Source organism: Myxococcales bacterium (assembly GCA_016699535.1).
Lineage (GTDB): Bacteria > Myxococcota_A > Polyangia > Polyangiales.
On record CP064980.1, the window covers coordinates 974,839 to 1,032,509 of the forward strand.

At 52.2% G+C, this 57,671-nt stretch carries 49 protein-coding genes and 3 pseudogenes (1 of these 52 running past the window's edge); 32 read left to right on the forward strand and 20 right to left on the reverse strand.

The genetic code is table 11. From position 1 onward, the window contains the following. Nucleotides 1-126: 126 nt before the first annotated feature. Complete coding sequence (locus IPJ88_04645; GenBank protein QQR92096.1) at nucleotides 127-447, reverse strand: hypothetical protein; 321 nt, start codon at nucleotides 445-447, stop codon at nucleotides 127-129. Nucleotides 448-857: 410 nt separating this feature from the next. Between IPJ88_04645 and IPJ88_04650 the strand changes: the two genes are divergently transcribed. The 7 genes and pseudogenes from IPJ88_04650 (at nucleotide 858) to IPJ88_04680 (ending at nucleotide 17,146) form a co-directional block, all read left to right on the forward strand. Continuing rightward, entirely contained in the window at nucleotides 858-2,054 is a 1,197-nt protein-coding gene (locus tag IPJ88_04650) for a hypothetical protein (GenBank protein QQR91026.1), read from the forward strand. A 213-nt stretch (nucleotides 2,055-2,267) separates the two neighbouring features. Next, nucleotides 2,268-5,617, forward strand: a pseudogene (locus tag IPJ88_04655) (hypothetical protein). Between the two features lie 8 nt (nucleotides 5,618-5,625). After that, nucleotides 5,626-7,506: a DUF1998 domain-containing protein gene (locus tag IPJ88_04660; GenBank protein QQR91027.1), complete on the forward strand. Its 1,881-nt coding sequence runs from the start codon at nucleotides 5,626-5,628 to the stop codon at nucleotides 7,504-7,506. After that, nucleotides 7,499-8,245: a hypothetical protein gene (locus IPJ88_04665; GenBank protein QQR91028.1), complete on the forward strand. Its 747-nt coding sequence runs from the start codon at nucleotides 7,499-7,501 to the stop codon at nucleotides 8,243-8,245. Before IPJ88_04660 ends, IPJ88_04665 begins: the two co-directional genes overlap by 8 nt. A gap of 164 nt (nucleotides 8,246-8,409) precedes the next feature. Then, complete coding sequence (locus tag IPJ88_04670; protein QQR91029.1) at nucleotides 8,410-11,988, forward strand: DEAD/DEAH box helicase; 3,579 nt, start codon at nucleotides 8,410-8,412, stop codon at nucleotides 11,986-11,988. Next, nucleotides 11,985-15,974 (forward strand): N-6 DNA methylase, encoded by a 3,990-nt coding sequence (locus tag IPJ88_04675; protein ID QQR91030.1) that lies wholly within the window; start codon nucleotides 11,985-11,987, stop codon nucleotides 15,972-15,974. Before IPJ88_04670 ends, IPJ88_04675 begins: the two co-directional genes overlap by 4 nt. Further along, entirely contained in the window at nucleotides 15,971-17,146 is a 1,176-nt protein-coding gene (locus IPJ88_04680; protein ID QQR91031.1) for a hypothetical protein, read from the forward strand. The genes IPJ88_04675 and IPJ88_04680 overlap by 4 nt, the downstream gene beginning before the upstream one ends. A gap of 370 nt (nucleotides 17,147-17,516) precedes the next feature. Here IPJ88_04680 and IPJ88_04685 read toward each other — a convergent pair whose 3' ends face one another. Next, nucleotides 17,517-18,125 (reverse strand): hypothetical protein, encoded by a 609-nt coding sequence (locus tag IPJ88_04685; GenBank protein ID QQR91032.1) that lies wholly within the window; start codon nucleotides 18,123-18,125, stop codon nucleotides 17,517-17,519. Nucleotides 18,126-18,448: 323 nt separating this feature from the next. Between IPJ88_04685 and IPJ88_04690 the strand changes: the two genes are divergently transcribed. Together IPJ88_04690 and IPJ88_04695 are read left to right on the forward strand one after the other, a co-directional pair. After that, the gene (locus IPJ88_04690) at nucleotides 18,449-18,751 is read left to right on the forward strand and encodes a DUF4258 domain-containing protein (protein QQR91033.1); all 303 of its coding nucleotides are present in this window, start codon (nucleotides 18,449-18,451) and stop codon (nucleotides 18,749-18,751) included. Continuing rightward, the gene (locus tag IPJ88_04695) at nucleotides 18,748-19,230 is read left to right on the forward strand and encodes a helix-turn-helix domain-containing protein (GenBank protein QQR91034.1); all 483 of its coding nucleotides are present in this window, start codon (nucleotides 18,748-18,750) and stop codon (nucleotides 19,228-19,230) included. Before IPJ88_04690 ends, IPJ88_04695 begins: the two co-directional genes overlap by 4 nt. Nucleotides 19,231-19,454: 224 nt before the next feature. Here the strand turns inward: IPJ88_04695 and IPJ88_04700 are convergent, their stop codons facing one another. Further along, nucleotides 19,455-20,030 (reverse strand): hypothetical protein, encoded by a 576-nt coding sequence (locus IPJ88_04700; GenBank protein QQR91035.1) that lies wholly within the window; start codon nucleotides 20,028-20,030, stop codon nucleotides 19,455-19,457. Next, a complete protein-coding gene (locus IPJ88_04705; GenBank protein ID QQR91036.1) occupies nucleotides 20,027-20,530 on the reverse strand; it encodes a hypothetical protein in 504 nt (167 codons plus the stop codon). Before IPJ88_04705 ends, IPJ88_04700 begins: the two co-directional genes overlap by 4 nt. 246 nt (nucleotides 20,531-20,776) lie before the next feature. Between IPJ88_04705 and IPJ88_04710 the strand changes: the two genes are divergently transcribed. The 4 genes and pseudogenes from IPJ88_04710 (at nucleotide 20,777) to IPJ88_04725 (ending at nucleotide 23,347) form a co-directional block, all read left to right on the forward strand. Beyond that, a complete protein-coding gene (locus tag IPJ88_04710) occupies nucleotides 20,777-21,448 on the forward strand; it encodes an AbiEi antitoxin N-terminal domain-containing protein (GenBank protein QQR91037.1) in 672 nt (223 codons plus the stop codon). After that, nucleotides 21,399-21,554, forward strand: coding sequence for a type IV toxin-antitoxin system AbiEi family antitoxin domain-containing protein (locus IPJ88_04715; protein QQR91038.1), 156 nt, complete (start codon nucleotides 21,399-21,401; stop codon nucleotides 21,552-21,554). Before IPJ88_04710 ends, IPJ88_04715 begins: the two co-directional genes overlap by 50 nt. Before the next feature lie 41 nt (nucleotides 21,555-21,595). Then, nucleotides 21,596-22,306 carry a nucleotidyl transferase AbiEii/AbiGii toxin family protein gene (locus IPJ88_04720; GenBank protein QQR91039.1) on the forward strand — a complete coding sequence of 237 codons (711 nt, stop codon included), beginning with the start codon at nucleotides 21,596-21,598 and terminating at the stop codon, nucleotides 22,304-22,306. Nucleotides 22,307-22,460: 154 nt separating this feature from the next. Then, nucleotides 22,461-23,347: pseudogene (locus IPJ88_04725) on the forward strand (restriction endonuclease). Nucleotides 23,348-23,650: 303 nt separating this feature from the next. On the opposite strand, the gene IPJ88_04730 reads toward IPJ88_04725, so the two are convergent. After that, nucleotides 23,651-23,956: a putative addiction module antidote protein gene (locus tag IPJ88_04730; protein QQR91040.1), complete on the reverse strand. Its 306-nt coding sequence runs from the start codon at nucleotides 23,954-23,956 to the stop codon at nucleotides 23,651-23,653. Then, nucleotides 23,943-24,260, reverse strand: coding sequence for a type II toxin-antitoxin system RelE/ParE family toxin (locus IPJ88_04735; GenBank protein QQR91041.1), 318 nt, complete (start codon nucleotides 24,258-24,260; stop codon nucleotides 23,943-23,945). The genes IPJ88_04730 and IPJ88_04735 overlap by 14 nt, the downstream gene beginning before the upstream one ends. Before the next feature lie 354 nt (nucleotides 24,261-24,614). On the opposite strand from IPJ88_04735, the gene IPJ88_04740 reads away from it, so the two are divergent. The 3 genes from IPJ88_04740 to IPJ88_04750 all read left to right on the forward strand — a co-directional run bounded on the left by IPJ88_04740 (nucleotide 24,615) and on the right by IPJ88_04750 (nucleotide 26,052). Continuing rightward, complete coding sequence (locus tag IPJ88_04740) at nucleotides 24,615-24,806, forward strand: type II toxin-antitoxin system HicA family toxin (protein ID QQR91042.1); 192 nt, start codon at nucleotides 24,615-24,617, stop codon at nucleotides 24,804-24,806. Then, nucleotides 24,803-25,213: a type II toxin-antitoxin system HicB family antitoxin gene (locus IPJ88_04745; GenBank protein QQR91043.1), complete on the forward strand. Its 411-nt coding sequence runs from the start codon at nucleotides 24,803-24,805 to the stop codon at nucleotides 25,211-25,213. The genes IPJ88_04740 and IPJ88_04745 overlap by 4 nt, the downstream gene beginning before the upstream one ends. Nucleotides 25,214-25,521: 308 nt before the next feature. Then, complete coding sequence (locus tag IPJ88_04750) at nucleotides 25,522-26,052, forward strand: hypothetical protein (protein ID QQR91044.1); 531 nt, start codon at nucleotides 25,522-25,524, stop codon at nucleotides 26,050-26,052. An 837-nt stretch (nucleotides 26,053-26,889) separates the two neighbouring features. On the opposite strand, the gene IPJ88_04755 is transcribed toward IPJ88_04750, so the two are convergent. Further along, nucleotides 26,890-27,255 carry a hypothetical protein gene (locus tag IPJ88_04755; GenBank protein ID QQR91045.1) on the reverse strand — a complete coding sequence of 122 codons (366 nt, stop codon included), beginning with the start codon at nucleotides 27,253-27,255 and terminating at the stop codon, nucleotides 26,890-26,892. Between the two features lie 65 nt (nucleotides 27,256-27,320). On the opposite strand from IPJ88_04755, the gene IPJ88_04760 reads away from it, so the two are divergent. Then, nucleotides 27,321-27,659 (forward strand): hypothetical protein, encoded by a 339-nt coding sequence (locus IPJ88_04760; GenBank protein QQR91046.1) that lies wholly within the window; start codon nucleotides 27,321-27,323, stop codon nucleotides 27,657-27,659. Between the two features lie 54 nt (nucleotides 27,660-27,713). On the opposite strand, the gene IPJ88_04765 is transcribed toward IPJ88_04760, so the two are convergent. The 4 genes from IPJ88_04765 to IPJ88_04780 form a co-directional block, all read right to left on the reverse strand. Then, a complete protein-coding gene (locus tag IPJ88_04765) occupies nucleotides 27,714-27,983 on the reverse strand; it encodes a hypothetical protein (GenBank protein QQR91047.1) in 270 nt (89 codons plus the stop codon). Continuing rightward, nucleotides 27,917-28,633 carry a PEGA domain-containing protein gene (locus IPJ88_04770; protein QQR91048.1) on the reverse strand — a complete coding sequence of 239 codons (717 nt, stop codon included), beginning with the start codon at nucleotides 28,631-28,633 and terminating at the stop codon, nucleotides 27,917-27,919. The genes IPJ88_04765 and IPJ88_04770 overlap by 67 nt, the downstream gene beginning before the upstream one ends. Before the next feature lie 70 nt (nucleotides 28,634-28,703). Next, a complete protein-coding gene (locus IPJ88_04775) occupies nucleotides 28,704-29,000 on the reverse strand; it encodes a hypothetical protein (protein ID QQR91049.1) in 297 nt (98 codons plus the stop codon). A 359-nt stretch (nucleotides 29,001-29,359) separates the two neighbouring features. Then, the gene (locus tag IPJ88_04780) at nucleotides 29,360-29,629 is read right to left on the reverse strand and encodes a hypothetical protein (GenBank protein QQR91050.1); all 270 of its coding nucleotides are present in this window, start codon (nucleotides 29,627-29,629) and stop codon (nucleotides 29,360-29,362) included. A 642-nt stretch (nucleotides 29,630-30,271) separates the two neighbouring features. Here IPJ88_04780 and IPJ88_04785 point away from each other — a divergent pair. The 7 genes from IPJ88_04785 (at nucleotide 30,272) to IPJ88_04815 (ending at nucleotide 34,699) form a co-directional block, all read left to right on the forward strand. Beyond that, a complete protein-coding gene (locus IPJ88_04785) occupies nucleotides 30,272-30,556 on the forward strand; it encodes a hypothetical protein (GenBank protein QQR91051.1) in 285 nt (94 codons plus the stop codon). Then, nucleotides 30,553-30,705, forward strand: coding sequence for a hypothetical protein (locus IPJ88_04790; protein ID QQR91052.1), 153 nt, complete (start codon nucleotides 30,553-30,555; stop codon nucleotides 30,703-30,705). The genes IPJ88_04785 and IPJ88_04790 overlap by 4 nt, the downstream gene beginning before the upstream one ends. 435 nt (nucleotides 30,706-31,140) lie before the next feature. Continuing rightward, on the forward strand, nucleotides 31,141-31,842 hold the full coding sequence (locus IPJ88_04795; protein ID QQR91053.1) for a hypothetical protein: 702 nt from the start codon (nucleotides 31,141-31,143) through the stop codon (nucleotides 31,840-31,842). Between the two features lie 82 nt (nucleotides 31,843-31,924). Further along, a complete protein-coding gene (locus IPJ88_04800) occupies nucleotides 31,925-32,794 on the forward strand; it encodes a hypothetical protein (GenBank protein ID QQR91054.1) in 870 nt (289 codons plus the stop codon). A gap of 491 nt (nucleotides 32,795-33,285) precedes the next feature. Continuing rightward, nucleotides 33,286-33,708: a hypothetical protein gene (locus tag IPJ88_04805; protein ID QQR91055.1), complete on the forward strand. Its 423-nt coding sequence runs from the start codon at nucleotides 33,286-33,288 to the stop codon at nucleotides 33,706-33,708. Then, on the forward strand, nucleotides 33,708-34,382 hold the full coding sequence (locus tag IPJ88_04810) for a hypothetical protein (GenBank protein QQR91056.1): 675 nt from the start codon (nucleotides 33,708-33,710) through the stop codon (nucleotides 34,380-34,382). Before IPJ88_04805 ends, IPJ88_04810 begins: the two co-directional genes overlap by 1 nt. A gap of 44 nt (nucleotides 34,383-34,426) precedes the next feature. Continuing rightward, the gene (locus IPJ88_04815) at nucleotides 34,427-34,699 is read left to right on the forward strand and encodes a hypothetical protein (protein ID QQR91057.1); all 273 of its coding nucleotides are present in this window, start codon (nucleotides 34,427-34,429) and stop codon (nucleotides 34,697-34,699) included. A 166-nt stretch (nucleotides 34,700-34,865) separates the two neighbouring features. Here the strand turns inward: IPJ88_04815 and IPJ88_04820 are convergent, their stop codons facing one another. The 4 genes from IPJ88_04820 to IPJ88_04835 all read right to left on the reverse strand — a co-directional run bounded on the left by IPJ88_04820 (nucleotide 34,866) and on the right by IPJ88_04835 (nucleotide 37,577). Beyond that, nucleotides 34,866-35,666, reverse strand: coding sequence for a hypothetical protein (locus IPJ88_04820; protein QQR91058.1), 801 nt, complete (start codon nucleotides 35,664-35,666; stop codon nucleotides 34,866-34,868). Nucleotides 35,667-35,707: 41 nt separating this feature from the next. Further along, nucleotides 35,708-36,580 (reverse strand): PEGA domain-containing protein, encoded by an 873-nt coding sequence (locus IPJ88_04825; GenBank protein QQR91059.1) that lies wholly within the window; start codon nucleotides 36,578-36,580, stop codon nucleotides 35,708-35,710. Nucleotides 36,581-36,651: 71 nt separating this feature from the next. After that, the gene (locus IPJ88_04830) at nucleotides 36,652-37,014 is read right to left on the reverse strand and encodes a hypothetical protein (GenBank protein QQR91060.1); all 363 of its coding nucleotides are present in this window, start codon (nucleotides 37,012-37,014) and stop codon (nucleotides 36,652-36,654) included. Next, complete coding sequence (locus IPJ88_04835) at nucleotides 36,996-37,577, reverse strand: hypothetical protein (GenBank protein ID QQR91061.1); 582 nt, start codon at nucleotides 37,575-37,577, stop codon at nucleotides 36,996-36,998. The genes IPJ88_04830 and IPJ88_04835 overlap by 19 nt, the downstream gene beginning before the upstream one ends. A 584-nt stretch (nucleotides 37,578-38,161) precedes the next feature. Here IPJ88_04835 and IPJ88_04840 point away from each other — a divergent pair. The 5 genes and pseudogenes from IPJ88_04840 (at nucleotide 38,162) to IPJ88_04860 (ending at nucleotide 48,020) form a co-directional block, all read left to right on the forward strand. Then, nucleotides 38,162-41,293: pseudogene (locus IPJ88_04840) on the forward strand (DEAD/DEAH box helicase family protein). Continuing rightward, complete coding sequence (locus tag IPJ88_04845; protein QQR91062.1) at nucleotides 41,290-42,060, forward strand: DUF4391 domain-containing protein; 771 nt, start codon at nucleotides 41,290-41,292, stop codon at nucleotides 42,058-42,060. Before IPJ88_04840 ends, IPJ88_04845 begins: the two are co-directional and overlap by 4 nt. After that, on the forward strand, nucleotides 42,057-43,952 hold the full coding sequence (locus tag IPJ88_04850; GenBank protein ID QQR91063.1) for a site-specific DNA-methyltransferase: 1,896 nt from the start codon (nucleotides 42,057-42,059) through the stop codon (nucleotides 43,950-43,952). Before IPJ88_04845 ends, IPJ88_04850 begins: the two co-directional genes overlap by 4 nt. Nucleotides 43,953-43,965: 13 nt before the next feature. Beyond that, nucleotides 43,966-47,487 (forward strand): DEAD/DEAH box helicase family protein, encoded by a 3,522-nt coding sequence (locus IPJ88_04855; GenBank protein QQR91064.1) that lies wholly within the window; start codon nucleotides 43,966-43,968, stop codon nucleotides 47,485-47,487. A 197-nt stretch (nucleotides 47,488-47,684) separates the two neighbouring features. After that, nucleotides 47,685-48,020 (forward strand): helix-turn-helix transcriptional regulator, encoded by a 336-nt coding sequence (locus IPJ88_04860; GenBank protein ID QQR91065.1) that lies wholly within the window; start codon nucleotides 47,685-47,687, stop codon nucleotides 48,018-48,020. Nucleotides 48,021-48,268: 248 nt separating this feature from the next. Here IPJ88_04860 and IPJ88_04865 read toward each other — a convergent pair whose 3' ends face one another. The 4 genes from IPJ88_04865 to IPJ88_04880 form a co-directional block, all read right to left on the reverse strand. Next, on the reverse strand, nucleotides 48,269-49,699 hold the full coding sequence (locus tag IPJ88_04865; GenBank protein QQR91066.1) for a TM0106 family RecB-like putative nuclease: 1,431 nt from the start codon (nucleotides 49,697-49,699) through the stop codon (nucleotides 48,269-48,271). A gap of 202 nt (nucleotides 49,700-49,901) precedes the next feature. Continuing rightward, nucleotides 49,902-50,825 (reverse strand): hypothetical protein, encoded by a 924-nt coding sequence (locus IPJ88_04870; protein QQR91067.1) that lies wholly within the window; start codon nucleotides 50,823-50,825, stop codon nucleotides 49,902-49,904. Next, a complete protein-coding gene (locus IPJ88_04875; GenBank protein QQR91068.1) occupies nucleotides 50,825-51,814 on the reverse strand; it encodes a PEGA domain-containing protein in 990 nt (329 codons plus the stop codon). Before IPJ88_04875 ends, IPJ88_04870 begins: the two co-directional genes overlap by 1 nt. A gap of 2 nt (nucleotides 51,815-51,816) precedes the next feature. Then, nucleotides 51,817-53,526, reverse strand: coding sequence for a PEGA domain-containing protein (locus IPJ88_04880; GenBank protein ID QQR91069.1), 1,710 nt, complete (start codon nucleotides 53,524-53,526; stop codon nucleotides 51,817-51,819). Nucleotides 53,527-53,611: 85 nt separating this feature from the next. Here IPJ88_04880 and IPJ88_04885 point away from each other — a divergent pair, with 85 nt between their 5' ends. The 3 genes from IPJ88_04885 (at nucleotide 53,612) to IPJ88_04895 (ending at nucleotide 55,687) form a co-directional block, all read left to right on the forward strand. Further along, the gene (locus IPJ88_04885; protein ID QQR91070.1) at nucleotides 53,612-54,310 is read left to right on the forward strand and encodes a DNA-protecting protein DprA; all 699 of its coding nucleotides are present in this window, start codon (nucleotides 53,612-53,614) and stop codon (nucleotides 54,308-54,310) included. Further along, on the forward strand, nucleotides 54,288-54,944 hold the full coding sequence (locus IPJ88_04890) for a hypothetical protein (GenBank protein QQR91071.1): 657 nt from the start codon (nucleotides 54,288-54,290) through the stop codon (nucleotides 54,942-54,944). Before IPJ88_04885 ends, IPJ88_04890 begins: the two co-directional genes overlap by 23 nt. A gap of 323 nt (nucleotides 54,945-55,267) precedes the next feature. Continuing rightward, the gene (locus tag IPJ88_04895; GenBank protein ID QQR91072.1) at nucleotides 55,268-55,687 is read left to right on the forward strand and encodes a hypothetical protein; all 420 of its coding nucleotides are present in this window, start codon (nucleotides 55,268-55,270) and stop codon (nucleotides 55,685-55,687) included. A 690-nt stretch (nucleotides 55,688-56,377) separates the two neighbouring features. Here IPJ88_04895 and IPJ88_04900 read toward each other — a convergent pair. Next, nucleotides 56,378-57,671: the 3' end of an NACHT domain-containing protein gene (locus tag IPJ88_04900; protein ID QQR91073.1), read on the reverse strand. The gene runs 2,375 nt beyond the window's last position; 1,294 of the gene's 3,669 nt are visible here — the last part of the coding sequence; the start codon falls outside the window, past its right edge — the gene reads right to left on this strand; the stop codon is at nucleotides 56,378-56,380.

Consider the following 57,671-nt stretch of genomic DNA (forward strand, 5'->3'; position numbering starts at 1 on the left):
CAAACCAGCCACGGAACAAAGATATTGGGCATATTTTCATAGCGTTAGGATGTGGAAGCATCCTGTTGAAATCGGGGGTAAAAATCGGGGCAAATTGGGGGACGGATACTCAGGATAGATCATAAGTCATAAAGGCAGTTGAAATTGGGAAGAAGAAGTGAGTTCAAGGAGACGCTGATAGCCTGCGCCGAGGGTCTGCCATCCCGGTGGTCCATTTCGCGGTAAATGTCCGCCAAGCGAGGCAATGAGCAGCGAAGCGTGCTCGATGGATAGGTGCGGCGGAAGGTTGTTCTTTTTGAAGCGCCTGCGCAAACATTGAACGAGCTCTGGATTGATGAACAAAGAAGCTTTGCGTTTCGCATGTCGCCTGACACCCTTGCCCGTGGCGTTGATCAGTTCAGGTTGGGCGATAAGCGCTGCAAGGACTTGGTAACTCGGGACGCGCAAAGCGGTGTCGAGTGCACGTTTAATTTTCGGTATTCACGTCTTTGTAAGTCAGATGAAGGTCGCCTCGCGTGCGCGTCGTCATATTCTCAGCTGCCAATATCAGCCGATGCACACGGCCCACCTTGCCCTCTTCACACTCGACCTGAAGGCGGCATCCTCTACTATAAGGAAGCAGAGGCTAGAGCCGGGATGACAGACTTGGCATGAAAATGCTCAAAACAAGACATGTTTGGCAATGACGCGGGTTTGAGGGCACTAAGCATGCACGCATGCGGCGAGCCGATTCCTCTTTCATCTGTTCCGGCCGGCTTCTTTTTAGCTGTTTAGGCAACTGCTCACAGAGGCGGTCGATAAGAAAAAAGATCCAGGCTCTCGACGTCTTCCATGACGGAAACAAAGGAAAAATCGCCATGAAAAATCTTGTAATATTTATCACTCTCGGTGCGCTATTGCTTTCAAGCTGCACATTTCTCGAAGACGCTGGCGGGAGAAGCGACCCTCTCGATCCCTATGCCAAGCAAACGGTCAGTTTTAGCGCAGGTTCAAGCTTTGATTTTTTGATTTCGAACCTTCCTCTTTCAACGACGGTCGAGATCGAACCCGTTGATATTGTGGTTCATGGACGTTGCACTGCAGGTACCAACAGCGGCAAAATATGTCTTGATGAAGTTCCCTATTTGTTGGTCGAGCAGGATGATCCGGATCGCACCAAAGTAGGTGTTTTCTTTTTGAACAGCCTGACGATTGAGGCTTCCGGTGAGCTTGACGTAGTTGGCGATTATCCGGCTATGTTTGTTGTTCTGGGCGATGTTCAAATCTCCGGACTCATTACTGCAATTCCAGACAGGTTTTCTCAGGTAAATGGTCGAGCCGGTGGAGCTAGTGCTTTGCGTGAGAACTATGCAGATGGTCGCGGGCTAGGAAAAGGCCTAAGCGCTGAACGCTCTAGTGCAATGGGCGCTGGCGGAGCCGCGTTCTGTGGAAAGGGTGGTCATGGCGGCAACGAAACGTCGGATGCGCTCAACGGTGGACTTCCTTACGGAAACCCATCCATTTCTCCTTTGCTTGCTGGCTCGACCGGCGGCAATGGGCAGTATGACTATGCCGGTGCTGGCGGAGGGGCAATTCAAATCGTTTCGGGTACCCGCATCGATGTATTGCGCCAAGGCGTAATCAATGTTTCCGGTGCGGGAGGGCAGTGGGGAGCAAGTGGCGGTGGAAGCGGCGGAGCCCTTTTGCTTGAAGCGCCACACATCTCCATGCAAGGAACACTTGCCGCAAATGGCGGTGGCGGTGCGGCAGGCAGTATGGATGGGGATGGCGAAGCTGGTTATCCATCGGATAGGATTGCTCTTGGTGGTGCGAAAAAAAGTCCCGGTGGATCAGGCGGCGCTGCTGCTTCGGCTGATGGCGAGGACGGCGGCTACGATTCAGGATCCGGAGGCGGCGGACTCGACCATCTCGGCGGAGGCGGTGGAGGTGGCGCAGGCTGGATTCGCTTGAATACCGTTGATGGTCTTGCTGAAGTTACCGGTTTGGTCTCTCCGTATATCACCACCGGATGCACAACGCTTGGTGTGCTTTTGCCCTTACCAAAAACCGATTGATAGTTAAGCAACGCTTGAGCGATATAAAAGTCGCTCAAGCTTTGCTTTGATCTTTGAGTATTCCAGCAATGTGATCTTCAGAATCCGTCCCTCGATTCCACAGTTTTTCACAGGTGCTGGGCGTTTTGGGTCTGTTGTGCGTCGGTTGGGTGGTGAAAGGGCGTTATTTCCCGATAATTCGACGCTGATTTTTCTCTTCGCTATGCTTTGGCGGTGTCAGTGGACTCCAATTCAGTGCGCAACCATCTGCTCGAAGCACTCTATGCCGACCTCGTTGGTCCGGCAGCAGGCGCCTCAGCGCATCGCGACTCGCGCGAGCTGCTCTCAATCAAACCTTCAAGTTGGTATCTGACCGGCTTTATCGTCCCGGAAGCGGGCCGTGAGATGGTTGATGCTGATCCGGAAAGTGATGAAAGCAGCATGGGCATGGGTGACGATATTGTTGCCGAGGAAGCTGGTGCCGAGGAGCAAGAGCCCAAGCAAAAGAAATTCTTTCCAGCATCCGTCGGCATTTCCGTGTTGCTGCCTTCTGAAACGCAGTGTGCGCATGTCGATGTTGAGATTTCGTTTGCACAATACACACCAGAGCAACGCAAGGAAGCGGGCCAAAAAGGCAAAGGTAAAACTTTTTGGCGCCGTGTGCCGCAACCCCCAGTGACGGTTCAAGTAAAACTCGATGCGGACAAGATTGCCGCAGGCATTCCCGTGCCAAACACCTCTTCGGTACGGCTCGAAGGGCGCTTGGTTAGCATCACTGATGCACCAGCGCTTGGTCTGCCTCAAGGAAGCCGTGCACTCTCGCTCTTTTTGGTCAATCGCAAAGCCATTCGCGGCGAAACTCAAGCCGATCGTGATGAAGCGACGCTCTTTCAGATTCAGATGGCCTTGAAATGTGAAGCTGGTTTTATCCCGCGCCCAGATTTGCGTGGCCAGACTTCTTCTGAAGATCTCGATGCGCGCATGCTTGAGCTTCAGTACCGGGATCAATCCGAGTTCGCTGTGGGTCATAACATTGCAATCAAACCCGCAATCAATCAAACGGGGCAGTGCCAGCTTCTTCATACGCGCTGGATACCAAGTTGCGAGGTTCCGCTGGTCGATCCCCGCGGGCTAAACGATGTGACAATTTCAATGGAAAAGTTGGCCAATCTCAGCGAAGCCACAGACATCGACGCTGCGCTCGGTCAGCTCCCAAGTCGTACGGCGCCTGGATCAAGAAGGAGCTCAAGGACATCACACTGAGCACAAAAGACCGACAACAAACCCGTGATCAGATTGTTGTCCATGCCGAGGATGCAGCGGGTCGTATTGAAGCGGGCATTCGACTTCTTAAGGAAGATAAACAAATCCTACAGGCGTTTTGTCTTTGCAATGAAGCGATGGCGCTGACATCGCGCAAACGCACACCTGCGCGCGGCGAGCCGAAATGGCGCCTTTTTCAGTTGGCCTTTTTGCTTTACAACCTGTCCGGCCTAAGTGACGCGCAGCATCCTGATCGACGCACGGTGGATCTGATCTTTTTCCCTACTGGGGGCGGTAAAACGGAAGCCTATCTCGGGGTTATCGCGTTTACATTGCTGCTGCGCCGCCTGCGTTCTCAAGCGCGCGCTGACAAAGGCCTGGGAGTGGCTGTACTCTTGCGCTACACCTTAAGACTGTTGACGCTCGATCAGCTTGAGCGGGCCACCGCTCTAATCAGTGCACTTGAAATTTTGCGCCGCAAGACACCAAAAGAGCTGGGAGAACAACGTTTCGCCATGGGGCTTTGGGTCGGACGGAGTGCTGCGCCGAACCGCATTAGTGATTTTGCAGAACAACTTGACGATTACCGCAACCAAAGGCGAAAAACACTTCCGAGTCCATTGCAAAGTTGTCCTTGGTGCAGCACAGAACTGACTGCTGATTCTTTTGAGCTGCGTCCTTCGAAGAAAAAAGCAGAACAAGTGGTTATGCGTTGCATGAACCACGGGCAGTGCGAATTTGCCAATCCAAATCCAGAAGGCATCCCTTTGGTGTTTATTGATGAGCAGCTTTATCGAGAGCTGCCTTGTTTTGTTATCGCTACGGTAGATAAGTTTGCCATGATGCCGTGGCGTGGGGATACGGCCATGCTCTTTGGCCGCGTCCATGCGTTTAAGGACAACCGCTTTTATGGCGCGATGGACAATCCGCCCAAGGGGCATGTTGCGCTTGCAGAAGGGCTCAGGCCGCCAGAGCTCATCGTCCAAGATGAGCTTCATCTAATCAGTGGTCCTTTAGGTACCATGGTCGGTTTGTATGAAGTAGCTATTGAGAATCTCTGTGCGCACAAAGAAGCGCACGGCAGCGTTTCGCACCCGAAAATCATTGCCTCGACCGCTACCGCAAATCATGCTGCCAAACAAATCGCTGATCTATTTGGCCGGCGCGATACACGCGTCTTTCCTCCACACGGTATCGACGCTTTGGAAACCTATTTCTCGGTCATCAATCGTAAAGACCCCGGGCGTTTATACGTGGGCGTAGCTGCGCCCGGCCATCCGCTCAAGCGTGTCTTGCTTCGAGCGTACACCTCGCTTTTAACTGCAGCAAAAAAGGCATACAAAGATTCTAAAAATGATCCCGAACTCGCCGATGCTTACATGACGCTCGTTGGCTACTTTAACTCTTTACGCGAGCTTGGTGGCATGCGGCGGCTGGTCGAAGATGATGTGCGCGGTTTGTCCGAACGCAAAGAACAAAGGGTGCCCGAAGAGGGTCTCGCCACCTCAGCTTGGTTTTCAAATCGCACAATTTCAGAACCTCTCGAGCTTACAAGTCGCGAGAGCACCGCAAAAATTAGCGCCACCAAAAACCGAGTCGCGAGAACCCACAGCGAAGATCAGGGCACCGATGTCTTATTGGCTTCGAATATGATTTCTGTGGGCGTTGATATCGAACGCCTTGGTTTGATGGTTGTTGCGGGGCAACCAAAAACAACGAGTGAATATATTCAAGCCAGCAGCCGTGTGGGCCGAAATCGAAACAGGCCTGGTCTGGTAATCACCTGCTACAACGTAGCACGTCCGCGCGATCGTTCTCACTACGAGCATTTTGTGGCGTATCATCAGAGCTTCTACCGCTTTGTTGAAGCGCAAAGCATCACTCCCTTTGCCGATCGTGCGTTGAATCGCGGCCTTACCGGTGCACTTGTTTCGCTTTTACGACTTGGTATTGATGAACTTACTGCGCCTGGCGCTGCTATGGATCTTGCAGAACATCGTTCCAAGGTCGATGCGCTTCTCGAGCGTTTTGCGCAGCGCGCAGGGGATGAAAACAAAGCACGTCTTTTGCGTTGGGCGCGCAACCGTCTGGACGGCTGGGAGACCTTGGTTCGCGATGCTCGGGAAAACGGCGGCATATCGTATAGCTACTCCCGCTATGATGCAAAATCCAAAGAGCCGACATTGCTGCGATTGGCTCTCGATGAAACCGTGACTGAAGAAAAAAGTACGTTACGTAAGTTTGTTGCTCCGACATCGATGCGTGATGTCGAACCAAGTGTTCATCTTTGGTTACGTCAGCCAACCAGCAAATCGGGGTAGGGGTTCTCATGGCACGTTTTGGAAGAAACAAAAAAAGCGGCAAAGCCGAACTGAAACCCGACGGACAAGTGCGGCAAAGTCAAATGGTGGGAAGCTACGGAGCAGGATCCATGGTCGACTTGTTGCAGCACGCTGTGATTGTCTCGGGGCTCGAGAACTGGCGCTTCGAGGGACTTGATGATCAGCGCCTCTTCATTGAAGAGCCACGTTTGCGCGATCGCCTGAGCGAAAGACATGCTGATCTTGATCTTGGAAGTGACAGATATTTTGTGCGTCCTCCGTATGGCGATGACAGCGAGGCCAGCCCCAGCGTCGGGATCAAAGCGCTTGAGTTCCCGGCTTGGTTTGTCTGCCAAGGCTGTCAACGTTTGCTTCGAAGAAACGACTTGCCAAGCGCAACACGAAAAGATGCTCGGCGCTACCACGAATGCGATCGCAAAAAGCCAAGCCCAGTGGTGCCCGTGCGTTTCGTTGGGGCATGCGCATCGGGGCATCTGCAAGATCTTCCCTGGGTTCGTGTGGCGCATATGGGCGAAGAGACGCGCTGCCCAGCACCTGAACTTTATTTGAAGGAAGATCCAAGCGGCGACTTCAGCAAAATCCGAGTGCGCTGCGACGGTTGCGGCACGACCAAGGCATTGGCATCCTTGATGGGCAAGCACAGCGAGCTTATTTGCGAAGGGCGCCGGCCTTGGCTTCCCAAAGACAGTGAAATCGAGCCCTGCGAAGAGCGGCTTAGGTTGCTCGTGCGTACAGCAAGCAACAGTTATTTCCCTTTGGTGATGTCCGCGCTTTCGGTACCCGACCCCGACAATCAACTTTTCGATGAAGTTTCCAAATATCAAAGCAATTTTCGTGGTCAGTCCGAAAAGCTAATGCGCATGACGCTTGAAGAAACCGAGAAGTACCAGCCATTGCTCGAGCGTTACGGTATAGAGCGCGTGTTTGAAGCTATGAACGCAGTGCTGGAAGGAAGAACGAACAAACGCAAAGCCATTCGCACTGCTGAATACGAACAATTTCTAAGCGCACCCTTTGAGCAAACCGGAGAGAGCTACTCCGAGGCTGAAAGTTTTGTGGCGCGAGCCACGGAAGTCCCCACAAGCCTGCAACCTTTTTTAGAAAAAATTGTGCTCGTGCATCGTCTGCGTGAAGTGCGCGTGCAATTTGGTTTCACCAGGCTTGAGCCACCCACTGCGGATAACCAGGGTGAGTTTGATGAACTCAGCATCAAACGTGCACCTCTGAGCGCCGGGGAAAAGTGGCTTCCTGCGACCACCGTGCAAGGCGAGGGCGTGTTTATTCAGCTCAGCAACAAAGCTCTGGATGAATGGCAACAACGCTCCAAGGTGCAAGCGCGAGCTAAAACACTCCAAGAAGGCTTTGAAAAGTCTTTACAAGGTCAGAAACAAAACGATCGACCCTTCCTCGGCGCAAAGTTCTATTTGCTCCACTCTTTGGCTCACGTACTCATCAATGCGATTTCGCTTGAATGCGGTTATTCAGCAAGCGCCATTCGCGAACGTATCTACTGTGGGCCCTACGGCGATGATCCAACCGAGATGGCTGGCATTTTACTTTACACCGGTACGGTAGGGTCCGAAGGCACGCTGGGCGGCCTTGTCGATCAAGGAAAGCACATCGAAACACATCTACGACGCGCCCGAGAAATGGCCGCGCTTTGCTCCAATGACCCGGTCTGCGCATCCCATGTTCCTTCACGCGATCATGCTGAACGGTTTTTAGAAGGTGCGGCCTGCCACGGCTGTTTGTTTGTTGCTGAGCCTTCGTGTGAACGCTTCAATCGTTATCTTGACCGCGCTCTGCTTGTTCCCGTTGTCGGTGGCGAGCAAGACACGGCCTTTTTCCCAGCCCTGAATTATGTTTGAGCAGATTCCAAGCGACGCTCTGCAAACCCTTCGCGCCAATTTAGCGCGCGGCACACTAAGCGCCCCTCTCACAGTGCCAGCGCTCCTGGCCAACGGACTTGGGGTGCTGGCAAAGCATCAGCCAGCGCTCGAGAACCTCGATGCAAAAGCCTTGATGCTTTTGTGTGATGCGGTACTCAAAGAACGGGAAAAACAAACGACAGACATTGAGCTCGTGTGGACTGGTCCCGAGGGCAGAACGGCTGCAGCACGCAGCACCTTTGTCGTGTTTCGTGATTTGCTTGCCTCGGCGCAAAAAAGCGTATGGATGGCAGGCTACGCCATTGACCATGGCGCCGAGCTTTTTGCGCCGCTTCACAAAGCCATGACGCAGCGAAACGTGCGCGCCACCTTTCTTCTCAACCTCGAAGCCAAAGTGCACCGTAGCGAAGCGGTGCATGAAAAAGCCGTCGAGCTCATCAACCGCTTCCGCTCTGAAAACTGGCCTTTCGCTGGACCCTTTCCGCGGTTTTTCTACGACCCGCGCTCACTTCAAGCGCGCACCTTTGCCAGCATGCACGCCAAAACCCTGGTCGTTGATGAAAAGCACACCCTAATTGGCTCAGCCAATTTCACAAGCCGCGGCCAAAGTCGCAACATCGAAGCCGGCGCACTCATTCACGACGAAGGCTTTGCCAAAAACCTCGTCACTCAGTTTCAGTCCCTCATCGATGGCGGTGTCATCTGCCCTTATCAATGAAGCGAAAGAACTTCTGATTCGTTGCCCCAAAGTGCGCCGTTACGAGTGCTTTGCGCTAGTAAAGATTTCTTTACTAATAGAAATCACTAGTAAAGAGTCCTTTAATAGCGTTCAGAGACCCAGTTTCTTCAAAATTACCATAGCTTTGACTACTCTAGCACCCAGTGCAAACGGCCAGCCACCGCAGCGTTCTTCAAACCCTCCCTTTGGAGCGCATTGTCGATATTGCGAGGCAGCTTGGGGTGGGTCTGCGTGCGGAGCAAAGTCCGAGCCAAGCTTTGGATCTGGCCACGCTGCTTGAGGGCTCACAGCGCATTTCCTTTTCCGATCTGCTCGGGCTGCTTCAACGTGACGAGCTTCGCCAGCTTTGCGTGGCGCACGGACTCGATGCCGAGAGCCGCTCTCGCCCTGTGCTGATTCAAACTTTGCTCCGCGCCCACGGCGATGAAAAATCTATTCCGCCCAAACCGCTCTTCTCCCGCTCCAACGAAAGTCGTTTTGATCCCAAACCAGGTGATACTGTTCGATTGCGTCATCGGCAATGGCTGGTCGGGCAAGTGCACAAGCCGGACGATCCCGCGCAAGCCACGCGCCTTAAGCTCACCTGCCTTGATGACGATCACCGCGGCGCCGAGCTCGAGGTGCTCTGGGAACTTGAACTTGGCGCCGAAGTGATCCACCCCGAATCCCAGCTGCCCGAAACGATCAGCGCGCTGGATTCGCCGCAGCATTTTGCCGCCTATTACAACACGCTGCGCTGGCAAGGCGTCAGCGCCACCGAAGTCGATCGTTTCCAAGCGCCTTTTCGCGCCGGCATCAAGATTCAGCCCTATCAGCTCACCCCACTGTCAAAAGCGCTATCCTTACCGCGCGCCAATCTTTTCATCGCCGATGATGTGGGCCTCGGCAAAACCATCGAAGCGGGCCTTGTGGCCCAAGAGTTGCTTCTCAGACAACGCGTCGATTTTATTTTAGTCTCAGCCCCCGCATCGTTGCTGCTGCAGTGGCAAGACGAAATGAACAAGCGCTTTGGCCTTCGTTTTGAAGTCTTCTGCCGCGACTACATTCTCAAAAAGCGCCGCGAGCGCGGCTTTGCCATCAACCCCTGGGCCACGCATCATCGCTTCATTATCTCCTATCCCTTGCTGCGTCGGCCGGAATACCGCGACCCCTTGTTGCAGCACATCGGCGAGCGCGCGCACAAAAGTTTGCTCATCCTGGATGAAGCGCACACGGTGGCGCCTGCCAGCGCCAGCAAGTACGCCGTTGATTCTGCCGTCACCAAAGTGGTGCGCGACATCGCCCCGCGCTTTGAAAACCGTCTCTTCCTCAGCGCCACACCGCACAACGGCCACTCCAACTCGTTTTCAGCCTTGCTTGAGATTCTCGATCCGCAGCGTTTTTCGCGCGCCGTGCCCGTGCAGGGCCCACAAGAGCTTGCGCCCGTGATGGTGCGGCGTCTGAAAAGTGATTTACGGGAGATTATGCCCGGCCAAAAGTTCTCCGAGCGCAAAATCATTCGCGTAGCGCTCGAAGATAAACAAGGCAGTCCGCAGATTCAGTTTGCCGACAGCGAGCCCATGCTCTTTTCGGCCGACGAAAGTCTCGCGGATCCCGCAGCGGAACTCAAACTTGCCGAGTTGCTGCGCACTTACACCGAGATTCACAAGAGGGCAGGCGTGGGCCAAGCCAAACGTCTAAGCTTAATCAACTTGCAAAAGCGCTTGCTGAGCAGTCCGGAAGCCTTTGCGCGCACTCTCGAGCTTCACGACACGCACCAAAAGCGCGCGCTCAAAAAGCACGAGCTAACGGTGGATGCTGCCGACTTGCTGCGCAGCGGCGATGCCGAAACCGCCCAGGGCATCGATGAGCAAAGCAGCGAAGAGCTTTACGATCGCGGCCTTGAAGGCAAAGCTGCTTTGGAACAAAGCCCGAATCAAAACCTGCTTGAGCAAAGCGCCGCCCTGCGAGCAGAAATGCTTGGCCTTGCCAGAGTCCTGCGCCGTAAACCCGACATGAAAGCTTTGGCAATAATTGCCTGGTTAAAACGCCACTGTTGTCATGAAATTGGTAAAAATTATGCCAATTTTGGCAAGCTCACTTCAGAGAACCAAGACAAAAAATGGAGCGATCGGCGTGTGATCATCTTCACCGAATATGCCGATTCCAAACGCTACTTGCGCACGCTGCTTCAAAGTGCCTTTGAGGGCACCGAGCGCGGTGATGAGCGCCTGCTTGAGATTCACGGCGGCATGAGCGATGAAGCGCGCGAACAAACCCAATACGCGTTTAATACCAAGCCCGCCGATCATCCGGTGCGCGTGCTGCTCTGCACCGATGCCGCGCGCGAAGGGCTGAACTTGCAAGCCTTCTGCGCCGATCTTTTTCACTATGACATTCCTTGGAATCCTTCGCGCATGGAGCAGCGCAATGGCCGCATCGATCGGCAACAGCAACCCTCGCCCGAAGTGCGCTGCCACTACTTCATCTATCCCGAGCGCAAAGAAGACCGCGTGCTGCAGACCCTGGTCAGCAAAACCGAAACCATTCGCTCCGAGCTCGGCTCTTTGGGCACTGTGGTGCTCGAGCGCATGGAGCAAAGCTTGCAACAAGGCATTGACGAGCAAAGCGAGCAGCAGCTTGCGCTGAGCGGCGATCTAGGCGAAGCGCAAAACACCACCCGCCGCGAGCTTGAAGCCGCGCGCGAACTTAAAGCCTTGCGCAAAGAAGTCGACGAAGCCAACGGCATCTTCGAGCGCTCGCGCAAAGCTCTTGATTTTCGCGGCGCTGAACTGCGCGCAGCGCTAAACGTTGGCCTCTCCTTCAGCGACATCCCCCCGCTCGAAGAAAAAGCATCCGGCGTCTTTGAGCTGCCGGAGTTTCCGCGCGGCTGGCAAGAGACCTTGGACACCTTGCGTCCGCCCAGAGCCCGCGATCAAAGTTTCTATGAGCATCGCGCTATCTCACCAAGGCCCGTGGTCTTTGAGGCGCCCGATACCATGAGCCAAGATCAGGTGCACTTGCATCTAGAGCACCCTTTCGTCAAACGTGTACTCTCGCGCTTTTCGGCCCAGGGGCATGCCGTCCACGATCTAAGCCGCGTCTCGCTCATCGCCATGCCGGACACAGCGCAAGCGCACGTGCTGGTGCTTGGCCGTTTGTCCTTGTTTGGCTCTGGCGCGGGCCGCTTGCACGACACCTTGCTTGCCGTGGCGGCGAGCTTCACCCAAAGCGAAGGGCTACACTTACCCGCCCTCGATCCTGCCGGCACTGAGACGCTTATCTCAGCAATGCGCCGCGCGCTGGGGCGCCAAACCCAGGCGCCCAAACTTCAGCCGCTCTTTTCGCAAAAGCTGTGCAACGAAGCCCCCGCGCTCTTTCGCAAGCTCTGGCCCTTGCTCAAAGACGAAGCCGATGCCGAAGCGCTCGCAGCCGAACAAAAACTTAGCGCGCGCGCCGCCCGCGAAGCCGAGATGCTGCGCGGCATTTTGCTGCGCCAAAAAAGCGCCATCGAAGAAGCCCTTGGCGGCAAACAAACACATTTTGATTTTGGCGACAGCCAAAGCGAAAAGCAGCAAGCCGAGCAGCGCGCCCAAGACCTTGCGCACCTGCGGCGCAGACTCGGTGCACTCGAAATCGAACTTGAGCACGAACCCAAAGAGCTTGCCGCCATCTACGACGTCAAGCTTCATCGCCTCGAGCCCGTTGGCTTGGTCTATCTCTGGCCGGAGCTTGAATTATGAACGATGCTGCGCGTTTCTTTCATCGGGAATGGCTCGGCATGGCCCAGCCCATCGAAGGCCTGGTCTTTAGTGTGCCCGCGCTCATCGAGTCCGAATGCTTTCAGCGCCTTGCGGCGGAAGATCATCGCGACTTTATCGCCCAGCTCGAACAAACAGATGCAAATGACAGCGAAACAAACGCAGCAGAGCTTGCAGCCGACGGCGCCCGCCCGCTGCGCCTGCGCGATCCGCGTGACTTTTTCTGTGAGGGCCTCGGCTGGAACAATGCCGGCTACACCGAAGAGCTGCCCGATGCTCTCTCGCTCTACATTCCCGAAGGCGGCCAGACCCTGCGCCCCACCGCCGCGCTGAAAATCCCCGACTATGCCCAGCGGCCCCAAGATCTGCGCATCTCAAGCCCGCCGTCCTATCCGCCGGCCGCCGAGCTTCGCCAGCAGTACCGCTTGCTTTACTGGGAGCTGCCTGATGGTTTAGACCTGGATGCGCCCGAAGATCAGAGTGGCCCCTGGCTCTATCCGCCCACCCACAAGTTCGACCGCCTCTTGCGCCACTGCCGCATTCCCATCGGCGTGCTCTGCAACGGCAGCATCATTCGTTTGATCTACGCCCCGCACGGCGGCGCAAGCGGGCATTTGGATTTTCGCATCGCGCACATGGCCCAGGTGCACGGCCGCCCGCTCTTTGATGCGCTGGTCATGCTGCTTTCCGATGTGCGCATCGCAAGCGTTGCTGAAGACAAACAACTGCACAGCATCCTCGCCCGCTCGCGGCAGATGCAAGCCGAAGTCACCACCGACCTGTCCCGGCAAATGCTGCAAGCGCTTGAGACTTTGCTCCATGCCTTTGAAGCCGCCGACGAGCGTGCGCACCACTGCTGGCTGCGTCCTATTATCGAAAGCCGCACCGAGCACGACGACCCGCTCTACGAGGCCCTGCTCACCTTTTTGCTGCGCTTGGTGGTGATTCTCTACGCCGAAGACAAAAACCTGCTCCCCTCTGCGCATCCGCTTTTTGCCGAGCACTATTCGCTCTTTGCTCTTTTCGAGCGCTTGCAAACAGAACGCGGCCGCTACCCCGACGCCATGCACCGCCGCTACAGCGCCTATCCCGGCCTGCTCGCCCTCTTTCGCGCCATCTACTTTGGCATCGAGCATGAAGATCTGCGCATTGCCGAGCACAAAGGCCAGCTCTTTGACCCCAACCGCTTTGCCTTCCTTGAAGGCTTCTCGCAAGATGCCTCGGTGCCCGTGGGCGATCCCGAAGCGCGCGCCCGGGCCACGCTGCCCACCATCGACGATGAAAGCATCTACCAAATCCTGCGCGCGCTGATTTTCCTCGACGGCGAGCGCCTTTCTTACAAGAGCTTAGAGGTCGAGCAGATTGGCTCTTGCTACGAAGCGCTGATGGGCTTTAGCGCAGAGCGGCTGATCGAAGATGCCGTGCGCATCAAACCCTCGAGCAGCGGCTTTACGCCAAGCTGGCTTAGCGTGAGCGAGCTGCTCGAAGTCAAAGCATCCCAGCGCAAAAACTTTCTCAAAGAGCACGTGGGTCTTTCTGGCGCTCGCGCCGCTGCGTTGCATAAAGACATCGCCGCCCTTGAAAAAGAGCACGCTACTGACCGCAAGACCTTGCTCGAAAAAGCCACCCTGCGCCTTAGCGAAGAGAGCACCAAACACACGCCCATTGCCAAAAAAGGCAGCCTCATCATCCAGCCCGGAGAAGAGCGCAAACGCACAAGCTCGCATTACACCCCGCCCGAGCTCTCCCGGCCCTTGGTCGCCCGCGCGCTTGAGCCTCTTTTGAAAGCCTTCGCCGAGCCCTCCTCCGAGCAAATCCTCTCGCTCTCGCTTTGCGATCCGGCCATGGGCTCCGGCGCCTTTTTGGTCGAGGCCACCCGCTACCTTTCAGAGCAACTGCTCTTTGCCTGGCAGCGCGAGAATCATCCCATCACCCAAAGCAAAGGCAAAGAAGACTTGATCCTCGAGGCGCGGCGCCTGGTTGCCGAGCGCTGCATCTACGGCGTTGATAAAAACCCCTTTGCTGTCGAGCTTGCCAAAATAAGCCTCTGGCTTTTGACCATGCAGCGGCAAAAACCCTTTAGCTTTGTCGATCATAATCTTAGATGCGGTGATTCGCTCGTCGGTCTGAGCTTTGAGCAAATCATTAGCTTTAACTGGCAGCCCGAAACCCAACAAAATCTGATTTCAAGCGAACTAAAAAACATGCTCGATGAAGCCATCGAAGCGCGCCTGCGCATCACCCAAAGCGCTGAGCAGTTTAACCTTAGCTACAAAGACAAAAGCGATGCCATGCGCGATGCCGACGATGCCCTCTATCGCCTGCGTCTCATCGCCAACCTGCTCATCGGCGCCTTTTTCGATCACAAAAAGAGCAAAGAGCGCGAGAGTGAGCGCACCCGGCGTTTGGACCTCATCATCACCTGGCTTGCTGAAGGAGAGGGCTGCCGCGAGGCCTATCAAGAAATCAAAGCGCTTAGCGCTGACATAGAGCAGCGCATCAATCCCTTTCACTGGCACCTGGAATACCCCGAAATATTCTACGCCGGCCGTGTTGATCCGCTAAGCCAAACCCAGAGCAACGAGCCCGCTTACCTTGATTGCGTGGTGGGCAATCCGCCGTTTATGGGTCAGTCGCAGATCTCGGCACGGTTTGGAGATAGCTACCGTGATTGGCTCTTTTTGATTCATCCAGGTGCCCTTGGCAAGTCAGATATAGTCGCACATTTTTTCAGAAGAGCAGATACGCTACTTGGTGAGCATGGAACTATTGGTCTTGTCTCAACAAACACAATTTCTCAGGGCGACACGCGCCGTTCTTCACTGAAAGTTCTGATCGGTGAAGGATCTGTTGTTTTCAACGCGCTTGTGTCGACTCCATGGCCTGGCGATGCAGCGGTGACCATCTCTACTGTACATTTGGCCAAAGGCGAGCCCAAAGCCTTCATGGGTGCGCCCATCTTAGATGCCGCTCAAGTCTCCGTCATCAACTCGCGCTTGCTTGCTGCTCCCGAGCGCCCCGATCCCGTCAAGCTCGCTGATAACGCAGAGAGTTCATTCTTAGGCGTAAAAGTTTATGGTCAAGGTTTTGTGCTCACGCCCGAAGAACGCGATGCGCTGATTCAAAAAGATGCGCGCAATGCCGAGCGCATCTTCCCCTATCTTGGCGGCCAAGAAGTCAACACCTCTCCGACCCAAGCCTTCGATCGCTACGTCATCAACTTCGGCCAAATGAGCCTCGAACAAGCCGAAGCCTGGCCCGACCTCCTCCAAATCATCCGCGACAAAGTCAAACCCGAGCGGGATAAGCTTCGAGATAACTCGGATGGAAAACAGTTAAAAACATACTGGTGGCAGTTTGGACGTGTTGGTCCCGGCCTCTACGCCGCCATCGCCCCCCTCCAGCGCTGCCTCGTCAATTCCCAAGTGTCGAAGCACCTGATTCTAGCGTTCCAACCTATCGAACGGGTTTTTTCTCATGCACTAAACGTCTTCGCCCTCGAAAACTACACCGCCTTCGCCATCCTCCAATCCCGCATCCACGAACCCTGGGCCCGCCTCATGGGCTCCACGCTTGAAGACAGGTTGCGCTACACCGCCTCGGACTGCTTCGAAACCTTCCCCTTTCCCAAAGCAGACCCGCACGAAACCTTCCCCGAACTCGAAGCCCTCGGCAAAGAACTCTACGAAGCCCGCACCGACTGGATGAACAAACAGGGCCAAGGCCTAACCAAACTCTACAACGCCCTAAAAGACGAGGCCCTCACAAACGACCCCACCATCACCCGCCTCAGACACCTCCACGAACACCTAGACCACGAAGTCCTCCAAACCTACGCCACCCAAACAGGCGATCCCACCTGGACCACCACAACCATTCCCCCCTACAACCAACCCAACGAAAAGATTTTTGAAACCCACACCCTCGACCATTTGTTCGCCCTCAACGAACAAAGAGCCCGGCGATGAGAGAAAGAAGGGAACCTGTTGATAAGTTGTTCGTCCTTGGTGCTGGGGCTTCTCACAGCACAACGCTAAAGAAAAAGGCGGAAAACAGATCGCCTCTCGATAAAGATTTCTGTGAGCGGATCGAGGCTCTAAAGAAGCTGCAACGGCCAGGATGGGTAAAACCAACTTCTGAACGAGTCGAGAAAGGATGGTTAGATGCCGCTGAGTTTAAAAAATGCGGACTCGAGGAAGCCATTGTCAAACAAGTGAGCCATCTTGAGTTTATTCAAAATTTTCATTCGAGACGTCTAAAGGGAAAACGTTCTGCTGACGAATTTCTCAATGACATTGCACATCTCATTCTATGCGGTCTCAAGAGTATCAGCGAGGACCATCGCGAAACCTACAAAAAGTTCGCGAAGCACGTTTTTCCAAAGGACAAATCGAGTACGTGGAAAAACCGCGTCATTTCCTTCAACTATGACTGCATGTTCGAAAGGCATTTACTTAAACAAAACATCGGTTGCGCTCGCATATATGGAGAAGATGTCCGTACCAATCAAACCAAAAAAAAGAATCCGCGGAACAAGAACACACCGCTGGTGGTCAAATTGCATGGATCCACTAACTGGCGCTCAAACACTGAGGAATTCAAAAAGGTAATTCAAACCGCGACCGAGACTGAACCCAATGAGTCACAAAAGGAAAACCAAACAAAAATAGACGAACCCAAAAAGGCAATTCAAACCGGGTCCAAGCCTGAACTCAATGATTCGCAAAGGGAAAACGAGGCAAAAACAAAGGCCCAAATCCAAATGACAGTCTGGGTTGAAAACGGAATGGCGATCCCGGCCCCAGACGACAAAATTTCTCCGTGCATAGTTCCGCCTCTACCGCGCAAACCGGTGGCAAAAATAGAGGTATTTAGAAAACTGTGGGATTGGGCCTATGAGTATCTGCACGAGGCTAAGGAATTGGTTATCTGTGGTTATTCGCTTCCTGATTCAGACGATATGGCAAAAGCAATGTTTGGCAATTTCAAAAACAGCAAACTAAAGAAAGTAACAATTGTTGATCCTGATGCGGCGATCATAAAGAAATGGCGCGACCTTCTCCGTCGCAAAGGTGTGGCCGATGCCTCATGGGAATACCACGATGATTTCGCGCAATATGTTGAAAGCTTATCACGTTAGAATAGGGTAAAAACGGTTGTTTGAGTTTGCTTTGATAGCAGTTTAATCTTTATAAAGTATCTGCGAACCATTCCAAACTCCGGGCCAAACATTATCATGTTCTTTCGTCCACATCATTCTGTGATCTTGGTCCAATCGTGCAATCGTGCCAAACTTCGGGAGCTCAACTGGAGGTCCAGTGTAGTTGGGGTTTTCGTAGGCAATGAAAGCGTAATGTGTCTTGTCTATGTACCTACATAGGTTCAAAACCATCACGAACGCCAGATTCTCATCGACTTCGGTGAAGAACACTCCGTGACGTTCGTGTGGGATATAAATGTGTTTATCTCTCTGAACTGTTTCCCCAAAAAGCCGAAAACCGACGATGTCATCATGGTACGCTAGGTTTAAATTGCGTTGTGGACAAAGCACGATACCGTGCGGGTGAGCGATTGGTCTCGTTTGCGCGCGCCTTGTCTAGAGCTGTGATGATTCGATCGTCATATTCGCCCTCAACAATTTTATGATTCACAACCTTTCCAGGTTGATCTGGTGCTTTTACCTGGAGAAAAAAGGATTCGCCGTAAGCGTTTTTCAGACGTAAATCCGCATCTGTGTTTTGAGCACACGTCGTGGGTTCATATTCGCCAAACTGCCAACCCGTTTTGCAAAGGACGTAGGCAGTTTGAGCTTCAGCCAATCGCGATTGAAGGTTTAGATGTGCCAAGTCGTTCGGATTCGGTGGTTGTTGGGAAGACCCATTTAGCCGTCTGAAATTTATACCGATCGGTTTTAGAACCTCATCCAGGAAACCATTTTGACTGGCGAAATGTAGCCAGCGACCCACCTCCGCCAACCAGTCGCGTTGAAACTCGCTTTCAAGTCGGTAAGTCACTAGGCTGGAATGCCAATCTTGGCCCAAGGTTTCCTGGGCAAATTTGACGGCTTCTCGTTCTCTGATATCGGCAATGTCGTTAACGTGTACGTAAATATTCTTCATACTAATGATAAAATGGTTGCAAAACCCTAAATTCAAGCCCGATCATTCGATGGTGACCCGCAGGGGTTGATTCCGCACCGTAGATCAAGGGTGATTTCAACGCAGTTTGAACAGAATCGCACGCCATGAACTTTGGAGAGCATTTCGTTTTGTTCAAGTTTCTTCCGAATAGCCCTAAAAGCCACGGGCGAAGTGATTCCCTGCGTGTCACCCAAAGAGTCGGCTCAGTAGAATCCCGAATTGCTGAAAACACTAGCTTTTTTTCGTCCGTAGTCCTAAAACTTGATATTTTATCAAGTTTTGTCTATACTTGAATATGACCCATGCACGCATCGATAAACAAGGAGGAGGCTCGAGCGGCAATCAGAAGGATTATCCAAACCGGAACGGTGACCTTTACTGGGCATGCGAGAAAGGAAATGAGCAATGACCATTTGGGAGAAATCGATGTGCTCAATGTATTGCGTGGTGGATGGGTCGAGGGGCCAGAATGGGAAAATGGCGGATGGCGCTACAAAGTATGCACTCAGAAAATTACCGTAGTTGTTGAGTTTGAGTGCGAAGACGACATGAGTATTGAACAAGAGTTAGACGAGGTAGTGATCATTACGGCGTGGAGGTTATGATGAAGAGGTGTAGAAATTGCGGTTCTCGAACGCTTGTACAAAGTGTGCAAGACCGTCAGCTTGACTCGCTTCCGTCGGTGCGCGTCTGTGGGTTGAAAGTTAGCCGTTGCCAAGAGTGCGGCGAAGAAGCGGTTTCTATTCCTCGGCTCGAACAGCTTCACCGCGTTGTTGCGCATACGCTGGTCAAAAAGCCGGGCCTCTTGAGTGGCCCCCAAGTGAGATACCTGCGGAAGTGGTTGGGTTGGGCCGCTCAGGATCTCGCTCGCCGTTTTGATCTCACGCCGGAACACGTTTCAAGAATCGAAAACGGTCACCTTCGGATATCGGTAACTGCCGATCGTCTACTTCGAATGCTCGTGCTAACAAAAGATCCTGTCGAAAAGTACTCCCCAGAGGAGTTGCTAGACACCCCAGTCTCCGAGCATCCGTTTGATCTCACAATCCGGTCTTCTGACCACGAATGGGATGCGGTTGCGTGAGATCGCAAACCCGGGGAGATGAGACTTATTTCTGAGACAAGGACAGCGACCGCCGGGGATGAGTCACGTGTCTCTCGATTTAATTTTTTTCGCTTGATTTGGGACCCTAGGTGCTCACCATTTTTCGGATTCTTTCAAGCACGATGCGGTCGCGTCCTTCTTCGACGTGTCCGGGAAGCGCGTTGATGAACTCATCGTTGCGTAGGTATGCTTTAAGGTCGTCTTTATGAAACGCTGCGCTTCATGGTCGAGGCAACGCTCCAGTTCTTCAACCAGCTCTCTCCCTGCCGTCGATGACGGCAATGATGTCCTCTATATCGTGGCTCGCGTAGAAATCGTTGTTGCCTCTTGAAGCGAAGGCTTCGAGTTTTGTGGCAATGAAAAGTGGCGCCGTGACCATGCGGATTGAATGCGTACCGAGAGTTTGCGTTGCGGCGTGGCTCAGCACGCTTGGGTACCATCGGTTGGTAAACCCAAGGACATTTTTCTGACATGGGCATGATGTCAAAACGCATGCCGTTTTTTGTCCAAGCGCAAAGCGGCGCTTTGTTTTCTGGATCTTGATACTCGTGAAAGCCGTGTTCTTTGAGTTTTGGATACAACACGTTGTAGTAGTCAGCCCGTGTTGTGATCTCTACGACGACGTCAATGTCGTCGGTTTGCCGTACGGGCGGCGCTGCTTTGTCGGTCAAAAAAAGGTCGACGAGGGTGCCTCCAACAAATACCACTTCATGGACAAGATCACCCAGTGCTTCGGCAGCGCGGATCAAAAGCATGCGGTTGGGAAGGTCTTTTTTCATGCGCTAAGGAGTTCTTCCCATTTCTTTGTCGCAAGGCTTCGTTCCCGAGCCCTTCCGACCCGCAGTGCATCGAGCAATGCCAGTCGCTGGTAGAGTTCGGGATCGTCTTTGACGATTTTAGGTATGGATCTATAAAGCGGTTCGATGCTCTCGCCTCGTTCTGAACCCTGTTCATCAGCCCAAACGAGGGGAACACCCGAGTTTCGTATTTGTTCAGAGAGTGGTTTAGCCGAAGCGGCTGTTGGGACGCCCCGCTTAAGCGCTCCTCGCTCTGCGGGAAATGCATACTTGGCCCCATGAATAATAAACTCTTTGAGCGCACGCTTATCGACATCTAGCGAGTTTGCGCGAAGAAGCTTTGCTCGCTGCAATCGTTTCACAGAATTGTACGCCTGAGATGGACTTAGCAACAGTGCCTTCCCAAGTTGCGCATAGGTCGGCTCTTCACTCATCGCACTGAGCTTAAGTCCAACCAACAAATCTAAGGGTAGCAGCCTCATACCTATATTCTATATTCTAAAAAATAGAATGCAAATTAAAATAGGCCTTTTGTGGAGACGCGCATAATATCAATGACTTAGAGACCTGCTTTTAGCGAAGGGTAGGTATCTTCGCCTGTAATTTCTTGTCGCGGGTTGCCGACCGACAGTTTATAGTAATGTAAGTATTACTACTATTAGTAGTAAACCATGCACTAACACCAACCATCTGTCGCAAAAGTTTGAAATTATGTTATTATTACTACTATGAGTAGTGGACACAACACTAAAATAAACCAAGTTCTCAAGGAGTGGCGACCTGGAATGGTAGCCACTCAAAGGTGGCTAGACAGTCGTGGTGTGTACTACCAACTCGCTGATCGCTATGTTCGAGGTGGTTGGTTTCAAAAGCTGGCGGTCGGTGTGTATTGCCGCGCGGGTGATCGACCTTCCTGGGCGGGCGCTGTTCACGCTCTGCAGGTGCACGATGAGCATTGTGTTTATCCCGGCGGTAAAGCCGCACTCGTGATGTTGGGTCACGGTCATTTTGTGCAGCGTGGCGAATCGAAGCTCACTCTTTTCGGTCCTCCAGCAAGTCGGTTGCCAAAGTGGTTTGCCGAGCATGATTGGGGTCTGAAAGTCGAATATAGGACGAACGTTCTTTTCGATGATGCAGCGCTTGGCTTGAGCAAACGAGATATCGACGGATTTCAGATGCAACTGTCGGGCGCAGAGCGAGCCATGCTGGAGATGTTGCTGGATGTCCCAGGTGAGATAAGCGTTGGGGATGCATCGGCCATCGCAAGGGGGGCTTACCACCCTGCGCCCCTATGTACTGCAACGGCTTTTGGAGTCTTGTTCGGTCCGTTAAGTAAAGCGCCTCGCGCTCTTGCTCGGCGATCATTCAGAACACCGTTGGATGGGCAAGCTTTCCCTTGAGCGCGTGGATTTGGGTTCTGGCAAGCGAGTGCTAGGCGGCGGCGGTCACTATTACTCCGCCTATCAGCTCTCGCTTCCCGAGAGCTTGGAGTCAGCGGGAGATTAATCGAAGCCCGTAACGAAAGCCTAAATGGTATTTGTACTGCGTTGAAACGCATCAAAAAAGGTATTCAGCAATCGATTCCTGAAGCAAAAGTCAAAGGAATCGCAGCTAGTGGCGTGGATGTGGCTCGACTGATGGTACGCCGCGATGGCGCTACCGTTAAGATCGAGCCTAATTTTATCCTTCGAGGCACGGTCTTTTCGCCGATAGAAATGGAACTGTGCCAAACTGCGCAAAGGGAATTTGAGCTGTTCACTACGGCCCTTGTGGTGAGCCACGCAGATCTCTATGGAGGGAAGCTTTGTGCGGCGCTCGATCGTCAACATCCTCGTGACCTTTTTGATGTAAAGTTGTTGCTAGAGACGGAAGGTCTCAGCGATTCAGTACGTAAAGCCTTTGTTGTGTACCTTGCAAGTCACAACCGGCCAATGCACGAATTGCTTAGTCCAAACTTTTTAGATCTTCGCAGCGCGTACGAGGGCGAGTTTATGGGTATGGTCGATAACGTTTCGCCGTTACAGGAGCTTGAAGCAGTTCGAAAAGATCTAGTGAGGCGAATTCAACAAAGCCTAACCGACAAAGAGCGTGCATTTCTATTGTCCGTAAAACGTGGCAACCCTGATTGGAATGCGCTCGATGTTTCCGGTATCGAAAGACTGCCCGGCATACAATGGAAGCTTGCTAACATCCAACGAATGAGCAAATCCAAACAGAAAGAACATCAAGCAAAGCTTGAAAAGGTATTGAATATATAAACCCTACAGGAATCCGCCAATAACATCGAAAACCATGAAAACAACGCTTAATTTACGGAAATGAATGCAGAGGGTAAATTGACGACACACATCCGGCAATGGAGGCAACGTGGCGATACCGAAGTTCGACGAAATCACAAAACCACTGTTGGAAATGTCGCTGATGGAAAAGTGCGCACACTTGCTGAAGCCACTGAAGAAGTAGCGAACCACTTTGGTTTGAGCGAAGAGGAGCGAAACCGCAAACTCCCTTCAAGGACACGCAGCTATATCTTGGACCGCACTGGCTGGGCGCGTTCCTATCTGAAAATGGCTGGTCTTGTCGATTATCCACGACGGGGTACCTTGCGGATTACCGAGCTTGGCCGTCGGCTTGTCAAAGATCTTCCTGAAAAAATCGATAAGAAGTTCCTTGCTGAAAACTATCCTGACTACAAAGCACACCGTGAGCGGATGAGACAATTGCGGCGCGAAAAAACAGGCTCTAGCGATGATAGCGACAATGGGAGCGATGACGAGCTCACTCCCGAGGAGCAAATTCAGTTGGCCCACGAGTCCATCGAACAAGCGCTTTCTGATGAACTGCTGGATTTGATTCTTCATCAATCGCCTGAATTCTTCGAAAAGCTTGTGGTCGATCTCATGTTGAAGATGGGCTACGGCGGCTCCCGTGAAGAAGCCGGCCAGTCGTTGGGGAAAAGCGGCGATGAAGGCATCGACGGCACCATCAAAGAAGACCGACTCGGGCTCGATGTGATCTACCTTCAGGCGAAACGTTGGCGGGACGGCACGGTGGGTCGCCCTGAGGTACAGAAGTTTGCGGGTGCACTGCAAGGCAAACGCGCAAAGAAGGGCGTCTTTATTACGACATCTAGCTTTGCATCTTCGGCCTATGACTACGCCGAATCAATCGATTCCAAAATTATTCTGATTGACGGAAGACGCCTTAGCGAGTTGATGCTCGAACACGGCGTTGGTCTCAATGTCACCGCAAGCTATGACATCAAAAGCATCGATTCAGACTACTTCGACGAACAGTAATTGGAACTCTGAAGCTTGGGGCCATGATCGCTGGGTTCAAGCCAATGAAATTACTTCCTAACTGGAACAAAGCGCGGAAGTTCGCCGTGCGTTCCCAGCCCTGTCAGAAAGCCCGCCCATTGGCTGAGATCCGCAGTCAAAGCAACAACTTGCGTCTGCCGATCGCGGCCCCAAATTAAAACAAATTAAGGACCAAGTTTGTCGATGAGCTTTAGACAGAGAATGCATCCTTTGCCTTTCCCGGCATAAAGATTGACTTTAGCAAAGCGAAGCGACTTGCGTGACGCAATGTTAGCTCAATGTCTAGGCGACGCGTTTCTCATCTGAGGCAGGTTCAAAACGGATGCGGATACCGAGTTGGGCTAGGATGGCGCCGAGGCTGGATAGGCGAGGGTTGCCTTGCTCTGAGAGCATGCGGTAGAGAGACTCGCGGTTGAGTTCAGTTTCTTGAGACAGTTTATCGACGCCGCCTAAAGCTTTGGCTACGTGCCGCAGACCAAGAAGAAAAACTTCTTCGGATTCTTCTAAACACGCAGTGAGATACTCAGCGGCCTCTTCAGGATCTTGCAGTTGTTGGTGCAGCAACTCATTGTACTTAACTGTTTTCATCTTTGTACTCTTTCCAGTAAAGCTTTGCTTTCTCGATGTCCCTGGCTTGTGAGCTCTTGTCACCGCCACACAGCAAGACGACTACGGTCTGACCATCTCTTCCAAAATAAACCCGGTAGCCTGGGCCAAAGCTGATGCGTAGCTCTGAGACGCCTCCACCGACTGATTTGCAGTCGCCAAAGTTCCCGAGTTCCAATCGGTTGATTCTTGCTCTAATTTTTGCTCTTGCACGTTTGTCCTTTAGAGCGCCAAGCCACTCAACAAATGGAACACTAGCTACGATCTGTTGAACAACTGGCTCCATAGCTTATTGTAGCTTATAAACTACAGGCGTCAAGAAGGAGATTTACATGCAAGTTGAACCATTTATCGGGCCAATTTCGGGCCACGGTGAGGCAAGGAAGAGGCAACAAAGCTGACAACGCATTTTGTTTTCTAGGCAACGCAACTTTGAAGTGTGTTGGCCGATAACAACGGCATGAAATCTTATATCTGCGTTTGGCAAACGGGCTTGTTGCGATTCACGAATCCCAAAGCCGTTTCGATTGCCTCAGGGCGTGTGCATGAAACAGAAACAAGCGCCTTTTTGGATAAAAAACCCAATAAAATCAGCTGCAAATGCTGTTTGACTTACAGCATTTATGCTGTATACTGATTAATGCCGGTCTCTGGAAAACAAGTCATCAGGCGTTTGTTGGCTCAGGGTTGGCAGCGAAAAGGCCAGCAAGGCTCGCATGTGAAAATGATCAAGGGAGACACTATTGTTGTGGTTCCGGTCCATGGAAACAAAGACCTCGGAAAGGGATTGCTCAAAGCGATCGAAAAGCAGTCAGGAGTGAAGCTTCGATGAAGTACCAAGCAAAGATTTCCCAAGACGGCGATGGCTATTCTGTGGAGTTTCCGGATCTGCCTGGTTGCTTTAGTGCCGGCGACACCTTGGAGCAAGCAAAGGTGAACGCAGCCGAAGCGCTCAGCCTATATCTGCAAGAAGCGCAGGATCCAGACTGGCAGCTCCCGGAAGCGAGGCGTCGCAAAGGCAAAGATTTGTATTGGCTTGAACCCAGTGATGAGGTGCGGATTGCCTTGCGTATACGAAGTTTGCGCATGCGTGCTGGGCTAAATCAATCACGTTTTGCTAGGCGCCTGGGAATGCCGGTTCAACAGCTCCAAAAACTGGAAACACCGGGCAAATCCAATCCCACCTATAAAATGCTCACGCGCATTTACCGCGAGGCCGGCGAAGAACTTCCATTTTGATACCGTAGTTTTTGCGAAGACGACATGGAATAGGTGTCGAATAGGTGTCGGGTCGCTTCATGTAGACAACTTGGTTTATCTCTGGTTTTGCATCGACGCTGTTGTCCAACTTCAAAGCGGGTTAGGTTGTCTACATGAAGCGACCCGACACCTGACACGACACCTGACACAAGACGGTTGCTGACACCTTTTTGACACCTTTCTCGTCACAGGCACGAACTGGGCTCTGGCAATTAATTGGACTCACTGTCCTGCATGCCATCATAGTGCACAGAAATGCACACGGGCAACCCACGCAAGGCAAAGTTGTGGTTAGTTGTTATCGGAATCGTTACGGTTGCTATCGCCGCGATAGCCTTTCCTGGTGGTCGTTTCTGGCTGCCGTAATCTTGCTTGAATCGGCATACTGCTGGGCACCAAAAATAGCAGCGCGGTGGGAACGGCGGGAGTGGTTTGCTGTCCGTATAGCAAGTGTGGGAGTGGGTTTTCTATTATTGGCGATTTGCGGCATTGGTATAAGAGTGACCGTTGAGAAGCGAGCTGAACGTCGAGCAGCAGCAGCGGAACAAAAAAAAAGGGAAAATGCTAGAATAGCTCGCCAACTTGAGATTGAGCGAACAGCTCCTCAAAGAGAAGCTGCACTCAAGGCATGGCTTAAAGAGTGGCAACAGGCCGAACACGCCTTGATTCAGTCAGGGGAGTGGGAGCTTGCGCAAAGTGCACCAGCGACTTTCGATAAACACGAACAGCTAAAGCCCTTGTGCCAGATCATCCCACCCGAGTGTGGCCGCTTTCAGGCACAGTACATCGCTCCGATCAGCACACGTGTTGATCGATGAGCCACGTATGCGCGGACAGCAGACATTTCAGAGGAATATCTTCGACAACTGTTTGGTTCAAAAATGGGTTCATATGCTGCATGGATGTTGTGGACAGCGTTAGAAGAAGAGCAGCAGCTACCACAGAATTGTCCTGCAAACGTTTGCACTGTGAAACGAAAACGAAACCTGCAAAGTGCGCATCGTAAGTCTCGCCGCCTGCGCAACGCCGCCCGAGCGTGGATGAGACGTTTTGCACGGGACTACCGGCGAGAAGTAGCGGCGATGTTTGATCGATCCTTAGCCCCGTCGAGAATCCCAGGGACGGTCCGGGCCTGGCGGCCCAATAGTGACATTTTTGTGATCACGACAGACTTTTGTAGTCCGTCACTATTGAACAAGCTGTTTCGTGAACGTAGTGATCCGAAGTGTTTGAATCTCAAGGGTTCAAGTGGGTGGGTTGTAAGAGCGCTTCGCGCCGACACGGCTACGATCTCGAGCCGCCACCCTGGGACAAGCAACCAATTCCGCCTACCTATGAAGACGTGAAATCACATTTTCGGACCACTGCGAAGTAGAGAATTCTGGCTCAAAAAGGAAGTTAGAGTTTGTTTTGCACTCGACGCAGGTGTTGGTGGTGGTATCGCAGACGGGGGTTGGGCCTTCACAATCTGCATCGGAGGTGCAGACGAAGCAGCCGGCGGGTTGGTTGCCGCTTTGGCAGAAGTCTTCTGTTGAGCGGTTGCAGGCAAAAAGACTGGAAGAGAAAATGGCGAACATAAAAGAAAAATGAATTATCGAAGCATTCGGCGTTGCGTCGTGTTTCTCAAAAATCCGTAGAATTTTTAACAAGAAAAATTAAGGCGCTCCACAATAACCGTTGCAGCCTAGTGTGCCAGTGCATTCGAAATCGTCTGCACAAGGATAACTGCAGAGTGGGCCGGTTATGCCAACTGTATCGCATACAGCGTCTCCAGGCACGGACCCACACTCGGTCGCACTTGAGCATGGGTCGTTTGCTTTTAGCACGGCTTCGCAAGTTGTTTTTGATTCGTTAATTCCACAATATTGTTGTCCTTCCACAGAACTATCGTCGGTGATGGTTTGCCGAATGATGCCGAAGCCGTAAGGTCGAGAGCAGTTACCATCTTCCGATTTTAAGCAGTAAGCACCATGGTCGTCGCCTTTATGCACCATCGGAATGCATTGTAACCCGTTTTGCATTGGTGTTGGTAATGCATACTTCGCATGCATCGGCACTCTGTTTCTCGTCCGTGTTGGAGCATTCATTGGTATCTGGAACACAAACAAAAGTGCCGCATGCTGTTTCATTATCGACGGTGCATTGTTTGCAGGTGTTGTCGGTAGTTGTTGGTGCAATGAGCCTCTTCCAAGCATTCCGCGCACTTGTTTGTGTTCAAGTCGCAGTGAGGAAGCGCATCAGAACAATTCCCGTCTTGGAAACAAGAAAGGCAGCCGTCGGGGTTATCGCAAACGATGCAGATGTTGTTGGTGGTGTCGCAGTAGGGTCTGTCTGTTGGGCAGGCGTCGCTGCTTGTGCAGTAAAAGCAGTCGATGGGTTGATTGTCGCCTTTACAGAGACTTTCGGTGGTGCGGTTACAGCTTGATAGACCGAGAAAAAAAGAAAAGAGGATGGAAGAAAGTATGATGTATCTTTTCATTTAAAATGTCCCCCGAAGTTCAATGGATGTGGGTGAGAGCTTAACTTGAATGTCGTTGGAGCTTTGCGTCTCGGTCGGAGCACGTGTTTGATATTGTCCTAAGAAAAACCAAACGATGCCTGCGGTAATGGAGGCTGCGCCGAGTCCAACTTCGGCCCAGGCAATCGCATTGCGAGGTTTGTCTTCTTCAAGACAAGCACCCGTCAGTTGTCCTCGTGTTGCGCACGTTGTTCCCTGCGCAAGCCCAATGGCGCCAATCGTTGCAAGCACCGCGCCCGCTCCCACGAGCACACCCGAGACGAGCCACGGGTAGTGCGTTTCCATGATGGGCTGAGGTTGGCTGATACAGTGCGCTCGAAGCTTTTGTCTTTGGGGATGGTGAGGGTTGTGTTGTAGGTATCAAAGCCGTTGAGCTCTACGGTGATGTGGTGCTCGCCGGGCTCGATGCGTTTGTGATAGGGGAGGATGCCGGTGGGGACGGTGTCTATTAAGAGGCGGGCGCCTTGTGTGCCTTCGACTTTGAGGAAGGGGCCTGAGCCTTTTTGGTATTTGGTTAGGGCCTCTTTACAGGCTTCTCGGGCTGCTGATTTGAGGTCGTTTGCTTGGATGTCTTGTTTGACGGAGTAGTTGTTCGCCGATGGGGTGGTGAGGTTCAAAGCAATGGAAGTGGGCACAGCTTCTTCAGACCAAAGGGTCCAGGTGATGGCGGCATCGGCCCTGGCATGCTTTGCAGCATCATCGGCGCACAGGACGGAGGTGCAGCGCTTATCCGTTTCGCTTAGTTTGTGTTTGATGCGGCGGTGCTCAAGAGTGAGGACCGTATGACCGTAAGAGGCGAGGGTCGCTACGATGGAGGTTTTGGCTTTTTGGTAGTGCTCGGAGCTGATTTGAGGATTGTTGAGCGGCTCAAGGACTAGCACGGTATCAGCATAAGCGCTTTGCGCGAAAAAGCAAAAGCTGAGCGCTGCAAAAAGCTAAGCCCTCTCATGACTAAAACCTGCCTGAAAGTGAAAGCATAAAACCATCACGGCTGGCGCGAGCAGAAGGCAGCGGCGCATCGTCGCTCTCATCAAAGAGCGCGCGAATGGCGTAGATGAAGGGCACCGAAAGAAGCGGGACAGCATGCTCCATGAGCAAACCGCCTAAGGCTTGGCTGTCGCGCGTATTGGTGCACACGCGGCCATCGCAATCTTCTGAAAGCATCACCACAGCGCCTGTGGCGGCAAGGGCAGCGCCCGCCCCAAGGAAAGCAAAACTCCACCACGGAAGCGACTCATCGCTGGGCAAAACATCGGCAGCGCAAAGGTCGTGAGCAGCGCGCCAGAGCCGCCAATCAACAACGGCGGGAGCACAGAGTTATTGGCGCTGTCTTGCAAGGATAAGTATCCGTATCCGATGGCAGAGCTTTCTCAAAGTCGCTGACTTTGGAGGCGGCGATGCCGTAAAAACACCCAGCTTGTGCCGAGCGCAGCCAAGCCAAGGCCGCCGAGCACATAGCCAAGCACGCCTGGAGAACGAGTCGTCTTCCGCAAGCGAGCCATCCTCACTTAGCTCCGAGAACTCAAGCGGCCCATTGGGGCTGCCAGGTCGCCGTCTCTTTGGGCGAGGGGCCGGTAAAGTCCATCGAGACTTCGTCTTTCAGAGCCTTAGCGACTTGGCTCAGCGAAGGCTCGAAGTATCCGAAGTTCGAAGGCCACCGAGGCCAAGACCTTGGCCTCATTAACATCAATCCGGTCAATGCGAATCACCGTCGGCGTAAGCAAAGTGGCAATGAAGACTTCTTTGGCTTCAAGCGAGCGGCCCAAGGAAAGCGCATCGAGCATCCGCATCTCATCTTCTTCGTTCACATTATCGTAAGTCAGATGAAGGTCACCGCGCGTGCGCACGTGCGCATCCACACGCGTGTCAATATGCACCGTCATATTCTCCGCCGCCAAAAGCACCCGATGCACCCGGCCGACCTTGCCCTCTTCACACTCGACTTGAAGGCGATTGCTCTACTATAAGGAAGCAGAGGCTAGAGGCGGCATGACAGAAATGGCATGAAATACACTGAAAACAAGACAGGAGTGGCATGAAAAGTGCCTAAAAAACGTCAGAGTCACATGGACACGGGTTTGAGGGCACTAAGGTTGGTGTTGAAGATGGTGGTGGGCTTTAGGACGTGTGTTGTCAGCTTTTCAGGGCAATAAGCGTGATTGGACTTCCAAAAAGTTGCACACATGCGACGACTCGACACCTCTTTCGGATCCTGCAGTGAAACATGTGCGGTGGAGTAAGCCGGTCTAGCTCTGCTAAATTATGAAGCGTTCTCAGATTTCTTAAAAGGATAGAAGCATGGTTACATTATCGCTCGTCAGAGCTCGTCGTTCACTTATTTTAGTAACGCTTTTGTTTTTCTTTCTTGCAAATGCAGCAGTTGCAGAACAAACGAGTGTTGTGCGCGCTTATAATTTTCGTTTGAAAAATCTCAACTAGTAGGCAATATGTTTACGTGTAGATTTGACAGCAGTGTGATCGCGAGTTTGAGTAAACGTGTACCAAACTCAGCGGAGTACATGTTAGGAGAAGATAAAAACCCTAACATCATGCGATTTTTGATTATCGATGAAGATCGTGCTGCGATCTTCGGAAACGCCGGACAGCAGGAAGTTGTCGTTATCCGCAATGCTGATGGACAGGTAGTGTTTGTTGAACAAAATGGCGAGGGAAATGTCTTCACCTATACCATCAACAGAAATGACGGCACCGCCATATGGAACAAAGCGTACTTTGCGATGGACACGCCCATTGCACTAATGGCACTGGGGAGGTGTTCAACAACTCGTGGACCCGATTTGTGAAGAAACATACGATCCTTTCCAAGCTAGGTGACTTGGTTCATAGGAGCCCAAAAGACGCGTTAGTGACCTACAATGCTCGTATTGCTCAGAATCGCGGGCTGGATATTTCAGAAGATGCGCCGGAACTCGCTGATGTCTTCGTAGGGTAGATGCAAATCGCCTCGCGTGCGCACATGCGCATCGATGCGCGTATCAATGCACCGTCATATTCTCTGCGGCCAGAATCACCTGATGCACCCGGCCCACCTTGCCCTCTTCACACTCGACCTGAAGGCGGCACGCTCTACTATAAGGAAGCAGGCACTAGAGGCGGCATGACAGAAATGGCATGAAAGGCACTGAAAACAAGACAGGAGTGGCATGAAAAGTGCCTGAAAAACGTCAGGAGTCACATGGACACGGGTTTGAAGGCACTAAGGTTGGTGTTGATGATAAGTTGTATCCATGAAGCGATCCGACATCTTTTCCAAACCAACGACTCCACCTGTATCCAAACCCCAATCCCTCTACACCGATCAAAGCAACGATTTCCAAACCCACACTCTCGACCATTTATTCAAACTCAACACCCAAAGATCAAACCGATGAGCACCTTCGCCAATAAAATAAAGTCTGCCGCCTTAGGACACTATGGTTGGATTATAGTGCTCGGTGTTATTTTGATCGTGGGTTCATTGTCCTGGGTGTTGTTTGCTCAAACTGCAAGCGACGAAAGGTGTGAGTATTTCATCGGCAATCTTTATCCAGAAATCTTTGGCTTTCTTCTCGAGCTTATAATTCTGGTCTGCTTAGTTGGGCTCTTTCGGCAATCAGAAAAGAAAAAACAAAAGAAAAAGTTTCACTCCGATTGCAGCAGGATATTGGGTTTCTTGGTCGAATCTATCCAAGGAAATTCTTTCCATTGGAGTAAGCTTTCTGTGCACTGCCAACCAACTGTTGAGACGCTCGAAATGATTCAGAAAACATTTGAAGATATAAAATCGAAAAACCTTTGGCTAACGCCGCTTCAAAAAAAAGTAATAATCGAAACTGCGCACGAGGCAGAGTCTCCTATCCGAGCCATGACACCTTGCGCCTACGATATATCATCAGAACACGGCGTCATCTGGCTTTCGATCCTGGCCTCAGTTAAGCACCTCGCCGAGCTTTATCCCTATAAGCATGAAGGTGATATCCCGCAACAGATACAAGTAGTTTTAGGAGCAGACGAGTTCTGCTTATATTTCCCAGAGTTACTCGAGCAAATTATCGAGTTTGAAAAACTTGATTACGAGGCGGCCTTTTAATGAATGACAAAGAACAGAACAGTGACCAACGTTTTGCGTTTCTAGGTACTTTTTGTGGTGGCCAGGGTGGTTGGGTGGTGTTGTGGTGTTTGGTTTTGTCGTTTGGGTAAAACTACCCGGCGACATCGACCTGGAGGCAATGCACGAAATACTAAAAGAGACGTGGTTTCATGGCCCTTTAGGTTTATTTTGTTTGGTCTGGATAACGATCTTCCCGGGGGCGCTCGTTTCCCCTCATCCACTTCGTGACTTCTGCTCCCTTAAACGAGTGGCCAGAACTAACGGTGCTCCAGTCTTTTTTCAGTCTGCAAATAGTTTACGAAGGCCTCAAACCTATATTGGGGTAGGAACTTGCATCGGTTTGCTGGTCGCATTGTTGGTTATCGATTCGCCGTGCACGTTGCCGATTTTTGCAAGGAGCAACTATCTGTGTTGGCTCCCTTTAGGCGTCGTTGTTTGGTTATCACTTCCCTGGATTACAGCTGGCCTTGGTCGATGTTTACGGCGAATCGAAAACTTCACAATCAAAAATACCAACTTAATAGCTGACCGGCCCGTGAAACGTGCCAACGAAGATAGGTTTAACCGTGAACCACAGATCAAGAAGTTGTATGAACTGATAATGGCGCATCCTCAAGAAAGCATTTCAATTGGTGTTGAAGGGGCATGGGGAACTGGAAAGACTTCTTTCAAGAATTTGTTGGTCGAATATCACAAGAACTCATCAGTAAAGAATCAAGGAGATGTTTTCGGCTTTCGTCCTGCTATTTTTGAGTTCAAGCCTTGGCATTACCCTTCCTCGCCGCGTCTCATGGCAGCATTTTTTGAGGATTTAGGCAGTGAGCTAGAATATAATATTCAAGATGTACGCGCGCAACTTGCTCCGCTACTTGCTATCGCTCGGAAACTATCTTTGCCTGATGTAATTGGTGAAAAGAGATCCCATCATTAAGGCATGATTTGTTGAATCGCCTTCAGCCGCTTCTCGAACAACACCGAGTAAGGCTTTGGGTAATGATCGACGAAATCGATAGATTGAGCCCTGAAAGCGCTCGCTTAGTGATGGCGCTGATCAACACCTCGCGGACGTCGACAATGTGATCGTGGTAGCTTTCTTTGATCGAGAAGAGGTTGTTCGTCTACTGACAAAGGCAGGTATAGACAGACCAGAAGGCCGGGACGGATGGTTGTCGAAATTTTCCGGTAACGTTTTCGCTGTCAAAAGGTCACGAATTGAGCTTGGAGATCCAGCGCACAATATTTGAAACTATACAAAGTATTTCTCGACGTGGATGGATATCCCCTATCGAACAAGAGAACCAAGACCATCATCCTGTTATTGAAAGTGTTTTCAAAACGATCAAAACAACGCGTTATGCAAAGCGGCTCTCCAACCTTCTAATAGTGAAATTACCACTGGTTCAACGGGATACGAATCAAAATATGCGACTATCAGGCACGGACGCTCTTGTGGCAAGTGCGCTTTGGCTATCTTGGCCGGAGTTGGGTGACCTTATCGCCAGGCGACCGCGTTCTTTTACCGACGGCGGCCCTGGATTTGAGGAGCTTCAGCTACAGGATATACTCGCCCTTTCGACGGTTGAAGGAGATGAGCTAGCAAGAATCAATGATCTCACTACATACCGCCGTGACGAGTTAAAATGGTTTGTTTTTCTTTTTCCTCGAACGCGTCCGCTTCTTAATGAGCCTTTCGGACACCAATACAATCAGCAAGACGGTGTGGAACCCAATGGAACAAGACGTTTGCGCGAGTTTGGTGTGCTTTCTGCGTGGTTGGAGGGAAGCACTTCACCTGAGGATGTCGACCCTGAACCGTTAAATCGGGAGATCGAAGGTCTGCTCTAATGGAAACAGCTATTATGAACGAAAAGTTTGAGAATATTCTTTCTCGGACTTTTTTAGGAAGCAATCGAAAATGGTCAGAACAAGCAAAAGAAGCTCAAAGAGGCGACGCGCGTCTCGATAGAACAGAACGATCACGGCTTTATAGTGTACTCAACGAGCTTGAAGAAAAATACCTTAAGAGACTGCTGGATAAAGATGGTCTAGTAGAAAAGGACAAAGAATCGTTGCGAGAGTTGATTAACAAGCTCTTAGCGGCAACTGCCTTGTTAGTGCCAAATTCTGAAACAGAAATTTTAGGACCTTTGCGTTCGTCAGTGACGTGCGCAGGCGTTGCGATCGCATTGTTGTCCCGTGAAGAACGAAAAGATCGAAATGATTTACTGAAGGAGTTGGTGTTTGAAAATTTGTCCACTAAATATGACATGGTGTGGCTTGCTGAGGTTGCTCGCATGTTAGTTGGCAACACAGAGAAGGAGGAAAGCGCCACACGTCATCGTGACACGCTACATGATTTACTATACAAAGATTGGTCTCGGGATAGAATTACTGAAAAATATCCGATCTCGCTAAGAGCAATTCTCCATTCTTTTCTGATCAAAGTTTGTCCTTTTCTCATGTTTCCAGTTGTTCTATATTGGACTCGCGACCCGAAAGTGATTTCAACGAGGTTTTGACATGCCTAAATTCTGCGCAAGAGCAAGATGAAAAATTGTTAGTTTTGCAACGATTTATGGGACTCTTTTTGGGCTACCAACCGACAACGCCGCCTGATCCAACCTTTTTACTAGTTGATGGTGAGAAACTTCCCGGTAATCTCCAAAAAGATCAGAAGCCATACTTTTTTGAAGCGGAGCATTGGTCACGACTTCGCGATATCGTTAATGGCTTTTTTAGCTCGGAATACACAGAAATCATGTCCTACGAACCTGCTTGGAACGCACTCCGAACTCTTATTGATAAACATGTAACCAAACTATCTAGAGTTTTATAACTTCACATTAGGTCTAGGGCGCAGGTGTTATTGGTTCAGTTGGATGTATAACCACAGAACCTATTTTCATCTTGCGGTGTACCCCCGCTGGATGGTGGGCAATCAACAGTGTCTTCACACTGCAGAGCAGATGAGCAATAGTATGTGCAAGTGTTTGGCGCTCCATTCACGCGGCGACAGATAGCGCCAATGACTTCTTCCCATCAACAACACAAATGCTCGAAGCATTGCATTCTGTGTTGAAAGCCAACATGGCGTCACAGGTATTGAGATCTTCATTAATACCACAGAACAATTCGGTCGTATCATTTTCCGCTGCCAGAACACTTTTTTTGCTGAGTATGACCTTATAAGGTTGTCCGCAGTTTGCACTTTCTAATTTCATGCAAAAGGTTCCGTAGTTGTTTTCTTGATAGAGCATGGGAACGCATTTGTGATCGGTAATGCATTCGGTGTCGGTGACGCAGGGTTCGCAGGTGGCTACGTCGTTTAGTTTTGTTGTGGTGCACTCGAAGGTGTTTGGATTGCAGCTGTTTCCGTTGCAGACGTCTTCGTTTTCTACTGTGCACTGGACGCAGGATTCGTTTTTGCAGAAGGGTTTACCGGTGATGCCGTCGCAGTCGGTGTTTTCGGTGCAGCCGGTGCATGTGTTTGTGGTGGTATCACAAACGGGGGCGGCGGCGTCGGTGCAGTGGGTGCTGTCGAGGCAGGCTACGCAGGTTTGGGATGTGGTGTTGCATTGCGGGGTTTCGCCTGAGCATTCGGCGTTTGTTTTACACTCGACGCAGGTGTTGTTGGGGATGTCGCAGACGGGAGTCTCACCCTCACAATCGTCGTCACTCGTGCAGACGAAGCAGCCGGCGGGAGGGTTGTCGCTTTGGCAGAGGTCTTCTGTTGAGCGGTTGCAGGCAAAAAGGCTGGAAGAGAAAAAGACGAACATAAAAGAAAAATGAATTACTTTAAGCATTTAGAAACTCCCCTGAAGCGATATGGATGTGGGTGAGAGGTTTACGTGCAATTGTTGTCTTCTTTTTCGGTTGGCGCACGTGTTTGGTATTGGCCGATAAAAAACCAAACTATGCCGGCCGTGATGGAAGCTGCACCTAAACCCATTTCCACCCATGCAATGGCATTTGGCTTTTCATTTTCAATGCAAGTGCCAGTGATAGGTTCCAAGGATGAACACGTTGTGCCCTGCGCAAGCCCAATGGCGCCAATCGTTGTGAGCGCAGCGCCCGCTCCCACGAGCACACCCGACATCAGCCACGGGTAGTGCGTCTGCATGATGGGCTCTAGGTTGGCTGATACAGTGCGCTCGAAGCTTTTGTCTTTGGGGATGATGAGGGTTGTGTTGTAGGTATCAAAGCCGTTGAGCTCGACGCTGATGTGGTGCTCTCCTGGTTCGATGCGTTTGTGATAGGGGAGGATGCCGGTGGGGATACCATCGATGAGCAGGCGTGCTCCCGGTGTGCCTTCGACTTTGAGGAAGGGGCCTGAGCCTTTTTGGTATTTGGTTAGGGCCTCTTTACAGGCTTCGCGGGCTGCTGATTTGAGGTCGTTTGCTTGGATGTCTTGTTTGACGGAGTAGTTGCTGGCCGATGGGGTGGTGAGGTTTAGCGCGATGGAAGTGGGCACAGCTTCTTCGGACCACAGGGTCCAGGTGATGGCGGCATCGGCCCTGGCATGCTTGGCAGCATCATCGGCGCACAGGACGGAGGTGCAGCGCTTATCCGTTTCGCTTAGTTTGTGTTTGATGCGGCGGTGCTCAAGAGTGAGGACCGTATGACCGTAAGAGGCGAGGGTCGCTACGATGGAGGTTTTGGCGGTGCGGTAGAGCTCGGAGCTGATTTGAGGATTGTTGAGCGGCTCAAGGACTAGCACAGTATCAGCATAAGCGCTTTGCGCGAAAAAGCAAAAGCTGAGCGCTGCAAAAAAGCTAAGCCCTCTCATGACTAAAACCTGCCTGAAAGCGAAAGCATAAAGCCGTCACGAGAAGCGCGAGCAGAAGGCAGCGGCGCATCGTCGCTCTCATCAAAGAGCGCGCGAATGGCGTAGATGAAGGGCACCGAAAGAAGCGGGACAGCATGCTCCATGAGCAAACCGCCTAAGGCTTGGCTGTCGCGCGTATTGGTGCACACGCGGCCATCGCAATCTTCTGAAAGCATCACCACAGCGCCTGTGGCGGCAAGGGCAGCGCCGGCTCCAAGGAAAGCAAAACTCCACCACGGAAGCGAGTCATCGCTGGGCAAAAACATCGGCAGCGCAAGAGTCGTGAGCAGCGCGCCAGAGCCGCCAATCAACAACGGCGGAAGCACAGAGTTATTGGCGCTGTCTTGCAAGGATAAGTAATTCGTATCCGATGGCAGAGCTTTCTCAAAGTCGCTGACTTTGGAGGCGGCGATGCCGTAAAACACCCAGCTTGTGCCGAGCGCAGCCAAGCCAAGGCCGCCGAGACATAGCCAAGCACGCCTGGAGACGAGTCGTCTTCCGCAAGCGAGCCATCCTCACTTAGCTCCGAGAACTCAAGCGGCCCATTGGGCTGCCAGGTCGCCGTCTCTTTGGGCGAGGGGCCGGTAAAGTCCATCGAGACTTCGTCTTTCAGAGCCTTAGCGACTTGGCTCAGCGAAGGCTCGGAAGTATCCGAAGTTCGAAAGGCCACCGAGGCCAAGACCTTGGCCTCATTAACATCAATCCGGTCAATGCGAATCACCGTCGGGGTAAGCAAAGTGGCAATGAAGACTTCTTTGGCCTCAAGCGAGCGGCCCAAGGAAAGCGCATCGAGCATGCGCATCTCATCTTCTTCGTTCACATTATCGTAAGTCAGATGAAGGTCACCGCGTGTCCGGACATGCGCATCCACACGCGTATCAATATGCACCGTCATATTCTCCGCGGCCAAAGCACCCGGTGCACCCTTCCGACCTTGCCCTCTTCACACTCGACTTGAAGGCGACACGTTCTACTATAAGGAAGCAGAGACTAGGGTGGGATAACAGAAGTGGCATGAAAATCGGTGTAAACAAGACAGAAGTGGCATGAAAAATGCCTTAAAAACGTCAGAAGTAGCATGGGCACGGGTTTGAAGGCACTAAGGTTAGTGTCGAAGATAAGTTGTCTACATGAAGCGACCCGACACCCTTTCCTTCCCGCAGGCTAATTTATTTCCTCAAGACGGTTGCTGACACCTTTTCTTGAACGCCATCTGTCGGGACCAGAATACTTGGAATCCTTCGCTTTTCTCTTTTTCCTAAGAACACGGTTGCTGGAAGCAATTTTTGGAGGCAAACGCCCCGGGACAGGAGAGTTCGATTCACATGGACCTTGCTAATCGTTCCGCAAAAAAGCATCTTCCACCTTATGACGACGCAAGCCACGGAGCCGTCCAATGAGTGGTGCTGAAGCTAGCACCTCCTTGTGCGGTTATCTCCTTGCCCCCTCGCCGGGTCATCAGGAGACAGCCTGATGTTGGTTGACAACAAAGCCCACGGGCGTGTCGTCGATGCCCTCCGGAAAGCCCTCGCAGACAGCTCCTCCGCGTCGTTCCTCACAAATGACCTCTCGATCTTCGCGTGGAACGAGCTCAAGCCTGACTTGTTGCGGTTGGAGTCCGCTCGGGTTCTGCTTTCGTTGCCGGCGCCAGGTCCTGCCGATGGAGTCCCGTCGCCAGGAGGGAGCCTACTCGGCGGCCCGGAGGAGCGTCGGTTTCGCAACACGATAACCGGCCCGGCCATCGCGCGCGAGTTTGCCGCGTGGCTTGCTGAAAAATGTGAGGTGCGTGCCGCCAACGCGACCGTGCCGCACAGCCTCTATTGCATGGAGGCTTCGGACGCCGGCGCTGTGCTGCAGGGGTAGCTCGACCTTCACATGCCCAGGTCTAGGACTAACCCCGTCCGCGCGATACGAGCTGAACACGCTCCTAACCGATGCAGCGGGTGTGCAAGGGCTCCGCGAGCTATTCGAAGCTCTGTGGTCGGATTCGTCGATCAGCCACGATGGCAAGGAGCGCCTTCTCGCCCGTCTGAACGAACTCTCATCGAATCGCTCTCCGCAAGACCTCTACTTCGCGACGCTGTTCCACCTATTTGCCGCCAACATCCAAGAACTGGACGAAGACCAAATCGTTAAGAGTCGAACGGGTATCCGAGAGACACTCGTCTGGCAGAAGCTCTACCGCTTTCAGCGCGACGGTGTGCTCGGAGCAATCGACAAGCTCGAGCGCTACAACGGGTGCATCATTGCCGACAGCGTCGGTCTCGGGAAGACCTTTGAAGCACTGGCTGTCATCAAGTATTATCAACTCCGCAACGACAGAGTTCTGGTCCTGGCGCCCAAGAAGCTGCGCGAAAACTGGTCCCTCTACACCATCAACGACACCCGCAACCTCTTCGCCTCGGACCGCTTCAACTTCGATGTTCTGAATCACACCGATCTCACCCGCCGCACGGGGCGCTCAGGCGAGATCAATCTGGAAACCTTGAACTGGGGCAACTACGACCTAGTGGTGATTGACGAATCACACAACTTCAGAAACACTCGCCGCACAAAGATGGGTTGACGCGATACCGGCGCCTCATGACGGACATCATCAGGGCCGGCGTGAAGACCAAGGTATTGATGCTTTCAGCTACGCCGGTCAACAGCAAGATGAATGACCTCAAAAACCAAGTAGCGTTCATCACGGAGGGCGCCGACGCTGCGCTCATTGATTCGGGAATCGTCAGCATCGAGCAGACGCTCAAGCGCGCCCAAACTCAATTCAACGCGTGGCTCAAGCTGGATTCCGCGCAGCGCACGACGAAGTCACTTCTCGACCAACTCGGCTTCGACTACTTCAAACTGCTCGATGTTCTGACGATCGCGCGCTCTCGCAAACACATCGAAAAATACTATGACGTCAGCGAGATTGGGAAGTTCCCGGTTGCCGAGTATAGCCAACGATATGACATGGAGTTAGCCGGTGGCAGGTCGTTCCGGCAGCTCGATCGCGAAGAGAGCCTCATCCATCTCATGCGCGTCAACCTGCTGAAACGTATGGAGAGCTCAATCAGCTCGTTCGCGCAGACCGTCGACAAGCTGCTCGGCAAGGTCCGCGATCTCATCGCTCGTATCGACGCGCAGGATGAAAAGGAAATCGAGGAGCTGAGCATCGAGGACATCGACCTAGAGAACGAGGAGTTGGACCCGTATCTCGTCGGCACCAAGATCAAGGTGCTGCTTCAGGATGCCGACAAGGTTCGCTGGCGTCAGGACCTAGAAGAGGACGAACAGCTGCTCGTCAAACTCCTGCAGGAGGGGCGACAGGTTGACGCAAAGCGCGACGACAAGCTTGCACACCTGAAGAAGCTGATAACCAACAAAGCATCTGACCCTCCGAATCCTGGAAACCGCAAGGCAATCGTGTTCACGGCCTTCGCCGACACTGCCGACTACCTCTATTCCGAGATCGCTGAGTGGGCTCATGACGAATTGGGGCTGCATTCCGCGATCGTTACCGGCCGGACCGGAAGAAACCGAACCACGCTACCCGGGGCGCGAACCGACCTCGGTTCCATTCTCGCCAACTTCTCCCCGGTCTCCAAGGAGCGAAACAAGACAGACTCAAAAGCGCACGACGAGATCGATTTGCTCATTGCGACCGACTGCATCTCCGAGGGGCAGAACCTTCAAGACTGCGACTACCTTGTCAACTACGACATCCATTGGAACCCCGTGCGCATCATTCAGCGCTTCGGTCGTGTCGATCGACTCGGGTCGAAAAACGAAACCATCCAGCTGGTCAATTTCTGGCCGAACATGGAGCTCGACGAGTACATCAATCTCGAAGCGCGCGTCTCCGGGCGCATGGTGCTGCTCGATATCTCCGCCACAGGCGAGGAGAACATTATCGAGGCCACCGCCCAAGACCAGATGAACGACCTCGAGTATCGGCGGCGCCAGTTTGAGCAGCTTCAGGACGACGTGCTCGACCTCGAGGACCTGTCTAGCGGCATCTCCATCACCGACTTGACGCTTAACGATTTCCGCATGGACCTATCCAGTCATTTAAAGGAGCACCGAGACCTTCTGGAAGGGCTGCCATTTGGAACGTTCGCGGTCACGTCGGTCGGCGAACTCGTCCACTCAGATCATGCGGCCGCCATAAACCTTGGCGCCTTTTTCTGTCTGCGCAGTGAGAACACCCGGGTCGCGCTCGATCCCGCGTATCCTCTCGCGCCGCACTATCTGACGTATGTGGGCGACAACGGAGAGGTGGGAAAGAACTTCAACCAGCCCCGCCACCTCCTGGAGATTCTAAAGAGGCTCGCGCGCGCCAACACGACCCCGAACGAGGCCGCCTTCGACCGCTTTCAGAAGGCGACTCGTGGCGGGGTCGACATGGCCCACTACCAGGGGCTCCTGGCCAAGGCGGTCACCGCGATCACCGGAAAGGCGGAGGAGCAGGGGGTCGAGAGCCTATTTCAGCGCGGCGGCACGGTGCTCAGCCGCGATAGTTTCCGCGGGGTCGATGACTTCGAGGTCGTCGCGTACCTGATCGTGCTTCCTTCCGGCAAGCCGACAACCGATCTGGATTCCTCAGTGGGAGCTCGTCGATGACGCCGGCTGACTTCTATAGAGCGATGGCCCTTCCCGACGAGTGCCTGCTCGCTAAGCGCGTGTTCAAGAAGTTGTTTTATGAGAACGCCAACCTTACTGCCGCCGACAAGCGCGCGCTAAGCAGCGACGTCGAGACCATCACCTGGCAGTACACACTCAAGCCATCCACGGTGCCCATCGCCGCCTACGAAGACGACGAACGAGAGTACCTCGAGATTGCGGTCATTGAGTGCGTTCTTAGTCAGCGCCGCAACGCGAACCGAATCGCGGAGATTGTTCACCGCGCAATTCCGTATCCTCTTCTGCTCTTGTTTCACCATCGCTCTGCTGATGAGGCTGAGGCTGTCGCCCTCAGCGTAGCGCACAAGCGGGCGAGCCGGGCGCAGCGAGGAGCTGTGGTGGCGGAGGGCCTCCTGCGCACCGAATGGTTTGAAGGAGAACCACGGTCGGATATCGAATCCGCGTTCCTCGCAAGCCTCAGTATCTTTGAGACAGGCGCCCAAGATTTTTGGGCGCTCTACAGCGCGCTCTTTGATCGTGTTATGTCGTATGTAGCCTCGTCACTGACCGGCGAGTTCGCGCTGCGAGAAAGCAAGCCACCCGCGGAACGCCGAAAGCTGCTCTCTGATTGCAGGAACTTGAGGCGAGAAATCGGCACCGTTCGTGCGGCGATCCGCGAAGAAACAAACTTTGGAAAACAAATTGAGATGAACAGCAAGCTCAAGCAGCTCACTGTCGAACTCGAAGAGATGATGAGAGATTTATGACGACGAGTGCACACGACGAACACGAAGGCCCAGAGCAACTCGACCCAATGGAATTTGGGAGCTCACCGGATGGTGTCCGGGAAAACATACAGCGGATGCAAGAAATTTTCCCAGAGGTTTTTGCAGAGGGCAAGGTCGACTTCGATGCGCTTCGCGAGACGCTTGGCGACTACGTCGACGACCGAGAGGAGAGATACAGCTTCACCTGGCACGGCAAGAGCCGAGCGCGCCACATTGCGCAAACTCCATCGACAGGAACGCTGCTGCCGTGCCCGGAACAATCAGTTGAGTGGGATACCACCCAGAATCTATTCATCGAGGGCGACAACCTCGAGGTGCTCAAGCTTCTGCAGAAGTCGTATCACCGCCGCGTGAAGATGATCTACATCGACCCGCCGTACAACACGGGCAAGGAGTTCATCTACCCAGACAAGTACCAGGACAATCTGGAAACCTACCTGAAGTACACGGGCCAGACTGACGGGCAGGGCTTCAAGGTTTCTGCCAACACGGAGGCGGACGGTCGCTACCACACCAACTGGCTCAACATGATGTACCCGCGATTGAAGCTGGCGCGAAACCTCCTTACCGACGACGGGTCCATTTGGATCTCCATTGACGACAATGAAGCGGCAAACCTTCGAAGCATCTGCAACGAGATTTTTGGCGAAGAGAATTTCGTAGCCACCTTTATTTGGCAAAAGCGCACCACGCGCGAAAACAGGCGCGTGTTTTCCTTCAACCATGACTTTGTGTTGTGCTTTGCGCGCGACAAAGATCGCTTTCAGGAGTCAAGAAACCTATTGCCACTCGGAGATGAAGCACTATCTCGGTACTCCAATCCCGATAACGATCCGCGAGGGGATTGGCAGTCTGTCGCGATTACCGCTCAGGCGGGCCACGCGACGCCATCACAGTTCTACACAATCTGCACACCCAGTGGTCGCGAAATCGACCCACCGCCCGGCAATTGTTGGCGGTACAACAAGGGGAAATTCGACGAGATGGTTGCCGAAGGCAGGATCTGGTTCGGAGCGAGCGGCAACAACGTTCCCCGGAAGAAACACTTTCTAACTGAAGGCAAGGACGGCCTTACTCCCCACACGCTTTGGCTCGCTGAGGAGGTAGGCACCAATGACTCGGCCAAGAGGAACCTAGTAGGCCTTTTCGATGGTGGCGACGCGTACGACACCCCCAAGCCCGTTCAACTGGTGGAGCGCATGCTTCAGATTGCTACGAGCCCCGGCGACACTGTCTTGGATTTCTTTGCTGGCTCGGGGACTACCGGTGAAGCGGTGTGGCGCCACCGAGACCCTGGCACCCAATCGCGGCGCTTCATCCTGGTTCAGCTCCCGGAGGTGACGGAGGACCAACGCTTTCCAACAGTCTCGGACTTCACTCGAGCGAGGCTTGCTGCCTCTGTCAAGGCGCTCGCAAACAACCCAGAGCTATCGACGGACGAGTCCCACGTCGACCTTGGTTTTCGCGTGCTCAAGTTGTCGAGCAGCAACATCAAGACCTGGGATGCGGATTTCGACTCGCTCGACGAGTCGCTCCTCAACGCTATCGAAAACATTAAACCCAGCCGTTCCGAGGATGACGTTCTCTACGAGATGTTGCTCAAATACGGGCTCGACCTGGCGATCCCGATCGAATCGCGCATTGTGAGTGGCAAGAAGGTCTACATCATTGGCGCGGGCGCTTTGGTGGTCTGCCTGGCCACAGGGGTCACGTTGGACGTCGTAGAGGGGATCGCGGCTCTTCGGAAGGAACTGAAGCCCGAGGTCATGCGGGTGGTCTTTCGGGACGCTGGCTTTGCCGACGACGTGGTCAAGACGAACACCGTCCAGATCTTGAAGCAGGCTGGAATCAACGACGTGAAGAGCCTGTAGGCCGGAGGCTGTCATGAAGATTCAGTTCAGCGCCGACCTCGACTTCCAACGCGATGCAATCGCATCGCTGGTCGACATCTTTGAGGGTCAGGAGACCTGCCAGACCAACTTCACCGTGGCTCGACTGGACACGGGTCCGCAGGCGGCCCTCTTTGAGTCGGATCTGGGCATCGGCAACCGCCTGAAGCTTCTGGACGACGACCTGCTGGCCAACGTCAACAAGATCCAGCTCCGCAACGGGCTCGCTCCGTCCAAGGAGCTCGACGGCATGAACTTCACGGTCGAGATGGAGACCGGCACCGGCAAGACCTACGTCTACCTGCGCACTGCCTTCGAGCTTCACAGGAAGTACGGGTTCACCAAGTACATCATCGTCGTGCCCTCGATCGCCATCAAGGAAGGCGTCTACAAGTCTCTTCAGATCACCGAGGAGCACCTCAAAGGGATCTACGACAACGTCCGCTACGACTACTTCATCTACGACTCTCAGAAGCTCGGCCAAGTGCGAAACTTCGCCACCAGCGACTGCGTCCAGATCATGGTGATCAACATCGACGCGTTCCGAAAGAGCTTCACGGACCCGGACAAGGAGGACAAGGCCAACATCATTCATCGCCCGCACGACCGGATGACGGGAGCGCGACCGATCGAGTTCATCCAGGCTACCAACCCCATCGTCATCATCGACGAGCCGCAGAGCGTCGCCAACACGGAGAAGAGTCGCGAGGCCATAGCGTCACTGAACCCGCTCTGCACTCTGAGGTACTCAGCAACACACAAGGACCGGCATAACCAGGTCTTCCGACTCGACGCCGTCGACGCCTACGAACGCAAGCTCGTCAAGCAGATCGAGGTTGCCGGCATTGACGTCGAGGGCAGCCACAATCGCGCCTACATCAAGCTCCTGAAGGTCGACAACAAGAAGAGCCCAATCACGGCACAGGTGGAGATCGACATCGTCGGGCGCGCCGGCACTGTGCAGCGAAAGAAGAAGACCGTCCGGCAGGGAAGCGACTTGCTCGAGGTGTCCCGCGGACGAGACCTCTACGACGGCTACATTCTGAACAACATCTACTGCGAGGAGGGGGAGGAGTACATCGACTTCACGAGCAAGCCCGACATCGTGAAGCTCGGTGAGGCCATCGGTGAGGTCAATCAGGACGACTACAAGCGGTTGCAGATCCGCAAAACGATCGAGGAACACCTCAACAAGGAGCTGCGCCTGCGGCCGCGCGGCATCAAGGTTCTCAGCCTCTTCTTCATTGACCGCGTGGCCAACTACCGAGACTACGACGAAGAAGGTAATCCGAGGTCGGGTAAGTACGCAGTCATGTTCGAGGAAGAGTACGCGAAGCTCATTCGCAAACCCAAGTACGCGGACCTCTTCAAGAGCGTCGATATCGAGACCGCTGCCGACGGTGTCCACGACGGCTACTTCGCGGTCGACAGGAAGAAGGACGCGACCGGCACCGAGCGCATGAAGGAATCTCGCGGCGAGGGCACCAGCATCGCGGACGAGAGCGCGTACCAGCTCATCATGCGCGACAAGGAGAAGCTTCTCAGCTTCGATTCGAAACTCAAGTTTATCTTTTCGCACTCGGCCCTGAGGGAGGGCTGGGACAACCCGAACGTTTTTCAGATCTGCACCCTGAATGAGACGACTTCGGTGATGAAGAAGCGCCAGGAGATTGGCCGCGGTTTGCGTATCGCGGTGAACCAAGAGGGCGAACGGGTGCATGGCTTCGACGTGAACACACTAACGGTCATGGCCAACGAGTCCTACGAGGACTTCGCCAAAAAGCTGCAGAAGGAGATCGAGGAAGACACCGGGATCCGCTTCGGGATCGTCGAAAAACATCTTTTCGCGAACATCCCGATCGAGACCGGCGACCACACGACGAAGCACCTCGGCATCGACGCATCAGAGGCTCTTTGGAAGCACCTGAAGGATGCCGGCTACATCGATGGTAAGGGTAAGGTTCAGGACAAACTACGGAGCGACCTGAAGAGCGGGCAGATTCAGCTGCCCGAGGATGCCGCGCAGCACTCGGCGGCCATCACAGCCGCCCTCACGAAGGTCGCCGGTAGCCTTAACGTCAAGAACGCGGACGAACGAGAACGCGTGCGCTTGAACAAGGGCGTCTACCTCGGAGCTGAGTTCAAGGAGCTGTGGGACCGCATCAAGCATCGCACCACGTTCCGCGTCGAGTTCGACCCCGAGAAGCTGATTCAGACGTGCGCCGACGAGATCAACAAGTCCTTGGTCGTCGGCCGCGCGCGGTTTGTCTTCCGCAAGAGCCAGGCCGAGATCAATCGCGGTGGCGTCCAGATGGGCGATGCCACCGAGCAGGCCTACACGTACGAGGCGACCGATTTTCAGCCGCCGGACGTCGTGTCCTTCCTGCAGAACGAGACCAATCTCACGCGCCGATCGATCGTCGAGATTCTGCGGCGAAGCGCAAAGCTCGAGCACTTCAAGCGCAATCCGCAGAAGTTCATCGAGCAGGCGGCAACGATCATCCAGCACCAGATGCGCCTGTTCATCGTGGATGGCATCAAGTACCAGCGCATCGGGGACCAAGAATATTACGCGCAGGAGCTGTTCGAGACCGAAGAGATCTACGGCTATCTCAGCAAGAACATGCTCGAGAGCCAGAAGTCCGTGTTCTCCCATGTCGTCTACGACTCAGACGTCGAGGCCGAGTTCGCCAAGTCCTTCGAGCTCAGCGAGGACGTGAAGGTCTACGCGAAGCTCCCGATGTGGTTCCAGATCGAGACCCCGCTCGGCAGCTACAACCCAGACTGGGCGGTGCTCATCGAGCGGGATGGTAAGAGTCGTCTCTACTTCGTCGTGGAATCAAAGGGCAGCCTATTCACGGATGCACTCCGACCTACCGAACAGGCGAAGATCGACTGTGGCCGCGCTCACTTCAAAGCTCTCGCGACGGACGTTCGTTTCCGAGTGTCGAATACCTTCCAGGCGTTCGATGCGACGATAGACGATGACGTGAGTGCCACGGCGGGTAGTGATGCTCGCGTGCTGCCGTTTCGGCGAATCGCTTCTGAGGACGCGCGCCCCTACGAGAACTGCGTGCCGCTCCTGGAACTGAAGGTTGCGGCCGGGGGCTTCTCGCCGCCGCAAAACGTCGATCATGGCGACCATGAATGGGTGGAGTTGACGGGTCGGCATCGTCCCTCGGAAGAGCTCTTCGTCGCGCAGGTCGTCGGCGAGTCCATGAACCGCCGCATTCCGAACGGTGCATGGTGCTTGTGGCGCTTGAGACCCGCGGGCACGCGGCAAGGCAAGGTCGTTCTCGCCCAACACCGCGACATCCAAGACCCGGAGCACGGCGGCAGCTACACCGTGAAGGTCTACGAGAGCGAGAAGGAGTCCGACGGCGACGGCGGGTGGCGCCACAGCCGCATCACCCTCAAGCCGGACTCCACCGAGTCGACCTTCGAGCCCATAGTCCTCGAGGATCTAGACGAGGGAGAGTTGAAGATTCTGGCCGAGCTCGTGGAGGTTCTTGGATGATGCCAGTCGGCGTGTTGCCCTAGTCGCGTAAGTTCGTCGCTGCCTGACAAATACCCCGTGTGAGGGTACAATCATTCGTACGATTACTCGGGTGGTACTTAGCGCCCGCGTGCAAAAGGCGCTGCGTAAAGCTCCTCCTCAGGTTGTGAGTAAGCTTAATCTATGGGTGGACATACCAGGATACCAGGCCAGCAAACATGAGTACTAAGAAGAAAAGGAAAAATCGATCGGGTGATGTGGATGCAACCGCATTTCTGAAAAAGCTCACGGGTGGACCCCTGACTTTAGGGGAGGCTCTGCTCGCGATACGCCGGTGCGAGGAGCGTAGCCAGGCGAGCTTTGCGACCTTGTTGCGCATCTCTCGTCAACATCTATGCGATCTTGAAAAAGGCCGTCGTCTATTGAGCCCGGGCCGCGCAGCGAAGTTTGCGAAGATCCTAGGGTACAGCGAATCTCAGTTTGTCCGGCTTGCTCTGCAAGATCAGCTCGCTGTAGCCGATCTTGACTATCGAGTTGAATTAAACGCAGCGTAGACATAGGGCTCCGCGCTCGGTCAGGTGGTGAGTTAGCTACTTGGCAATGGCCTCGAAGTTGACGCGTCGGGTAAGGCCACCGTACACGATGCCTTTAGACGTGCTGCTTCATCTCGATACGTCCGAAAAGCTGCCGACCCACAAGTTGCTTACAAAAACGCGTTGGCACATTCCTGGGACAAAAACCTTTTAGCCGGAGTAAAAACTATCAATATGCAGATAGCGGCTCAAAGTTTTGCTGCCATGGATTAAGCACTATAATGTTTTCGGAGCCATTGTTCTAGGTGGTGGGTTGCGGTCACGTCATCTTGATTATAGCTGAGAATGTCAGCCTTCAATTGATTCCGTCTAGCGATGTTGGTCTCCTCGAGATAGCGATGAAACTGCACCACAGACCATTGTGAGCCGGAATCTTCGTCTCTCCATTGATAGTTTACCAAGTTAGGGTGTTTGCAGATGTCTTTGAGCCCATAACCTTGGAGCGGCAACACCAATGCATCCAGTATTGGTTTTTGTAAATCAAATAATGGGCTCTGATCGCCAAGTAGATAACTTACGGTGGGTTGGTCTTCCATTTCGTAGCGTTGTGCATACTTTTGAATGGTTGTTTTCTCGTGGTGGGAATAGTGTGCCAAGTTCAGGTTTGGATATCTGCTCCGATAAAGGTCCACTCGCTTCAAGAATTCCAGCCAGCCTTGTTTGTCTTGCTCTTCATTGTCTGTCCACACAAATTCGAATTTGTTGCCTTCTGGCAACAGAAAACCCCAGAGGTAGACGTGTTTTTCGCCATCGTCGGTTAGCGGATTATCCTCAATATCGAAATGAACCCATTGGCCGGCTGGCAATGTGATCGATCGGAGCTGATAGGAATCGCCGGAGAGGTGAGCTTTTGCTTGAAGTACGGCGCGTTGTTTTTTCTTGAAACCTTTTAGGTGGGGAATATCAGGTATGTTCTTCGGATCGGAGCTTGCGAGTTGCGAAATCGTGCCGATGCCCTCTTTTTCCAAGCCCAAAGCTGCCTTCGCATTTAAACCATATAATAAAGAAGGATCCTCGGCAGCTTCAAACTTCGGCTTGCAGTAATCACAGTACGGACAAGCGCTACATTTACTATGGCTATAGCGAACGAACGGTTCCTCGTCGCTGGATAAAATCCTGCGCATGTCAGCGAGAAACTGTTCTGCTACAGAATCATCGCTATCCTCAACGAGGTATTCCTCGCCGTTGCCAAGGAATGCAATGGCAGGAAGACCATTGCCGAGCATGCGTCTATAGAGTCCGAGCTGAGCTCGAATTTCTTTTTTCGCACCATTCAGCGAAAGCTTAGCATCCGCTGCCTGATATTCACCGCTTTCATGAAGAATCAAGAAATCGGGATTCCCAATAATACCGTTCTTCTCGTCGTTGAGTTGAGCTTGATAGATAACCGGGATGCGTTTCGCGATTAGCTCGTTCGTGTGCTCGGGTGATTTAGCTGTACGACATTCAAGTGACTGGGAGAGCTGGTCCAACACTCGTCTCTCGTGCCGGATTCCCCGGTCAATGATCAACTGCTCAAAGGCATTTTCGACCTTGGTAAGGCCGAGCCCGGCCTTATTGTCTAGCCACACCCGACGGGCGCAAAGTGACCAAGATTTTGCATCGCTGGGCTTTATTATCGGTAGTGGTTTCGTTTTCATTCGGCCCGCCGCCCCTTAACGTTAGGCAAAAAAGCCCGGAGAACCAAAGAATTTGCAAGAACGCATTCTTCAAAAGCAGCAAGTCGTGATTTCGACGAGTGAGCGGGTCTTCCAGGATAGAATCGTTGGCCGATGTCGCAGAGACTTCCAGACGCGTCGGAGACCCCAAAGCTCCGACTGTTCGGCTATGTGGATCGCTCAATTACGGTTGACAGTAACCGTTTGTGCAGGCGGTACCGTCTTTGCATTGTACGACACCATCGCACGGATAAGTGCATTGATTTAACGCTAGCCCAAAATCTCGACAAAGGCCATCACTGAGACCTTCTGCTCCACACTCTTCATCGGTTCCATTCGGACAACCATTTTCGTTCACTAGTTCAAGGACAGCTTCGCAGGTCGTTAGGTTTTGCTTGATTCCACAATAATCATTTTCAGGTGCACCAGATAAACTAGCAGATGTAATGGTGTCGGCAGTCCATGGCTTTTCGCAACCGGCACTCACCAACTTAAGACAATAACCATTATCTCTAGGATCTTCATTGAATAACATCGCTATGCAATTGTGATCCATCTGACATTGTGTATCAGAAACACAGCTTTGACAGATGCCAGCGCTTCCTTGCTCAATAGTGTCTGAGCACGTGTTTGTTGATGGAACACAGATGTAGATGCCGCAGATGTCGTCTTCTTGTTCAGTGGTGCATTCGACGCACTTGTCGTTATGGCAGATGGTGTTGTTGGGGAATGCTTCGCAGTCGGTGTTTTCGGTGCAGCCGGTGCAGGTGAAGGTTGTGGTATCGCAGACTGGGGCTTCGGGAGTGGTGCACTGGGTTGAATCAAGGCAGGCTACGCAGGTTGATGAGGTGGTGTCGCAGTATTTGTTATCACCTGTGCACTGGGTACTCTCTAGGCATTCGACACAGGTGTTGTTGGGGATGTCGCAAACGGGTTTATCGCCCGAACAATCGTCGTTTGTGTAGCATGTGAAACAGCCGGCAGGAGGGTTGTCGCTTGTGCAGAGGTCGGTTTTTTCACATCCGATAAAGGTTGTTGCTGTCAGCGTTGCGAGAGAAAAAACAAAGGCGATGAAAAGTGTTTTGCTTTTATTTAGATTGTGAAGCATTAAAACGTTCCTGCTAGTTCGATAGATGTTGGGCTAAGACGCACTTGAATATCGTCCGTGGTTTGTTTTTCTGTTGGAGCACGTGTTTGGTATTGGCCGATGAAAAACCATACGATGCCTGCGGTAATGGAAGCTGCACCTAAACCGAGAGATGTCCAAGCAAGGGCAGAAATAGGTTTTGACGTTTCTAAACAATCTCCAGTAACAGCATCGCTTCGAGTGCAGCTGTCTCCCTTTGCAAGCCCGATAATTCCAAGTGTGCTCAACGCAGCCCCCGCCCCCACGAGCACGCCTGATGCAAGCCACGGATAGTGCGTCTCCATGATAGGTTCGAGCTTTGCTGATACAGTGCGCTCGAAGCTTTTGTCTTTGGGGATGGTGATGGTTGTGCTGAAAGTCTCGTAGCCGTTGAGCTCGACGGTGATGTGGTGCTCTCCTGGTTCGATGCGTTTGTGGTAGGGGAGGATGCCGGTGGGGAGGGTGTCGATGATGAGGCGGGCGCCGTGGGTGCCGTCGACTTTGAGGAAGGGGCCTGAGCCTTTTTGGAATTTGGAAAGGGCATCTTTACAGGCTTCGCGGGCTGCAGCGGCGATGTCGCTACCCGAGATGTCGTATCTTACGGCGTAGTTTGAAGCAGAGGGGGCGGTGAGATTTAGAGCGATGGAAGTGGGTACAGCTTCTTGGGACCAAAGGGTCCAGCTTAGAGCGGCATCGGCGCCTGCATGCTTGGCGGCATCATCAGCACAAAGGACTGCGGTGCAGCGCCTGTCCTCTTCGCTTAGCTTGCGCTTGAGGCGTCTGTCTGAGACGTGAAGGACGGTATGACCGTAAGAGCTTAGGGTCTTTTGGATGGACTCAAGCGCTTTTTGGTAGTGCGCTTCTGTGACTTGAGGATTATCGGCATGCTGAAGAACGAGCACGGTATCAGCATAAGCGCTTTGCGTGAAAAAGCAAAAGCTGAGCGCTACAAGAAAACCAAGCGCTCTCATGACTAAAACCTGCCTGACAGCGAAAACATAAAACCATCACGGCTGGCGCGCGCTGCTGGAAGCGGCGCATCTTCGCTGTCATCAAAGAGCGCGCGAATGGCGTAGATGAAGGGCACCGAAAGAAGCGGGACAGCATGCTCCATGAGCAAACCGCCTAAGGCTTGAGTGTCGCGCGTATTGGTGCAGACGCGGCCATCGCAATCTTCTGAAAGCATCACCACAGCGCCTGTGGCCGCAAGGGCTGCGCCGGCTCCAAGGAAAGCAAAACTCCACCACGGAAGCGAATCATCGCTGGGCAAAAACATAGGCAGCGCAAGAGTCGTGAGCAGCGCGCCAGAGCCGCCAATCAACAAAGGCGGAAGCACGGAGTTATTGGCGCTGTTTTGCAAGGATAAGTAATTCGTATCCGAAGGCAGAGCCTTTTCAAAGTCGCTGACTTTGGATGCGGCGATGCCGTAAAACACCCAACTTGTGCCGAGCGCAGCTAAGCCAAGGCCGCCGAGCACATAGCCAAGCACACCGGGCGAAGTGTTTTCTTCAGGAAGCGAGCCATCCTCACTAAGCTCCGAGAACTCAAGCGGACCATTGGGCTGCCAGGTCGCGGTTTCTTTCGGTACAGGACCAGTAAAGTCCATCGAGACTTCGTCTTTCAGAGCCTTGGCCACTTGGCTCAGTGAAGGCTCGGATGTATCCGAAGTTCGAAAGACCACCGAGGCCAAGACCTTGGCTTCATTCACATCAATCCGGTCAATGCGAATCACCGTCGGCGTAAGCAAGGTGGCAATGAAGACTTCTTTGGCCTCAAGCGAGCGGCCCAACGAAAGCGCATCAAGCATGCGCATCTCATCTTCTTCATGCACGTCTTTATAAGTCAGGTGCAAATCCCCCCGCGTCCGAACATGCGCATCAACCCGGCTATCGATGTGCACGGTCATATTCTCTGCAGCCAGAATCACCCGGTGCACCCTTCCGACTTTACCCTCTTCACACTCGACTTGAAGACGGTATTCGCCTGGCATCAGATTGGGCTCAGTCATCGGTGTTTTGCCAAAGCGGCGGCCATTGAGGTAAACAGAACAGCCCGAAGGCGTGCTCTCAACACTCAGCGTGCCATGCGGCTCGGCCGCAAGCTCAGCTTCGGCTTTTTTCAGCACCGCTAAAACTTCCGGAGGATGCTCAATGTAATCAGCTTCAACATCCGGCACCAAAGCGCGACACTTTTTCGACTGAGCAATCGCGCCACTTTCATCGTTGTTTTCAACCATCGTGCGCGTCAGATACATGCAGCTATTAAACACATGCCTTGGTTTTTCAAGCTGACGGTTTAACGACTCAAGCGTCAAATCCGCCTTATCTAAAATCTCTTGCACCTTCTCCCGAGCCCGCTCATAGCGCTGCATCGCCACAAGCTCCATCGCCTTTTGTGCATCCCGAGCAAGCTCATCCACCTCGGTCTTTTCAATCGGCATCGACTCGAAAGACTCCCGAAGCTCGTACTGCGCCCTGGCTTCATCGGGCTGCATGATGGCTACATTTTGGCGGCGCAAGACAATTGCAAGCTGATTGATGGCATTGGCCCCATCGAGATTCGATTCATGCGGCAAGGAACGCACAATAATCGAGCGGCCCTCCCGCTGCGCTTGGGCACTTAAAGGAAGCAGCGAAGCTGCACAAAGCAGCCCATAGGCCATCACCACAATCAGGCGTTTCATGGGCAGGGAGCATCGTAATTCGTAGCTTTTCTCTGGAAATAGATAAGTACTTGCCAAAGCACGATCTGAAACGTAAAAAGAAAATATGTTAACTGCAGTAACAGTTCGCACAGAGTCGACTGAAAGCCTGCTTGGTAGCCTCAATGATTTTGAGCGAAAAAATGCTCCTAAAACGTTGTACGTGGTTGGAGACGTAAACTTATTGAAACTACCGAGTGTGTCTATCGTTGGTTCTCGGGAAGCTTCGCCAGACGCTTTAAAACGAGCTCATAAGTTATGTCGTCTCCTGGCAGAAGATCAGATTGTGATTGTAAGCGGTTTAGCTCGCGGTATCGATGCGATGGCCCATAACACAGCCATGGAAGTAGGTGGGAAAACAATTGCCGTGCTTGGAACGCCGGTCGACGAGTATTACCCATCGGAACATAAGGATTTGCAGGATACCATCATGTCCAAACATCTTGTGCTTTCGCAGTTCGCTCCTGGCAGCCCAACGCGTCGAACAAATTTTCCTCAACGAAACCGTACCATGGCGCTGATTTCAGATGCCACTGTGATCGTAGAAGCGGGAGAATCAAGCGGCACGCTTTCTCAAGGCTGGGAAGCGCTTCGCTTAGGCAGGCCATTATTTATCATGCAGTCTGTTGTGAAGTCCGGTCGATACCAATGGGTCAAAGAAATGATAGACTATGGGGCTCGATCTTTAAACAATGTAAGCGATGTGCTTGAAGTCATTCCACCTGTCATGACTGAACAAGACTATGTGGCAGCCGCCGCTTTCTAGCATCAAATATGCTTCGTTCTGGGTTTACTCTCCTAGAGGTAAGTCACTGGAATCAGAAAAGTCGCAGTTGCTGGTGATCAATTACATCAAGAAGAGCAAGCCTTATCGGGATTATAAAACTATCTTTCATTATGGCGCTGAGTTAGTTGCTCGAGATTCACAGTACGCGTCCATCAAGAGTTTCTTCGGTCAGCACGATGTGTTGGTTCCAGTCCCCAATAGCGCCAAGCGAAGGGGAAATGAACTATGGCCGTCATTTGAGCTTGCTCAAGGCTTACTTGCGAATGGTTTGGGACAACGTGTCGAGCCATTGCTTGAACGCGGTATCACAGTTCAAAAGTCAGCAACTGCAGAGCTTGGTCAACGAACAACAGTGAAAGAACATTTTGATTCTTTGAAAGTAAAGGAGCTTTTAACTCCTCCAGAACGTATTATGCTTGTCGATGATGTCATCACCAAAGGACGAACTATTTTTGCAGCTGCATGCAAACTCAAGGCAGCGTTTCCCGAGACAGACATACGAGTGTTTGCCATAGTTAGAACCAAGGGATTAGTTCCAGAGATCGAATACATACGAGAACCGGCAGTTGGTGCTGTCACCTGGACCGGAATGGACGTGAGTCGAGAGCCGTAATGGAATAAGAAAGGCTTTTGTCGGTCATAGATCTTTTATTGCTCGAAATCCGGGGATGGATATTCGTCTCCCGGTTTCTGTCAAAGTCCCGATGAGTTCGTCTGACACATGTCTCCGTTTAGATAGATACTTTTTTGAATGCCAAGGCTAGTTGGGTTAGCATTGTTAGAACATCTTTGCGGGGGTTTCAGGAAATGAACCAATTTATCTACGCGATTACAGTTGTTTTCCTAGCCTTCGGGTGCGCGAGCGTTAGCGGTCGGTTTGAGCCGTCCTCGTCTAAATTTGAGCGCGGCATAAAACCTTCGGTGTACTGTGCGAAAGTGATCTATCAACAAGATATCAATGAAATCAGCCATTTTGATTTCGAAATACTTGGTACGTACCGTGCCTCTGGAAATAAGTGGGCCAATCACGAGGACGTTATAAAGGAAACACGTAGCAAGGCGGCGGAGTTAGGCGCAACACACGTGATACGAGCTTATTCTGACACTACGCAACGTGATACTCGGCCGACATATTATCATACTAGTTGTATTGGAAATACGTGCAATACCAATCCCATTGGCGGGGGAACGATTAGCCTACCAGAGGGTGGATTTGTTTTTGTTTGGGTGAAGCAAAACGAATGGCAAAACATGCCTGAACATCTGAGGCCAACAGTCGATGAGCTAGAGTGCCTATCGGTTGGGCGGCGAAAGGAAATTGAGCAGGGAAGAAAATCAAAAACGGGTAAAGGATAATGCCTTGATTTTCGAAAAGCTGCCAACGTGGTTTTAAAGAAGCCTAACTCTCGACAAAACCCATCATTTTTTTGGATATACGCAATGCGTGCATCTCCGAAACAAAGTTCCCCTAAACATTGTCGGTCAGTCAATCGACGAGTTGCTTACAAAAACGCGTTGGCACATTCCTACTCGTCCCCCGATTTTAGTAAAGAAGGAACTCGCAAAACTGCACATATCGGTCGAAAAGTTTTGTGCACATTTTTTCATTGTCATTGACCGCGAAAGACTTAATCAAGTTAGCGAAGCCTTCATAACCAGAATGCGCTTTTAGGTATTCGAAAACCTCTCTTTTGAATGACGGTTTTCGCAATAAAGCAGCCAGGCAGTAGTGAAGGTGCTTTGAGTTTTTTGAATGCCAAGATACGTGAGGATAATTATTTTCTTTTAAGAGGGAGAGTACCAATTTCGGACTCTTCATCACACATAGTGTGGTCTCGACGATTTTATCCCAACTTTCTTTTCGTTCTATGATAATGTTGTTATTAAAATCTTTGAGCTCATCAAACAGATTACTAATTTCGTTATGAGTAGTTGCATCGTTGAACTTATTTACAAAAATTTCATCTTCGTTTTCTGAGCTGTGATTCGCTTCGCGTTCTGAAGGAGCTTCCAAGTTAGGGGTTACCTTATATTTAGTGCACAACTCTAGGTAGCTAAGTATATACTCTCTAATGTCGTTGCTCGAAAAACCGTAGCGGATTTTCCTATTGCGGAACTCTTCCACGACTTGATAGGCTCTTTCGAAAGCAGTTTTTTTGTCACCTTCGTTGTAAAAGTGGCTTTTGCTATTGAAAGATAAACTACGAACTTTTCTTCGTATCCCTCAGATGATTCCATAGAATAGAGTCGTGGCTGATATTTTGAAAGCTCTTTTTCCATGACTGATAAAGGAACGTGAAGCGAAATTTTTTCTAAAAGAGTCGAAGTTAAAGCTTGGTTCCATAGACCATAGTCTTGTTGTTCTAGATTCCGCAATAGTTTTTCAGCCAGATCAATATCGAATTTGGCGATAGTTTTAACGAGAAATTTTGGCCCATATTTTGTTTCGTCACCATCACTAATTTTGAGAGCTCTGGTTGTAAGAACAAAAACCTTGTCCACGTAAGATTCGAGGTCTTTTCGATCAATAAAATTACTGGACAACATCGTATTCAAGGCATGCACAAGCCCCCAACTGACAATATGATCTTTGTGCCAAAGGTGACGTAGGGTTCCATGGTGAATTCCTTTCAAAAAAAGGTCTTTTGCTTTCTTATCGTTTTTGCCAGCGTTTAGAATAGAGAGTTCGAAATATTGATCCACGAGTTCGGGAAATCTGTCTTTTGGTGCATGGGACTCTTCCTCCAAACTCAACAAATCGGAACCACTTACGAGCCTCATAAAAGCGTTAGGACTGCGTAGACGAATTCTGTACAAAGATTGTAGTAAAGAAGGAACACGTGTCCGTTTGAAGAGTATTTCACGTATAAGTTGATTTTGATCCTGTGACCTATAGCCATCTGCGATGAGATAAGCCCATATCTCAGATAGTTCTTCTAAAACACTACCGTCTTTTATCTCCGTGGTATCTAGATAGTTTCGGAAACTGAGAAGAATATTCTCGAGCTTCTCTTCACCGCGTAACATTTCAGAATAAGATTTGAAAAGTGCTTGGTATATTGAGATATCAAATCCGATTCTATAGCCATCGTTTTGAAGTAGTCTTCCAATATCCGATTTATCTAATACGAAGCCCGTAAGTGCGAGGTGAAAGGCGATACAATAGAAGCGCCAGTCATGTCGGTCTCTCTTTATGTATTCGTCATGTTTGCCTTCAATGAAATCAACTTCTTTTTGGCATAAACTCATTGTGTAGAATTTTTTGATAAAGATTAGTTTCTCAGCGTATCGAGAAGTAGCTGGGTCTACTTCCTTCAAAAGCAGGTTTTCTGATGTTGGT

What these genes read in the sequence shown, in the direction of transcription:
- IPJ88_04650 (QQR91026.1), top strand. Translation starts at nt 858, where the DNA reads ATGAAAAATCTTGTAATATTTATCACTCTCGGTGCGCTATTGCTTTCA.
- IPJ88_04660 (QQR91027.1), top strand. Translation starts at nt 5,626, where the DNA reads ATGGCACGTTTTGGAAGAAACAAAAAAAGCGGCAAAGCCGAACTGAAA.
- IPJ88_04665 (QQR91028.1), top strand. Translation starts at nt 7,499, where the DNA reads ATGTTTGAGCAGATTCCAAGCGACGCTCTGCAAACCCTTCGCGCCAAT.
- IPJ88_04675 (QQR91030.1), top strand. Translation starts at nt 11,985, where the DNA reads ATGAACGATGCTGCGCGTTTCTTTCATCGGGAATGGCTCGGCATGGCC.
- IPJ88_04680 (QQR91031.1), top strand. Translation starts at nt 15,971, where the DNA reads ATGAGAGAAAGAAGGGAACCTGTTGATAAGTTGTTCGTCCTTGGTGCT.
- IPJ88_04685 (QQR91032.1), bottom strand. Translation starts at nt 18,125, where the DNA reads ATGAAGAATATTTACGTACACGTTAACGACATTGCCGATATCAGAGAA.
- IPJ88_04690 (QQR91033.1), top strand. Translation starts at nt 18,449, where the DNA reads ATGCACGCATCGATAAACAAGGAGGAGGCTCGAGCGGCAATCAGAAGG.
- IPJ88_04695 (QQR91034.1), top strand. Translation starts at nt 18,748, where the DNA reads ATGATGAAGAGGTGTAGAAATTGCGGTTCTCGAACGCTTGTACAAAGT.
- IPJ88_04700 (QQR91035.1), bottom strand. Translation starts at nt 20,030, where the DNA reads ATGAAAAAAGACCTTCCCAACCGCATGCTTTTGATCCGCGCTGCCGAA.
- IPJ88_04705 (QQR91036.1), bottom strand. Translation starts at nt 20,530, where the DNA reads ATGAGGCTGCTACCCTTAGATTTGTTGGTTGGACTTAAGCTCAGTGCG.
- IPJ88_04710 (QQR91037.1), top strand. Translation starts at nt 20,777, where the DNA reads ATGAGTAGTGGACACAACACTAAAATAAACCAAGTTCTCAAGGAGTGG.
- IPJ88_04730 (QQR91040.1), bottom strand. Translation starts at nt 23,956, where the DNA reads ATGAAAACAGTTAAGTACAATGAGTTGCTGCACCAACAACTGCAAGAT.
- IPJ88_04735 (QQR91041.1), bottom strand. Translation starts at nt 24,260, where the DNA reads ATGGAGCCAGTTGTTCAACAGATCGTAGCTAGTGTTCCATTTGTTGAG.
- IPJ88_04740 (QQR91042.1), top strand. Translation starts at nt 24,615, where the DNA reads ATGCCGGTCTCTGGAAAACAAGTCATCAGGCGTTTGTTGGCTCAGGGT.
- IPJ88_04745 (QQR91043.1), top strand. Translation starts at nt 24,803, where the DNA reads ATGAAGTACCAAGCAAAGATTTCCCAAGACGGCGATGGCTATTCTGTG.
- IPJ88_04755 (QQR91045.1), bottom strand. Translation starts at nt 27,255, where the DNA reads ATGCAAAACGGGTTACAATGCATTCCGATGGTGCATAAAGGCGACGAC.
- IPJ88_04785 (QQR91051.1), top strand. Translation starts at nt 30,272, where the DNA reads ATGTTAGGAGAAGATAAAAACCCTAACATCATGCGATTTTTGATTATC.
- IPJ88_04795 (QQR91053.1), top strand. Translation starts at nt 31,141, where the DNA reads ATGAGCACCTTCGCCAATAAAATAAAGTCTGCCGCCTTAGGACACTAT.
- IPJ88_04805 (QQR91055.1), top strand. Translation starts at nt 33,286, where the DNA reads ATGCGACTATCAGGCACGGACGCTCTTGTGGCAAGTGCGCTTTGGCTA.
- IPJ88_04810 (QQR91056.1), top strand. Translation starts at nt 33,708, where the DNA reads ATGGAAACAGCTATTATGAACGAAAAGTTTGAGAATATTCTTTCTCGG.
- IPJ88_04820 (QQR91058.1), bottom strand. Translation starts at nt 35,666, where the DNA reads ATGCTTAAAGTAATTCATTTTTCTTTTATGTTCGTCTTTTTCTCTTCC.
- IPJ88_04845 (QQR91062.1), top strand. Translation starts at nt 41,290, where the DNA reads ATGACGCCGGCTGACTTCTATAGAGCGATGGCCCTTCCCGACGAGTGC.
- IPJ88_04850 (QQR91063.1), top strand. Translation starts at nt 42,057, where the DNA reads ATGACGACGAGTGCACACGACGAACACGAAGGCCCAGAGCAACTCGAC.
- IPJ88_04855 (QQR91064.1), top strand. Translation starts at nt 43,966, where the DNA reads ATGAAGATTCAGTTCAGCGCCGACCTCGACTTCCAACGCGATGCAATC.
- IPJ88_04860 (QQR91065.1), top strand. Translation starts at nt 47,685, where the DNA reads ATGAGTACTAAGAAGAAAAGGAAAAATCGATCGGGTGATGTGGATGCA.
- IPJ88_04865 (QQR91066.1), bottom strand. Translation starts at nt 49,699, where the DNA reads ATGAAAACGAAACCACTACCGATAATAAAGCCCAGCGATGCAAAATCT.
- IPJ88_04870 (QQR91067.1), bottom strand. Translation starts at nt 50,825, where the DNA reads ATGCTTCACAATCTAAATAAAAGCAAAACACTTTTCATCGCCTTTGTT.
- IPJ88_04875 (QQR91068.1), bottom strand. Translation starts at nt 51,814, where the DNA reads ATGAGAGCGCTTGGTTTTCTTGTAGCGCTCAGCTTTTGCTTTTTCACG.
- IPJ88_04880 (QQR91069.1), bottom strand. Translation starts at nt 53,526, where the DNA reads ATGAAACGCCTGATTGTGGTGATGGCCTATGGGCTGCTTTGTGCAGCT.
- IPJ88_04885 (QQR91070.1), top strand. Translation starts at nt 53,612, where the DNA reads ATGTTAACTGCAGTAACAGTTCGCACAGAGTCGACTGAAAGCCTGCTT.
- IPJ88_04890 (QQR91071.1), top strand. Translation starts at nt 54,288, where the DNA reads ATGTGGCAGCCGCCGCTTTCTAGCATCAAATATGCTTCGTTCTGGGTT.